The following is a 57,671-nucleotide window of genomic DNA, read 5'->3' as shown; positions in this document are numbered from 1 at the left end:
AATCTGAGCCATGATCAAACTCTTCAATTCAAGTTCAATCGCTCAATACTGCTGACATAAAATGTCACTACTTAAAAAGTATTATGAATTTCTAGTTAGCACCTATTAAGACTTCAAAATTAAAAAATATTTTTAAAACAAGTCAATCAACAAGTGCCCACACAGATTGTCTGATATATTGTTAAAGAGCAAAAAATAACGACGCACCGGTTTTTCTTAAGATTCACAACAGCGCGTCGTTGTGTGGGGTGCATTATAGGGATTTTTGAAATCCACGCAAGCACTTTTTAAAAAAAATTTATCGATAGATGATTTTTTAGACGCAGCCACCTTTAAGTTATGCTATTCAGCCTTTTTTAAAGTTCGTTTACAGCGCCTAAATCCATTTGCAGAAAGTATTTCATTAAGTTTAATAAGCCCTCTCTCCTTTTCTTTCTCAGTATAAAACTCACAATTACGATTTTCTAAAGCGCCACGAAGTCGCCAATAAAAAGCTTCTGTTGCACCAATGTCCGCTTTCTTCAAACGAACAATTGCATTTTCAGCACCTATTTGTCGTAAAATATCGACATTATCAATACCAACTTTCTTTAATGCTCGTTCATACTTAACCGATAAATTCGGTAAATCACGAATCCGTCCAATCTTAGAGAGTGCAGAATTGAGTTTTTCCTTCCTTATTTGAGTAATTGAAAGAATGATCAAGGTTCTCATTAAGACATTATCTTTCAAGATGCTTTCAGTTAAAGCATAATAATCAGATAATACAAAGCGCTTATTGAGTTCATTTGTTGTAAAGGGTTTACATCCAAGTCCTTTTAGTTTTATCGAAAGCTCATCCTTAGCGCGCAAGTAAACCTTATTGTTAGCCCAAACAGCAAACATATCTTTTTCTTTATGAAACAAGCCATATCCCGTAAATAGATTTTTACTTGTTACATCTCCGATAAGTTGATTTAACAAATCACATACTTTACTGATATGATCATTTGGGATTATGAGAGTTTTCATTTTAAAACTCCTCCTTACTTAAGGTTAATCACATACGACTATACCAAGAAGTACTTCTCAAAAATGGTTATATCATAACCAGTTAAAGGTGACGAATATAAAATTTCAAATTTGTGAGAAAGATCGCAAATGCAAAATTTATTTATTGATAAACAACTAGATAAGAAAAAACTAGCTTATAGTTTAATATTTAACCATTAGAATTTTTTAGAATTCAGGAGTAAAAATGACAGTAGGACTCGTTCTTGAAGGCGGCGGCATGAGAGGAATGTTTACAGCAGGCGTTCTTGATGCACTCATGGAACAAAACATTCAAATAGATAAAATTATTGGCGTTTCTGCGGGGGCATTATTTGGCATAAATTATGCATCCAATCAAAAAGAAAGAGCGTTGAGATATAACCTAAAATATCTTAAAGATAAACGGTACATGGGATTTCATAGCCTTTTTACAACAGGCAACATTGTCAATAAAGACTTCGCTTTCTATGATCTCCCCTTTAATCTCGACCCTTTTGATCAAAATGAATTTGAAAAATCTCACATTGATTTCTATTTAGCCGCCACAAACATCGAGAATGGTGAAGCTGAATATTTCAAAATCGAAAATGTTTTCAAAGAAATGGAATACTTCAGAGCAACCTCGGCCATGCCTTTTGTCTCGCAATTTGTGGAAATCAATGGGCAAAAATATCTAGACGGTGGAATTGCTGATAGTATTCCATTTGAAAAAGCACAAGAGCTCGGTTGTGATAAAATCATCGTTGTTTTAACCCAACCTATCGACTACCGTAAAACAAAATCTTCTTCTTTTTTATTCAAACTTTTTTATCGCAAATATCCACACTTAGTTAAAACCTTAGAAAATCGCTACCGCACTTATAATGAACAAGTAGAAGAAATCATTCGTTTAGAAAAACAAAATAAAATCTTTGTAATCCGTCCAAATGTACCGCTCAATATAGGTCGATTAGAACGAGATGAAACCAAAATAAGAACTGTATATGAACTGGGTGAAAAAATTCTCTCAGCACAAATTCAAGATCTAAAAAAATACTTAAGAAGTTGATTTTAAATAAACTATTTCTCAAGTTTGGAATCTGGTTCACATTTTTTCATCGAGGAAAAAATTTTCTCTTGATACTGTACATCAATACAGATATAATTTAGCCAAATTTAGATAACTCTATTCAAGAAGGTTTTATATGGCAACTCAAGAAGAAAAGCAAAAAGCACTCGCAGCAGCACTTGGTCAAATTGAAAAGCAATTCGGTAAAGGCTCAATTATGAAATTGGGCGATACTCAAGCCCTTGATGTAGAATCTGTTTCAACGGGTTCTTTAGGTCTTGATGTTGCCCTTGGTATTGGTGGTTTACCAATGGGTCGTATTGTTGAAATTTTTGGACCTGAATCTTCTGGTAAAACAACTTTAACTTTATCTGTTATCGCTCAAGCACAAAAAGTAGGTAAAACCTGTGCGTTTATCGATGCGGAACATGCACTTGATCCTATTTATGCAGCAAAACTTGGCGTTGATGTTAAAGAGCTCTTAGTCTCCCAGCCAGACAACGGTGAACAAGCACTTGAAATTTGTGATGCATTAGTACGTTCTGGTGCTGTAGATGTCGTCATCGTGGACTCGGTTGCTGCACTTACCCCGAAAGCTGAAATTGAAGGCGAAATGGGTGATTCACACATGGGTTTACAAGCGCGTTTAATGTCTCAAGCACTACGTAAATTAACTGGTCAAATCAAAAATGCAAACTGTCTCGTTATCTTCATTAACCAAATTCGTATGAAAATTGGTGTCATGTTTGGTAACCCAGAAACCACAACTGGTGGTAACGCACTAAAATTCTATTCTTCGGTGCGTTTAGATATCCGTCGTACTGGTTCAGTTAAAGATGGAGATGAAGTCATTGGTAATGAAACTCGTGTTAAAGTAGTCAAAAACAAATTAGCCGCACCTTTCCGCCAAGTTGATTTCCAAATTCTTTACGGAGAAGGTATCTCTAAAGCAGGCGAATTAATTGAACTTGGTGTTAAACACAAACTTGTTGAAAAATCCGGTGCGTGGTATGCGTATAACGGTGAAAAAATTGGTCAAGGTAAAGCCAATGCGATGAAATGGTTACATGAAAATCCTGCGAAATCAGATGAACTTGAAGCGAAGCTTCGTGCTGAATTAGTCGCTAACCCAGAACAAGCATTAATGGCTGATATTGAACAATCTAATGATGACGCAGAAAGCGATTTCTAATCACTAAAAGTGCGGTCAAAATTGACCGCACTTTTCATTTCAACCATATTTCACCTAAAAGGAATTTCTATGTCTTCTCTTGCTTTGAGCTATGTCGTTAATTTACTTGCTCGACGTGAATATAGCGAATTTGAACTACGCAATAAAATGCAGGAAAAAGCATTTACAGAAGATGAGATCGATGAAACGATTGCTTACTGTCAGAAAAAAAACTGGCAAAATGATAAGCGATTTGCTGAAAATTATTTACACGCACGTTCGCAACGTGGGTATGGTGCAAATCGTATCAAACAAGAATTACGTCAACTAAAAGGTGTATCTTCAGACGTAATCAATGAAGTTCTTGCAGACAGTGAAATTAATTGGATTGAAATAGCAGAAAAGGTTCTACACAAAAAGTTTCCTAATTATGCAGAACCTCAACCAATCAAAAGCAAACAAAAAATTTGGCAGTATATGCTCTCTCATGGATTTTATTCTGAAGAATTTAGCAATTTTATCGGAAATGGAATAGAAGACTGATGAGCCTAAAGAAATAAATCCCTAATACTGTAAAAATTAAACAACCAACTAAATGGCTCACTAAAACGAACAATCCATTTACCCACTCTTCTTTAAAAAAGAGTTCTATTACTTCGCCTGAAAAAGAAGAAAAGGTGGTGAGAGCACCAAGAAATCCAGTTACTAAGAATAATCGCCATTCAGGGCTAAATTGAGGAAATAACCAAAAAGCTGCCACTAAAATACCCATCAAAAAACAGCCAATAAAGTTCGCCACAAGTGTACCAAATGCAAGTGTGCTAAATAGTGAATTCAACCAAAGACCCAATCCCCATCGTAGGGATGCACCGATAGCTGCACCTGTGCTCACAAGAATGATTGACTGAAACATTTATTTGATACCAAAAAGCTCCGCCAAATGCTTAGCTACTGCTTCATCTTTATTGAACCCAATCTCTTCCAATTCAGGGCAAGCTTCTTTTAGACGAGGATCAGCATTTGCCATTACATAACCTTTACCAGCCAAAGAAAGCATTTCAACATCATTCTGACCATCACCAAAAGCAATACAATCTTTTAATCCATAATTTCTATTTTCTAATAGATGAGCTAGTGCATCACCTTTAGATACATTTTTGTTCATGACCTCTAAGCAAGTCACAGCGGAATAAACAATCGTAGCTTTATCACCAAAATGTGCTCTAAGATAATCTTCCAGTTCTACAAGATCTTCCGGGTCACGAGCAATAAAAAATACTTTTTCAGTTCCTCTTCCGTGATGTTTTGTGAAATCAACCACCTCATACATGAAACCTGAATCCTTGTGATATTTTGCTAATTCAGGCACATCTATATTGATAAACCAACCATCATCTTGATAAGTATTGATACAAATCTTGGTACTATCAAAAGGGATTTTATACAACTCAAGCACGATTTCTTCTGGAAGACTATTACTATAAATAAGATTACCTTTTAGGTCGCGTACTCTCGCGCCATTGGAAGTGATCATTACAGCATGCTCCGCTCCAATCTTCCCTAAAATAGAAGAAACATCCGTGTGATTACGGCCTGTCGCTAAAATAATATCAACACCTTTTTGTTCTAATTTATTTAATATCTCAATTGTAAAATCACCAATTACATGATTAGCATTGAGTAATGTACCGTCAAGATCAGAAACAACGGCTTTAAATGGAAGTTGCTGCATAAAACCACCTGTATAAAAAATGAGTCTGTATCATACCAAAACAACACAATTTTTGACTGCACTTTCTATCATAAAAACAACATTCATTGATAAAAAACAAAAAGGCGCATCTTTCGATACGCCTTCTTTATCTAACTTGTTACAGTTAATACATCAATTATTTGATGATTTTCGCAACAACACCAGCACCTACTGTACGGCCACCTTCACGGATTGCGAAACGTAAACCTTGGTCCATCGCGATTGGGTGGATTAAGCTTACTGTCATTTTGATGTTATCACCAGGCATTACCATTTCCACGCCTTCTGGTAACTCGATTGTACCAGTTACGTCAGTTGTACGGAAATAGAACTGTGGACGGTAACCTTTGAAGAATGGAGTGTGACGACCACCTTCATCTTTTGATAATACGTAAACTTCTGATTCGAAATCAGTGTGTGGAGTGATTGAACCTGGTTTCGCTAATACTTGACCACGTTCGATTTCTTCACGTTTGGTACCACGTAATAATGCACCGATGTTTTCACCTGCACGACCTTCGTCAAGTAATTTACGGAACATTTCAACACCAGTTACTGTTGTTTTTGTAGTTGGTTTGATACCAACGATTTCAACTTCATCACCAGTACGGATGATACCACGCTCAACACGACCTGTTACTACTGTACCACGACCTGAAATTGAGAACACGTCTTCGATTGGAAGAAGGAACGGTTGGTCAATTGCACGCTCTGGCTCAGGAATGTAAGTATCTAAGTGGTTTGCTAACTCAAGGATTTTTTCTTCCCATTCTGCAACGCCGTTTAATGCTTGTAATGCAGAACCACGTACGATTGGAGTATCGTCACCCGGGAAGTCATATTGAGAAAGAAGTTCACGAACTTCCATTTCTACTAATTCTAATAACTCTTCGTCATCTACCATGTCGCATTTGTTTAAGAATACGATGATGTAAGGTACACCTACTTGGCGACCTAATAAGATGTGCTCACGAGTTTGTGGCATAGGACCATCTGTCGCTGCTACTACTAAAATAGCACCGTCCATTTGCGCCGCACCGGTAATCATGTTTTTAACATAGTCCGCGTGTCCTGGGCAGTCAACGTGTGCGTAGTGACGAGTTGGAGTATCGTATTCAACGTGTGAGGTGTTGATGGTGATACCACGCGCTTTTTCTTCTGGCGCGTTATCGATTTGGTCGAATGCACGAGCTGCACCACCGTAGTGTTTTGCTAATACGGTTGTGATTGCTGCTGTTAAAGTTGTTTTACCGTGGTCAACGTGGCCGATTGTACCCACGTTTACGTGCGGTTTTGTACGTTCAAATTTTTCTTTAGACATTTAAAGAGTCCCTCTAAATAGACACGGTTATCGATGGGTAAATTAAACCACATTAACCAATAAAATCATTACTATTTAATAAAGGAAAGAGGAATTTGGAAGGCTGGTGCTGATAGGCGGATTTGAACCGCCGACCTCACCCTTACCAAGGGTGCGCTCTACCAACTGAGCTATATCAGCGTTTGGAGCGGGCAGCGGGAATCGAACCCGCATCATTAGCTTGGAAGGCTAAGGTAATAGCCATTATACGATGCCCGCAGTCCTAAATTCATCTGTCCCATCAGAATTCATTTAGAAAATGGTGGAGGGAGAAGGATTCGAACCTTCGAAGGCTGAGCCAACAGATTTACAGTCTGCCCCCTTTGGCCGCTCGGGAACCCCTCCACGCTAAATGAATACTTGTTTACTAAAGGATGGTGCCGACTACCGGAATCGAACTGGTGACCTACTGATTACAAGTCAGTTGCTCTACCTACTGAGCTAAGTCGGCGTGTTGTAAGCAAGTGAGGCGTATTATATGGAAAATTTTATGCCTGACAAGTTTTTTTTATGAAAAATGCGTTTTTTTTAACTATTCGTCTAATTTACAAGCAAAAAGCCACATTCTTGCTTTAAAACTCATCACTTTTAATAAAAAACGATGATCACAACTCATTTATAGGGTATATTTTGTCCAATTTTTTCACTCTAGATATAAAGCACCGTGGAAATTACCGAACAACTAACGCCCTTTCTGAACTTTAGCCGTCAGCAATGGGCCGAATTAAGAAAATCTGTTCCGCTAAAATTAACGGAGCAAGATCTCAAACCGCTTTTAGGTTTTAATGAAGAGCTTTCTCTCGATGAAGTGAGCACCATTTACCTGCCACTTGCACGTCTCATCAACTACTATATTGATGAAAACCTTCGTCGCCAAACGGTTTTAAATCGTTTTCTTGGTGGACAAAGCCCTAAAGTCCCTTACATCATTAGTATCGCAGGTAGCGTTGCTGTTGGGAAAAGTACATCGGCACGTATTTTGCAATCTTTGCTGACCCACTGGCCTACCGAACGAAAAGTTGATCTAATTACTACTGATGGTTTTCTTTATCCATTAGAGAAACTTAAAAAAGATGATTTGCTACAGAAAAAAGGCTTTCCTATTTCTTATGATACGGCCAAATTAATTCGTTTTTTGGCTGATATCAAATCAGGCAAGCCTTCTGTAAAATCACCTATTTATTCTCATCTGACTTACGATATTGTTCCTGATAAATTTGATATTGTCGACCAACCGGATATTTTAATTTTAGAAGGACTAAATGTTCTTCAAACAGGTTCAAACAAAGCCAATCAAACCTTCGTGTCTGATTTTGTGGACTTTTCTATTTATGTTGATGCTGACGAGAACTTACTCAAAGAATGGTACATCAAACGATTCTTAAAATTCCGTCAAAGTGCTTTCACTAATCCGGATTCCTATTTTAAACATTACGCCAATCTCTCTGAGCAAGAAGCCATTGAAACAGCCAGTAACATTTGGGATAACATTAACGGATTGAATTTAAAACAAAACATTCTGCCGACTCGTGAACGTGCTAATCTGATTCTTAGAAAAGGTGAAAATCACGAAGTTGAGTTAGTGAAATTAAGAAAATAAAAAAGAGCGGTCAATTTGACCGCTCTTTTTCTCACTGCCTTACGACATTCTTCCATTCTCAATGCCAATCACCTGATCACAAATAGCCATGGTAGATTGGCGATGACTCACGAGAATAATCAATTTTTCTGCCTTCACATTCAACAATGATTTCAAAATCATCGCTTCGTTTAAGCTGTCCAAATTGCTGGTCGGTTCATCAAGTAAAATAATCGGTGCATTGTGCAAGAATGCACGAGCAATTCCAATACGTTGTTTTTCACCATCAGAGAGGTTGCCGCCCAATTCCGTCATTTTCGTTTGATAACCTTCTGGCAAGCTTAAAATGAAATCATGAATTGACGCTTTCTTCGCGGCTTCCATAATTTCTTCTAACGTTGCATCACGGCGAGCAAGGCGAATATTTTCTTCAATGGTTTCATTGAAAATATAGGTTTGCTGAGTAATATACGCCATATTGTCACGTAAACTACGGGTGTTGATGTTCGGTAAGGTTTCACCGTTAATTTTAATGCTACCTGATTTAGGATCGTAAAAACGCATTAGTAGTTTTAACAGGGTACTTTTACCACTGCCACTTCTGCCGTGAATCCCTAAGATTTCACCTTTTTTCACAGACAAGCTGACATCCGATAAAATTTGTTCTTCACCGTAAGCAAAGTTGACGTTCTCTACATCAATGCGAGAAACATTACTCAGATCGACCGCACTTTCTACGTCTTTTAATTCTGGTTCTTCTGCTAGCAAGCTCAATACACGCTCACCTGAAGCTAAGGTTTGTAACAAGTTGCTTGAAAGGTTACTTAACGTAATAACCGGGCCATAGCTCGACATCAATAAAATCACGCCGATTAAAAAGGCAGAAAAATCAATCTTATCTAGACTAAACAAAATTAAGCCGGTGAATAACATAATGATGTTAAACGCTGATACTGCCACTTCAGTGTAAACGCGCACTTTGGCTTCTTGGTCTTTAATGCGTTCGAAAGCTGTATCAATTTTTTGACTGCGTTGTTGAATTTCATCTAACCGTTGTTTCGCATAACCGAACAGCTGAATTTCTTTCATACCTCGCACACTGTCGAGGAAGAAATCATTCATTTCGCCTACTAATTCACGATAGCGTCTGCCATCTTCACGCGCCAATTTGGTGGTAATAATGGGTAGAATCACACCTACCGTTAAATAAGCAGCTAATGCCACAACCACAAACCAGCCTGAAAGATGAGCAAAGACCAACAATAAAATCGCAGAAGTAAAGAATGCAATCATAATCGGTGCAATAGTGTGCGCATAGAACACTTCGAGCAATTCAATATCATTGGTGACTAATGACACTAATTGCCCCGCTTGTTTGTCTTGCAACTTCACAAAAGCTAAGCGGCGCAAAGAATAAAACACTTTGTCACGCAATAATGCCAATAATTTAAAGGCGATATAATGCCCAGACATTTGCTCTAAATAACGCAATGCGCCACGAGCCACCGCCAATACAATAAGTGCGGTCAAAATGCCAGAAAAACTTAAATGGGTGTCAAAGTTTAATAAATTTACTAAACCCATCGCCCCAAGCACCATAATAAAGATGGCAGCCAGGAAACCGAGCGTTCCCATGGTGATGGTAAACGCCATAATGTGCGCCAGTGGGGTCACTAATTTCAACAAATGCCCCATCACAACAAAACCATTTTTACGCATTTGCCACCTCTCTAATTTGTTCTAAATCTTTTTGTTGTTGGAACATTTCAGCATACGCACCTTGTTTTTCCATGAGGTCTTTATGTGTGCCTTGCTCAATCAATTTGCCTTGCTCAAGCACATTAATACAGTCGGCATTCACGGCATTCGCCAAGCGATGGGAAATCATCACAATGGTTTTTTGTTGTTTAAATTGCTGAATGAACTGCAAAATAATTTCTTCGCTTTCCACGTCAATGTTACTGGTCGCTTCATCAAAAATATAAAGCGCCGCATTGTGTAATAACGCGCGTGCTAAGGCTAAACGTTGAATTTGACCGCCGGATAAATTCGCGCCACGGCTTAATAGTTGCATATCTAATCCACCATTATCTCGAACGAATTGCGCCAGATTGACTTGCTCTAAACACGCATAAATTTGCTCATCTGTGGCATCAATTTTCGCCATCTTCATGTTTTCACGTAGCGTACCTTTAAACACATAACTGCTATGGCTCACCAAAGAGACTTTTTCGTAAAACGAATGACGATCAATCTCTTGAATTTCTTGGCCGTTGAATAGAATTTTGCCTTGTTGCGCCTTATTAAAGCCCATTAGCAATGAAACCAAAGTGGATTTACCACAACCACTTTTACCCACAAATACCGTAAGCTGATTTGGTAAGATGCTTAAATCTAAGCCAACAATCGCAGGCTTCTCTTCGCTATAAGCAAAATATAGATTTTGAATATCCACTTGAATAGCATTTTTCGCTGCAAAATCGACCGCTTGTGTTTGAGTTTCAACTGGCGTATCTAACAATGTGAATATCTTATCTGATGCCGCTTTACCATTCATCGCTACATGGAAGAAAGAACCCAATAAACGAAGCGGAATAAAGAATTCAGAAGAAAGTAGAATAAATAAAATGACGCCTAATACGGTTAATTGATCGGCTTGGAATTGCAACAACGCCGTTAAAATCCCGATTGCTGCCCCACCGTAAGCAAGTAAATCCATCAGCGATACCGAGTTAAGCTGCATGGTAAGCACTTTCATGGTAATTTTGCGGAAATGTTCTGCTTCCTCATCCATTGCTTTCGCTTTATAAGCATCATCTTGGTAGATTTTCAGCGTGATTAAACCTTGTAGGTTATCCAAGAAACTGCTGCCTAATCCCACATAAATGGACCAATATTTTGCCAGGAGTTTTTTCGCAATTTTATTCACCGCAATAATCGACATCGGGATCAACGGCACGCAAATCAACAAAATTACCGCTGTTTTAAAACTGAAAAAGATCAGGAAAGCAAAGAGTGTGAGCGGAGCAAGCAAGCTATAAAAAAGCTGAGGCAAATAACGCCCAAAGTAGATTTCAAGCTGCTCCACACCTTCTGAAGCCACTTGGATAATATTTGACGTAGATTGTTGATTCACTTGGTTAAGTGGCATTGAGGCTAATTTGCGATAGATGAGGCTACGCAGTTCATGTTTTACTTTCGTACTCGCAAAATAAGAAGACTGCACCGATTTTTTACCCGCAAAGGCACGCAACGCCAAAGCAGCAATTAAAACGATGCCCAAAATGACCGCACTTAGTGGACCCAATTCATTAAAATAAGCCGCCTGTAAAATATAAGAAAACACGACGGCACTAATAATCCCACCAATTAACGCCACCCAGTTCCATAACACCGTGATACCAATCCATTTTTTACTGTCGGCCACCGTGTTAATTAGGCGTTTATCTATCATCATAATGATTGCTCCTAAAAACAAAAAAGAAGTACGCACATTACTATGCGTACTTTGCTACCAATCTAACAACAAAAAACGAGTCTATTTCGTATCATTGTCCTTAAACGATAAAAATCGTGAAAATTATAGTAAAGAATACACACAAATAATAGATCTAATTGAAAATTATTTCTATTTCTAAATAAAATAAAAAAATACCGCACTCGGTTTTCCTAAGTGCGGTCATTCTCAGTGATATTTTTGAATATTAGACTAAACGTCTAAGTTTGCTCGCAACGCATTCATTTCGATGAATTCACGACGCGGCTCAACTTCATCACCCATTAATGTGGTAAAGAGTTGGTCTGCAGCAACAGCATCTTTAATTGATACTTTTAACATACGACGAGCATTTGGATCCATGGTGGTTTCCCAAAGTTGCTCAGCGTTCATTTCACCTAATCCTTTATAACGTTGGATTTCTAAACCTCGGCGAGATTCTTTCATCAACCATTCAACAGCTTGTTCAAATGATTGAACGGGTTGAGTTTTTTCACCACGAGTGACATACGCCCCCTCTTCGAGCAAGCCATTGACTTGCTGGCCGAATGTAGAAATCTTCGCAAATTCATTGCCTGTCACAAAATCAAAGTTAATGAAGTAATCTGTATCAATACCATGTTTACGAACGGTAATGACGGCTTCATATACTTGGCGTTCGCTGTTAAATTGGGTTCTTGCTGAATATAAATGGGCTTCCGTTTCTTTTTCGGTTAAGTACGCAACAAAAGCATTCGCCCAATTTTCGACCGCACTTTCATTACGCATTAACTCAACGGTTAATTGTGGTTGGTAAACCAAGCCTTGTAACAATGGCTCTGGATAGTAACGACTTAAACGAGTAATTAATTTCTGAACATTATTATATTCGCCTACTAATTTCTCAAACACTAAATCATTCATTGCTGGCGCATTAGCACTAATATGTAACGCTGCACCATCTAACGCAAGCATTAACTCATATTGCACCATTTCGTCGTTATCTTTGATATAACGCTCTTGTTTACCTTTTTTCACTTTATAAAGTGGCGGCTGAGCGATATACACGTAACCACGCTCAATTAATTCCGGCATTTGACGATAGAAGAAGGTCAACAATAAAGTACGAATGTGTGAACCGTCCACGTCCGCATCGGTCATGATAATGATGTGATGATAACGTAATTTATCCAGATTATATTCATCGCGGCCAATACCACAGCCTAGCGCCGTAATTAATGTGCCCACTTCTTGAGAAGAAAGCATTTTGTCAAAACGTGCTTTTTCAACGTTAAGAATTTTCCCTTTTAACGGTAAAATCGCTTGGGTTTTACGATCACGACCAGATTTTGCAGAACCGCCCGCAGAATCCCCCTCCACGAGGTAAAGTTCTGAAAGTGCTGGATCTTTTTCTTGGCAGTCAGCTAATTTACCCGGAAGACCAGCAATATCTAATGCGCCTTTACGACGGGTCATTTCACGTGCTTTACGTGCAGCTTCACGTGCACGTGCGGCAGTAATAATTTGATTTACAATAATTTTTGCATCGGCTGGATTTTCTAATAGATATTCCTGCATGCGCTCATTCATGGCAGATTCAACCGCACTTTTCACTTCAGAAGACACTAATTTGTCTTTTGTTTGTGAAGAGAATTTAGGATCGGGCACTTTCACCGAAATAATCGCCACCAAACCTTCACGCGCATCGTCACCTGAAGTGCTCACTTTCTCTTTTTTCAGTAACCCTTCGCTTTCCATGTAGTTATTTAAGCTACGGGTTAATGCGCCACGGAAACCGGCTAAGTGAGTACCACCATCACGCTGTGGAATGTTATTGGTAAAGCAATAAACATTTTCGTTTACGCCATCATTCCATTGCAATGCAACTTCCACGCCAATACCGTCTTTTTCAGCTGAAAAATAGAATGGTTTTGGGTGAATTGGATTTTTGTTTTTATTTAAATACTCAACAAACGCTTGAATACCACCTTCGTAATGGAAGTGATCTTCTGTGCCATCACGTTTATCGATTAAACGAATGGATACTCCTGAATTTAAGAATGAAAGCTCACGTAAGCGTTTTGCTAAAATTTTGTAATCGAAAGTTGTAATTGCAAAGATTTCTGGACTTGGCCAAAAACGCACCGTTGTACCCGTTGCTTGAGTTTCACCGATAATAGTTAAAGGCCCTTGAGGCTCACCTAAGTGATAGAATTGCTCGTACACATGACCTTGGCGACGAATGGTTAATTGCAATTTATCAGAAAGTGCATTTACTACCGAAACACCCACGCCGTGCAAACCACCTGATACTTTATAAGAGTTATCATCGAATTTACCGCCCGCATGAAGCACTGTCATGATTACTTCTGCCGCAGAAACCCCTTCTTCTGGGTGAATATCTACTGGAATACCACGGCCGTCATCTTGTACGGAAACAGAATTGTCATCATGAATAGTGACGATAATATCGGAACAATAACCAGCAAGCGCTTCATCGATCGCGTTATCCACCACCTCAAACACCATATGGTGTAGGCCTGTTCCATCATCGGTATCCCCAATATACATGCCCGGACGTTTCCGAACCGCATCAAGCCCTTTTAAGACTTTAATACTTGATGCACCATAAGCATTTTCTGTAACCGGTGTTTCTGACATAGTTTTTCTCTATTTTGTAATGAAAATTGTGCGGAATTATAGCAAAAAACTGACTATTTTGCGAAATAAAAGTGCGGTCAAAATTTTCGCTGTTTAAAAATCAATAAACAAGTACATAGCATATTAAAACAAAAAGACGAGTTTTATCTAAACTCGTCTTTTTTATTGTATTAACACTTATTTCCAAATATGGTTATTTAACCCGAGTTCTTTCACCATATCTGTGAAACCTTTGATACTCGAAATATAATCACGAATCGTACTGTCTTCCAGAAAGGACTTTTCAAAAGATGGTTCAAAACTATTCTTTCCTAAATTAGCCGCAACAATCACTTCTCGGTTACGAAGTACCATCGAAATAGGACAATTAAATTTCTCTTTCAAGCTGCAAAAGCGTTCCATTAACTTAGGCGATAAGGCATATCTGGCTAAGATTTGATCTTCAGTAAACACATCAAAATAACGATTAAAAGATGGACTATCCATCAAAGCAATTTCACCTTCTTTTCTTAAACACCCCTCCTTCTTATCGCAAACATAAACCCAATGGGCCAGTTCTTTAGGGAAAGTTGCTTTAAATAAAATGCCTTGAAAGGTCGTGGTCCTTAATCCTTTCATCATTTTTCCGCTCGGTTCCATATTAAACGCTGCAAAATCACAGATTTCAACTTCAGTCTGGTCAAGCTCACCCAAAATTAAATCCTCACTACGATAACTCGCTGGATAACTATCGTAAACTGAGAAAAAATCATTAAGATGAAGCCCCCGGTCTGGTCTAAAGTGGAAGCCAAACTCCTGGACAATCGTGTTAATTACCCGAGTTTTAAATTCTGCAATAAAGCGTTTATATCTAAAAAATAAGCGACGGAAAGAATAAATGAGCACACCAAGAATCAATGCTGTACTTAATAGATTCTCACTCCCTATCGCACCGAGAAGCAAAAATAACCCAAAACACAACCCAATTATCGATTTGTTGATAAGTGATTTGACGGCTAAGCGTTCCTCATCTAATTTTTCCAACCCCAGGAAACGAATCCCTTCAATCTCTTTTGGTGTATTCATGGTTTGTCCACTTATTGTTTAAATAAATTACCCACATTAGGGACTTCCGCTTCATTCTGAGGAATATCGAAAAATGTTCCTTTCTGGAAATTAAACAAGTTTGCAATTAAATTTGATGGGAACATTTCCACCGCATTGTTATACTCTTCAACTGCTGAGTTATAAGTACGTCTTGCTGCAGAAATTTGCTCTTCTACATCGCTAAGTACGGTCTGAATTTGCATAAGATTTTGATTAGATTTGAGATCAGGGTAATTTTCTAGACGAACCTGTAAATGACGTAATACCCCCGAAATCTCATTATTGAGTTGGAATTTTTCACTTGTGGTATGAGCTAATTTAGCACTTTCACGTAACGTCACGATACGCTCAAGCAAGCTACGCTCATGCGACATATATTCCTTTACTGTGGCAACAAGGTTTGGTAACAAATCATAACGACGTTTTAACTGAACATCCACGCTTGCCTCAACACTGCTCACTTGATTACGTCTCATAACCAATTTGTTATACATTGAAATGGTGAAAGCTAAAGTTACAACAACAATACCTGCGACTACACTCATTATTATTTTCTCCATAAAAAATTATCCCTGCTTAGTATAGGGAAAAGCGTAATAAAATCCATTCTCTTAGACAATTTTTTGTTGATAAAAATCAATAAAAATAAACAAAACCAAGAATTTAACTTATTCACTTCCTATTCATATCAACGCAAAGTGCGGTCAAATTTTACGAGGATTTTTCGAGACCAAATCCTTCTTTATTATTGTGATTTTATGTACAAAAAAGATACTCTAAGTGAAGATAACCTTAATAAATAACAATCATTCTCAATAATTAAGTAAAAACAATCACTTACCCACTTATTTTATAAGGAAAATAAGGGTATTTTTGATTACGATCAAATAAACTTCCCTCATCAAGGCATATCATAGGTAAATTAACCATACAAGTAACGTGCCAATTGGAGTGATTATATGCAACGAAGTGATGGATTATTTTCTGCTTTAGCAGAAGTTTCCCGTCGGGATTTTATGAAGTTATGTACCGCACTTGCGGCGACTATGGGATTAAGTTCAAAAGCGGGTGCAGAAATGACCGCTGCTTTAACCGAACCTAAACGTCCACCAGTATTATGGATTGGTGCGCAAGAATGTACGGGTTGTACTGAATCCTTGCTACGTGCGACCCACCCAACAGTAGAAAACTTGGTATTGGAAATGATTTCCTTAGAATACCACGAAACCCTTTCTGCCGCCTTTGGGGAACAAGCTGAAGATAATAAACACAATGCAATTAAACAGTATTATGGAAAATATGTTTTAGTTGTAGATGGATCTATTCCGGTGAAAGACGGCGGCGTCTATTGTATGGTAGCAGGTAAACCGATTGTAGAACACATCCAAGAAGCCGCTAAAGGGGCTGCCGCAATTATTGCGATTGGTTCTTGTGCGGCATGGGGTGGCGTACCTTCTAGTGGCGGCAACCCAACTGGTGCAAGCAGCTTGTCTGAAGTATTACCAAAAGGCACTCCAGTGATTAATATTCCAGGTTGTCCACCAAATCCACACAACTTCCTTGCAACTGTCGCTTATATTCTTACTTATAAGAAACTACCCGCAATGGACAAATTAAATCGTCCATTATTCGCTTACGATCGCTTAATTCACGAAAACTGCTATCGTCGTCCACACTTTGATGCAGGTCGCTTCGCTAAAGAATACGGCGATTATGGTCACCGCAACGGTTGGTGTTTGTATCATCTCGGTTGTAAAGGACCAGAAACTTACGGTAACTGCTCTACTTTAGAATTCTGTGATGTCGGCGGTAATAACTGGCCAGTCGGTATCGGGCACCCTTGTTATGGTTGTAACGAAAAAGGCGTCGGCTTTACCAAAGGTATTTTCCAATTAGCAGGCGTAGAAAACCCAACGCCACGTGTTGAAAAACCAGATGTTAATAATACCGAAGGTTCAGGCGCAACCATGACCGCCATTGGTTTATTAGGTGGTGCAGCTGCAATCCTAGCCGGTGTGAGTGTTGTGACCTTACGCGAATTAAGTGCTCAACATAAAGCCCGTTCCGAAGCTAAAGCCGCAGAGAAAGAACAACATACAGGTAAATAAGATGGATAGACGAAAATTTCTAAAAGCAGGTATGCTTGGCGGAATCGCTTCCTCCTTGCCTGTGTCGAGTGCGCAGGCAACGGAAACGGTTGAGCCCATTCCTGGCGCACTAGGAATGCTTTACGACTCTACCCTTTGCGTAGGTTGTCAAGCATGCGTGGCTGAATGTCAAAACGTAAACCACACACCTGTGAACCCAAAAGGCGATCAAACTTGGTCAAATAACGACAAACTCACACCGTTTACTCGTAACGTGATTCAAGTATGGAGTGATGGCGACGGCACAAATAAAGACAAAACAGAAAACGGCTATGCTTACGTAAAAAAACAATGTATGCATTGCGTTGACCCTAACTGTGTTGCGGTTTGCCCAGTTCAAGCCCTTACCAAAGATCCAAAAACTGGTATCGTAAAATATGACCCAGATATTTGTACTGGTTGCCGTTATTGCATGGTTGGCTGTCCGTTTGATGTGCCAAAATACGACTACGACAATCCTTTCGGTGAAATCAGCAAATGTGAACTCTGTAACCAAAAAGGTGTTGAACGCTTAGATAAAGGTGAATTACCTGGTTGCTGTCATGTTTGTCCAACTGGTGCCATTATTTTTGGTACACGTGAAGAATTATTGGCTGAAGCTAAACGTCGTTTAAGCTTATTACGTGGTACTGAATATGATTACCCGCGTCAACACGTCAATAGTACAGATAAATACCGTGCTACCGTACCGGCATATCAATATCACATCTACGGTGAAAAAGAAGGTGGTGGTACACAGGTGCTCGCCTTAAGTGGTGTACCTTTTGCTAATCTTGGTTTACCAGACTTAGATGAAGTCGCGACAGGTTCTCGTGCGGCGCATTTACAACACTTCTTGTATCGCGGTTTAGCCTTACCGTTAGTGGCACTTGCCGGTTTAACCTTTATGACTTACAAAAATATGCATGGCGATAAAATCGCTGAGCGTATTGCAGCACAAAAAGAAGCCATGCGTCAGGCACGCAAGGAAATCGAAGAAGCGGAGGATGAGCATCATGAGTAATCCACGTCCGGTAGGCGGTCGCCTTGTTTCTGCCGCAATTCTCTTTTTTGCACCACTTGCCGTGCTTTGCGTTTTATTAATTTTAAAACGTTTAGTGTTTGGTATTGGTTCCGTGACCGCACTTAATGGCGGTTATCCTTGGGGTTTATGGATTGCATTTGACTTACTTGTTGGTACAGGATTTGCCTGTGGCGGTTGGGCACTCGCTTGGACCGTGTATATTTTCAATAAAGGGAAATATCACGCTCTTGTTCGCCCAGCATTGCTTGCAAGTTTATTCGGCTATTCCCTTGGTGGTTTATCTATCACCATTGATATGGGACGTTATTGGCATTTGCCATATTTCTACATTCCAGGTCAGTTCAACACAAATTCCGTTCTATTTGAAACGGCATTTTGTATGACGGTGTATATCATCGTGGTGACCCTAGAGTTTGCTCCTGTATGGCTTGGTTTCTTCGGCTTGAAAAAATGGTTTAATAAACTGAATAAAATCATGTTTTTCATTATTGCCTTGGGTGCCTTGTTACCAATGATGCACCAATCATCTATGGGTTCTTTGATGATTGTGGCTGGTCATAAAGTCCATCCGGTATGGCAAAGCTATGAAGTTTTACCGATACTCTCCTTGCTGACTGCGTTCATTATGGGCTTCTCTATCGTGATCTTTGAAGGCTCCTTAGTTAAAGCGGGTCTTGCAGGAAAAACGCCAGATGAACGTCATTTATTCACTCAACTTGCACGCGTTACTGCAGGCTTAATTTTCTGTTTCTTAGCAGTGCGTTTTGGTGAGTTGATTTATAACGATAAACTGCAAATGGTTGTGGGTTTCGATAAATTAACAAGATTTGAAGCATGGATGTTCTGGATGGAAGTTTGGTTGATGGTATTACCATTACTGACCCTCTTCCTCGGGGAGAAAAAATCTGATTCCCGTTGGTTATTTATTTCGGCATTAAGCATGTTACTCGGTGCGGCATTATGGCGTATGAACTACTCGCTTATCATGTATAACCCGGGCAATGGCTATCAATATTTCCCATCAGCGGAAGAATTGCTTATTTCAATTGGCTTCGTTTCTATTGAAGTATGTGCCTATATTTTAATCATTCGTTTATTCCCTGTATTACCGGTATTTAAAGAAAAACATACCGAAGACTCAGAAAAAATTATTGCCGAAAAAGCGGCATTCAGCAAAAAAGTTAGCGGAGCAGAATAATGTCAGAAAAAAAACGTATCTCAATTGACCCAATTACCCGTATTGAGGGTCATTTACGTATTGATTGCGAAATTGAAAACGGTGTTGTCACCAATGCTTGGTCATCCGGTACCATGTGGCGCGGTATGGAAAATATCGTAAAAGGTGCCGACCCACGCGATGCATGGATGATTATGCAACGTATCTGTGGCGTATGTACCACAGTACACGCGATTATCAGCGTACGAGCCGTAGAAGATGCTATTGGTGCTAAAGTTCCCGTCAATGCACAGTACATTCGTAACATGATTCTTGCTGCACACAGCATTCACGACCATATCGTGCACTTCTATCAACTCTCCGCGATGGACTGGGTGGATATCACCGCTGCGCTACAAGCTGATCCTGAAAAAGCAGCAGATATGCTAAAAGGTGTCTCTACATGGTCATTAAACAGTGCTAACGAATTCCGCAATGTACAGAAAAAAATTCAAGCATTAGTGGATAGTGGACAACTTGGTATTTTCGCTAACGGTTACTTCGGTCACGCTGCAATGAAACTTCCACCAGAAGTCAACCTCATTGCCGTCGCGCACTATTTGCAAGCGCTTGAATGTCAACGTGATGCTAACCGTGTAGTCGCATTACTCGGTAGTAAAACACCACATATTCAAAACTTGGCGATTGGTGGTGTAGCAAACCCAATTAACTTAGATTCCCAAGCAGTACTAAACCAAGAACGTCTCATGTTCGTGAAAGCTTGTATCGATCGCTTAACTGACTTCATTAACCAAGTGTATAAAGTAGATGCAGCAGTATTTGCGGCTTACTATCCTGAATGGTTAAGCTTAGGCAAAACATCTGGCAACTACTTATCTGTACCTGAATACCCAATTGATGCAGATAACTCTAAATTCATGTTAAAAGGTGGTTATATCGAAAACGGCGATTTATCGACTTTCCGCCCAATTGATCAACAAAAAGATGAGTTCGTTGTAAAAGGCATTAAAGAAAGTGGTAAACACGCTTGGTACGAAGATGATGAACCATTAGAACCTTGGGCTGGCTTAACTCGTCCGAAATATACCGGCTGGCAAGATGATGGTAAATATTCTTGGGTAAAAGCACCAACCTTCTACGGTAAAGTTGTCGAAGTGGGTCCTCTCGCCTATTTAATGTGTGGTTTGGCTGCGAATGACACGCCAACTGTCAACCACTTCAATGAATTAAAAGGCATTTATGAAAAATTGACTGGTAACACGTTAACCACCGATCAATTACATTCTACCCTTGGACGTATTATCGGCCGTACCGTGCATTGCTGTGCGATCAACGACATTCTAAGCGCTCAATGGCAAATGCTCATTGATAATATCGCTAAAGGTGATATGACGGCGTATATCAAAACAGATATCCCTGCAAGCGGTGAGTTCCGTGGTGTTGGCTTTGGTGAAGTACCACGTGGTATGCTTTCTCATTGGGTTGTCATCAAAGATGGCCGCATTGAAAACTATCAAGCCGTTGTACCATCTACATGGAATGCAGGTCCACGTAACGAACAAGACCAAATGGGCCCTTATGAGCTTTCCATTATTGGTACACCGGTGGCAGATCCAACTAAACCGTTAGAAGTGGTCAGAACCATTCACTCTTTCGACCCTTGTATGTCCTGTGCCGTGCATGTAGTTAATACAGAAAACGGCGAAGTGACTGAAGTGAAGGTGTTGTAATGAAGCCGTTAATTCTTGGCGTTGGCAATATTTTGTTAAGCGATGAAGGTGTCGGTGTGCGTGTTGTGCAGGAGCTTGAAAAACGCCCTGAAATTCAACCGCACTTTGACATCATCGATGGTGGTACTTGTGGCATGGAATTACTGGATGCAATGGCAAATCGCAAGCATTTGATTATTGTCGATGCCGTGCTTGCTAATAAACAGCCAGGTGAGATTGTCGTGTTACATGACGAGCAAGTGCCCACCTTTTTCTCTCGCAAAATTTCGCCACACCAACTCGGCATTTGTGATGTACTTTCTGCAATGAAATTAACGGACGAATTTCCAAAACACCTTTGTCTCATCGGCATCCAACCAGAGTCGCTAGAGTCTGGAATTGGTTTAACGGAAACGATAAAAAACGTGTTGCCAAAGGTTTTTGAAACGTTAAATCAAGTGATTGGTGAATATGGTTTGAATCTAGACTCCCCTCTTTAGAAAAGAGGGGCTGGGGGAGATTTGACTTAATTAATAGAGACAAGTGTTAAATCTCCCCTACCCCCTCTTTACGAAAGGGGGGAACTTTCTTTAAGATTTCACCTGCTATGCTTTAATCTTATTAATATTGAAAAATAAACCATGTATCGACACGAAAAAACACCTGACAAAAAGCAAAGCTTTTTGAACGTTGGCTTTGCCAACGGCTCTGAAGGAGCGAGTAAATCTTCAGGATTTACGAGTAAAAACCCTACCGCACTTTTAACCTCTGTCACTGGCTTTGAAGAAAATCCAACGGAGATTTTCCTTACCGAAATGCAAAACATTGTGCCAGAAATGCAAGATCTCCCTTTCTTTCATAAAGGCATCGAGTGTTTCTGCCCTAAATTTGTTTTATTCGAAGACCAATGGATCGGCACAGTATTAACCCCGTGGATGATGAGTGTGGTGATTCTGCCAGGTCCTCAACAACAATGGGAACCGCGTGAATTAGGTGATAAACTCACCGTTCAACTGCCGTACAAAGCGCTAACCTTCACCGTTAGTAGTCTTGAAAATGTACCGCAATATTTAAGTTGTTCCTTACATTCACCACTCGACCCGAATCTAACTAACGAGCAAGCGGTTCAACTGACGCAAGATTGTTTGCGTATGGTTTTATCCATACCAACCGCACAACCGACATTTAATTCTGATCGCCGTAATCTATTTAAGGCGATGATGAAATAAATGTACGCTACAAACCGTTGTTAATAAAAATGGGCAAAGTAAGATAACCTACTTTGCCCATTTTACGTTCTATCCCACATAAAGTGCGGTCAGTTTTTGCTTAATTTATCAAATTAATACAGCACACGTGCTTTGATTGTGCCTTCAATCTCACGAAGTTTAGCTAATAACGGAGACGCATCATCTGTTTCGATATCAACGACGACATAACCAATTTTTGGATCGGTTTGTAAAAATTGCGCCGCAATATTGAGATTAGCTTCAACGAAAATTTGGTTCAATTTGTTTAATACACCTGGACGGTTTTCGTGAATATGAAGTAAACGTTTTGTGCCAACGTGTTCTGGTAAAGATACTTCTGGGAAATTCACGGAAGAAAGGGTTGAACCGTTATCTGAATATTTCACAAATTTACCCGCCACTTCAAAACCAATGTTTTCTTGCGCTTCCGCTGTAGAACCACCGATATGAGGGGTTAAAATCACATTATCAAATTTACGTAATGGTGAAACAAACTCTTCATTGATTGAAGCGGGTTCAACAGGGAATACATCAACCGCCGCGCCACGGACTTTGCCTTCTTCAAGCGCTGCTGTTAAAGCATCAATATCCACCACAGTACCACGTGCCGCATTGATCAAAATAGAATCTTGTTTTAACTGTGCAATACGTTCAGCACTCATTAAATTACGGGTTGAAGGTAAATCTGGTACATGAAGCGAAATCACATCACAAGAACCCAATAACTCTTCAAGTGTGTGCAATTGTTTAGCATTACCCAATGGCAATTTATTTTCGATATCGTAGAAATACACCTCCATCCCTAAAGATTCCGCAATAATACTTAATTGCGAACCGATATGGCCGTAACCCACAATACCGAGTTTTTTACCACGCACTTCATGAGAGCCCACTGCCGATTTATTCCATAAACCACGATGCACATCAGCATTTGCTTGAGGGATATTACGCATTAAAAGCAAAATTTCACCCAACACTAATTCAGCTACAGAACGTGTATTGGAGAACGGGGCATTAAATACTGGAATCCCACGCATTTTTGCCGCATCAAGATCCACTTGGTTGGTACCGATACAGAAACAGCCAATGGCAATAAGTTTCGGCGCAGCTTCAATCATTTCCTTAGTCAAATTAGTACGAGAACGTAAGCCGACAAAATGCGCATCTTTAATGGCTTCTTTTAGCTCATCACCATCTAAGGCTTTTTTGTAAAAGTCGATATTGGTGTAGCCTGCAGCATGCAAGGTATCTAATGCACTTTGATGCACGCCCTCTAATAGCACAAATTTAATTTTTGATTTGTCGAGTGACACTTTGTTTGTCATGTTTGCTTCCTTATTTTTATTAATCGATGACTTTTGCGCCTTCTGGTGTACCAACAATTACAATATCCGCCCCACGTAAGGCAAAAATACCATTTGTTACCACACCGGCTACGTTATTCAATTCTTTTTCCATTTCTACTGGATTTAAAATGGCGAAGTTATGTACATCTAAAATCACGTTACCGTTATCCGTTACCACGCCTTCACGATATTCTGGCGCACCACCAAGGGAAACTAATTTACGGCCAACTTGTGAGCGCGCCATTGGAATGACTTCTACTGGTAATGGGAAAGTCGTACCTAAAACATCCACTTGTTTACTAGTGTCTACAATACAAATAAATTTTTTCGCTAAAGCAGCCACAATTTTTTCGCGAGTCAGTGCCGCACCACCACCTTTGATCATCATTTTTTGTGGATTGATTTCATCTGCACCATCCACATAAATATCTAAACTTGATACATCGTTAGCACTAAATACTTCAATACCCTGTTTACGTAATAACTCTTCTGAAGCTTTAGATGCTGCTACCGCGCCTTGAATTTGATCTTTTAATTCTCCTAAGGCTTCAATAAAACAATTCACTGTTGAACCACTTCCCACGCCAACAATGGTATCGGGCTTAACATATTTTAACGCCGCACGTGCCGCTAATTTTTTCATTTCTAACTGATCCATTTCTCTGTCCCTTTTAAATTTTGAATAATAACGTAAACGTTTGCTTTACTTTAATACGACCCTATTAAATAAACAAGTGTAAAAATTTATTCGTGATGATGAAAAAATTTTATTCATCTAAGAAAAGCGCTAACAACTCGTTTAAAAACAATTTCCCATGTTCGGTGATTTGCCAAAAATCAGATGTTTCCACAATATAATTCTGCTGGATCGCAAAATCAATTTGATTTTTGACCGCACTTTGCGAAAGCCCCGTGTAATACTCAAACTCTTGTTTAGGCACCTCTTCCAATAAACGAAAACGATTCATAAAGAACTCAAAAGCGCGGTCATTTTTTTCCACGTTTTTTTCTTCATAAAGATATTCACCACGCAAATAGCCTTTTGGATGTTTCGTTTTAGAGAAACGTAAAATATCACTATCAGGAAAAGTGAGTTTCCCATGTGCGCCACAGCCTATCGCCAGATAATCGCCAAATCGCCAATAATTCAAATTATGCTGACACTGAAAGCCCGGTTTCGCATAAGCGGATGTTTCATATTGTTGATAACCCGCTTCGGTTAAAAGCTGGTGGCCTTGTTCAAAAATATCCCAAAGCTCATCATCATCCGGCAACGTAGGTGGACGATAAGCAAACATGGTATTGGGTTCAATCGTGAGTTGATACCAAGAAAGGTGTGGCGGAGCAAGCTCAATGGCTTGTCGCAAATCATCTAGAGCTTCCTCAAGCGTTTGATTTGGCAAGCCGTGCATTAAATCTAGATTGAAACTTTTCAAGCCCGAAAATTTCGCCAAACTGACCGCACTTTTAGCTTCCGCCGCATTATGAATGCGCCCTAAACGTTGTAATTTATCGTCATTAAAACTTTGGATGCCCATGGAAATACGTGTTACACCAGCATCCACATAGCCTTTAAAACGCTCTGCTTCCACAGTGCCAGGATTAGCTTCCATAGTTATTTCAATATTCTCGGAAAAAGGAATGCGACGTTGAATTTCTGCCAATAACAACTTGATACTTTCCGCTGAAAATAAACTCGGCGTGCCACCACCAATAAAAATTGAATGGAGTGGACGATTTTGAATACTAGCCTGATATTTCTCTAAGTCTGCCTCAAGATCGGCTATCAGATGTTGCACATATTCTTGTTCAGGAATTATGCCTTTCTGTGCATGCGAATTGAAATCACAATAAGGGCATTTCTGCACACACCAGGGAATATGCACATAAAGGGAAAGAGGGGGAAATTTTTGCATAATTAAAAGTCAAAAGGGCTTGTTTTCACAAGCCCTAAAAATGAGTCATTAATTGACCGCTCTTGCTGTTTTAGTCGCAGCTTTACGGCGTGGTGTTTTCGCTTTCGTTTCCACTTTCACAAATTCAATGCCTTCTGGTGGATTTTCTAACGCTAAGCCTAACACTTCATCAATGGTTTCTACCGCATGAATCGCAAGATTTTCTTTTACGTTATCTGGAATTTCTTCCAAATCTTTCACGTTATCTTTTGGAATTAATACGGTTTTAATGCCACCACGATGTGCCGCAAGTAATTTTTCTTTCAATCCACCGATTGGTAATACTTTACCACGTAGGCTGATTTCACCTGTCATCGCGACATCGGCACGCACAGGATTACCCGTTAAGCAAGAAACTAATGCGGTACACATTGCGATACCTGCACTAGGACCATCTTTCGGTGTCGCACCATCTGGCACGTGAATGTGAATATCACGTTTTTCATGGAATTCAGAATTGATACCCAATTTTTCAGCACGTGCACGGACCACAGTCATGGCTGCTTGGATAGATTCTTTCATCACATCGCCTAATGAACCCGTGAAGGTTAATTTGCCTTTACCTACTACTGAAGCAGTTTCAATGGTTAGTAAGTCACCGCCCACTTCAGTCCACGCAAGGCCTGTTACTTCACCCACACGGTTTTGGGTATCCGCTTTACCAAATTCAAAACGTTTCACACCAAGATAGTCATGCAAGTTGTCTGAATTAACGGTAATGGATTTCACTTTTGGATTGACCAATAAATTCTTCACCGCTTTACGACAGATTTTAGAAATCTCACGCTCTAATCCACGCACTCCGGCTTCACGGGTGTAATAACGGATAATATCTAAAATCGCGTTTTCTTCGATGGTTAATTCGCCTTTTTTCAATCCATTACGTTCAATTTGTTTTTGTAACAAATGTTGCATCGCAATATTGAGTTTTTCATCTTCGGTATAACCAGAAAGACGAATGACTTCCATACGATCTAGCAATGGACCTGGAATATTCATGGAATTTGAGGTTGCCACAAACATCACATCAGACAAATCGTAGTCCACTTCAAGATAGTGATCATTGAAGGTGGTATTTTGTTCTGGATCAAGCACTTCTAACAAGGCTGATGCTGGATCACCACGCATATCTGAAGACATTTTATCAATTTCATCAAGCAAGAAGAGTGGGTTTTTCACGCCAACTTTTGCCATTTTTTGAATCAATTTACCCGGTAATGCACCAATATAGGTTTTACGGTGGCCACGGATTTCCGCCTCATCACGTACCCCACCTAATGCCATGCGTACATATTTACGACCTGTTGCATTTGCAATAGATTGACCCAATGAGGTTTTACCTACCCCTGGCGGTCCTACTAAGCAAAGGATTGGGCCTTTGATTTTGTTTAAACGCGCTTGCACCGCAAGGTATTCTAAAATGCGTTCTTTCACTCTTTCTAAACCGTAGTGATCCGCATCCAAGACTTGTTGTGCTTTTGCGATATCTTTCTTCACTTTAGTACGTTTATGCCATGGCACTTGAAGCATCCATTCAATATAGCTACGCACCACTGTCGCTTCAGCCGACATAGCTGACATCATTTTGAGTTTTTGTAACTCGCTTTCTACTTTATCACGCACATCTGCTGGCATACCTGCCGCTTCAACTTTTTGACGAAGTTGCTCAACTTCATCGATGGTATCTTCGCTTTCGCCTTCGTCCATTTCTTTGCGAATCGCTTTAATTTGTTCGCTAAGATAATAGTTACGCTGGCTTTTCTCCATTTGTTTTTTCACACGGCCACGGATGCGTTTTTCAACTTGAAGAATATCCGCTTCTGATTCCATCATGCCGAGCAAGTATTCCAAACGCTCTTGCACATCTGCCAGTTCTAACACGCTTTGTTTATGACGAACGGTCACTGGAATATGCGCAGCCATGGTATCTGCTAAACGATCAGCATCATCAATGCGTTGAAGCGCACCTAAAACATCTGCAGGGATTTTTTTATTAAGTTGCAGATAGCTTTCAAATTCATTTAAAACGGCTGCCTTCACTACATCTAATTCTTTTTCATCACCAAACGTAGTTTCAATCGGCGTGACTTCCGCAGAAAAATGATCTTCACCATCATTTAATTGATTGATTTTTGCGCGTTGTTGACCTTCCACCAACACTTTCACTGTGCCGTCTGGCAATTTTAATAATTGAATAATATTGGCAATCGTCCCGACATCGAATACATCATCAACGGTAGGTTCTTCTAAATCAGCTTGTTTTTGTGACACCAATAATAATTGTTTGCCCTCATTCATGGCTTCATCAAGAGCGCTAATGGATTTTGCGCGCCCAACAAAAAGTGGCATCACCATATAAGGGAAAACGACGACATCCCGTAATGGCAATACAGGAAGTGTACGTTGTTGAGTTCTTTTGGCGTTCATAGTTATCTCTCTTACATCAATTCTATAATTTCATTGAATATGGGGATGAGTTGCATAAATTCAAGGTAGGATTTGGCATATTAAGGAGAAATCGAAAAATAGGCAAGTAAAGAACCACCTTTATTGATGGTTAATTGGAAAAACCATGGAATACAGGTACAATAAGTGCGGTCAAAAATCACCATGATTTTTCCAATAAAAAACGTTTGAAAAAATAACCGCACTTTATCCATTATGACAACAAAACAAACTATTACTTTCGCGACCTTTCAAGAATTACTACCCGATTCTTGTAATCATCCATTAAAAAAACAATTAAGGGATAAAGCCCGTTATTATGGACGAAAATTTTTATTTAAAAAACAATGTGATGCACTGGTTGATTTCTTAAATACTAATCAAACCTGGATTCCACTTTTTCAACAAAATCCATATCGTTTTAATGCATTGCTCTCCACCTATTGTGACAAACGTTTTTCTGCAACAGAGCGACTCAATGCCATTACCAATAATCTGCTAATGCTTGAAGAAAAAATGGGCGTTGAATTTTGTAAAAAATTGCTACAAGAAAAATCCCTTTTATTAGCGCAATTAACAGATCAACTTGGTATTTATTTCAATATCAATCAGATTGACCCTTTCGAAGGTTATTTTTCCATTAACTTAAAAGACAATGATGGGCGTAGCATTTATGATGCTTCTTTCACCTTCTTAAAGCCAAATAAATTACTTATCGCCTCAATTCAAGGCCCTTCTTATGAAGAGGCGCAAGAAGCTGTGAAACAAGCCACAAAAGAATTACACGGTGTTCGTCCAATGTTTATGTTGATGAATGTTTTCCGCTTATTAGCTGAAAAATGGCAATGTGAATTAATCGGTATCCCTCACACTTCACAAGGTAAATACCGTTTATCTGCTCGCAGTAAAATTCTATTCAACTATGATGAATTTTGGCAAGAAAACCAAGGGCAATTAAATGGTCAATATTGGCAATTACCGCTTGAAAGCGCCCGCAAACCATTGGAAGAAATCGCCAGTAAAAAACGTTCTATGTACCGAAAACGTTATGAAATGTTGGATGATTTGAGTGAAAAAATTACTCAATTTTCCTAAATAAAATAGACTTAAGCTAGGCTTACTCACAATAAAACCTGGCTTAAGTAAACGATTGCCCTCCCTGATATTATTGCATTCATTCAAAAATCACTCTTTGCTTTTTTGCTCGTTTTGTGTAGAATACGCGCTCGGCTTATTAACTAATCCGAACACAAGGAGTTCTCCATAATGGAAGCATCAAAGAAAAAGATGAAATTCCCTTCCGCATTTAGCATTCTCTTTATTATTCTTCTTATTGCTATTGGTCTTACTTGGCTTATTCCCTCAGGGTCCTACTCAAAGCTTTCCTACGACACCACCGAAAATCATTTTATTGTCAAAACTCACGGAATTCCCGATCAAAGCTATCCAGCAACAGAACAAACCCTTAATCAACTCAATATCAAAATTCAACTTTCTAATTTCACCAACGGCATTATCAAAAAGCCGATTGCTATCCCCAATACCTATCAACGCATTGAACAACACGAAAAAGGCATTACCGATATGATTCACGCAATGGTGGATGGCACCATTGAAGTCGCGGATATTATGATTTTTATCTTCATACTCGGTGGAATGATTGGTGTGATAAACAAAACAGGAGCATTCAATGCCGGATTAATGTCTCTCACCAAAAAAACGAAAGGAAATGAATTCTCCGTTGTCTTTGCTGTCTGTGTGTTAATGCTGTTAGGCGGTACGGCTTGTGGTATTGAGGAAGAAGCGGTAGCCTTCTACCCAATTCTTGTTCCTGTCTTTTTAGCCTTAGGCTATGATTCTATTGTCTGTGTTGGCGCCATATTCCTCGCAGCCTCGATGGGCACTGCCTTCTCAACAATCAATCCATTTTCCGTTGTCATCGCTTCAAATGCGGCAGGAATTCCATTCACGGAAGGAATGGGATTTCGTACACTGGGTCTGATTCTTGGTGGTGCGGGTGTGATTGCTTACATGTATTGGTATTGTAAAAAACTGCGTGCTAATCCTGAATTTTCTTATACCTATGACGATCGCCAAGCCTTCTATGATCTCTATATGAAAGATATCGATCCCAATGCAACCGTTGAATTTACCTTTAGAAGAAAACTGATTCTGATTCTATTTAGTGGCGCCTTTCCTCTCATGGTATGGGGGGTGATGTTTGGCGGTTGGTGGTTCCCTCAGATGGCGACTTCCTTCCTGGCCATCACCATCATTATTATGTTTATCAGCGGATTGCCTGAAAAAGATGTCGTAAATGGCTTTACTCATGGTGCTTCTGAATTAGTTGGCGTCGCATTGATTATCGGACTTGCTCGAGCAGTCAATATCATTCTGGAACAAGGGATGATTTCTGACACGATTCTCGATTATATGACACATCTTGTCGATGGAATGAATGGCGGCGTCTTTATTATTGGTCAGCTCCTTATCTTCATCTTCTTAGGGCTAGTTGTACCTTCATCTTCAGGTCTTGCCGTACTCGCTATGCCAATTATGGCTCCGCTAGCTGATACTGTGGGCATTCCAAGAGACATCGTCGTATCAGCCTACAACTGGGGGCAATATATTATGTTGTTCCTTGCACCAACAGGATTAGTCCTTGTTACGTTACAAATGCTTGGTATTCCATTTAATAAATGGTTGAAATTTGTCATGCCAATCGTAGGCTGTCAATTTGTTATCTCATCGATACTTCTCCTCGCTCAAGTATTTATGTATGCACAATAAGCAATAAAATAAAAAGCCACGCAGTCTTGCGTGGCTTCTTTTTCTCATCTGATGTTATTTAACAAACTCATCAAACTCTAACTCATAATCATCACCATCTCTGGTGTATTTGATATAACGTGGAAATTGTTCACCTGAGAATTTCTTCACCATAATGTCTTTGTTACCGGTTTTAAATGAATAGGTAATTTCCGTGACAGTTTGCTTGTTATATTGGATCTGTTTTTCTACTTTCTTCACATTCACATTTTCCATTGGGTAAAGTTTTTTACCATTTGTAATTTGGAAACTGGTTGGCAATTTATCGTAATAACTCAATTGAAATGCCATGGTGAATAAATCAAAAGTTGGTAATTTTAACGGCTCGGTTTCTAACCCATTTTTCACTTTACCGTATTCAATTGTTGTTGGCGAAATTTTAGAAATTGCATACGTTTTACCATTACGCACATCTTGATAATTCACCATTTTAAATTGACTCGCGTTTTGTGAACCACGAGAAGTAAACACAATATTGTACAACGGAACATTAATTTTCGCATTGACTGAATACTGTGAACCATCAGCTTTAAAATGCACATACGCGGGCATTAAATAATTCGAACTGTATTTAATATTATAATCCACCGCAGACCATGCTGTTGGCACATAAGCAACTAATGCAGCAAAAAGGATTTTAAATAACTTCATTGGTTTTCCTTATATATAAAAATAGGTTATCTTTTAGAGTATCACAACAAAAAGAAGTTCCCCATTAAAAAACCATCTTATCCGAAGACAAGATGGTTTTCATTTATTTTAGCTTAATGGAGGATTATAAAACTGCACCCGCCATTAAGAAGCCGAATAATACAGATAAGCTAATTGCTATCACACCAGGAATTAAGAATGGGTGGTTGAATACATATTTACCGATACGGGTTGAACCAGTGTCATCCATTTCTACTGCCGCAATTAAAGTTGGGTAAGTCGGAAGAATGAATAATGCTGATACTGCGGCAAACGCTGCAATTGCGGCTTCCGGAGAAACACCTAATAAAATTGCAGTTGGATATAATGCTTTTGCAGTTGCAGCTTGTGAGTAAAGTAAGGTACTTGCGAAGAACAAGATAACCGCTAAACTCCAAGGATATTGTTGTAAGAACTCAGCTGATACTGCTTTGATTTGATCGATATGACCTTCCACGAAAGTATTACCTAACCATGCCACACCAAGCACACAAATTACCGCTGACATACCTGATTTGAAGGTTGCTGCATTGGTAATGTTTGCAGTATCCACTTTACATGCCATAGTGATAATCGCTGCAGTCGCAAGCATGAAAGAGATAATTGCGTTATCACGAGAAAGAATTGGGTTTTGAATTAAACCAACAGTTTTACTGATTGCTGTTGCATAAAGCATTACCACTAAAATCGCGATAAGGAAAATCATTACAGAGCGTTTTGCATAAGGTTTGATCTCAATTTGCATTTCACCACGCATAGTGATTAAGCCTTTTGCTAGACGATCTTGGTAAACTTCATCATTTTTCAAATCTTTACCAAGGAAGTTACAAATCACCGCAGTAATCATACATGCTGCGTAAGTAGTTGGGATCCAAATACCTAATAATTGTAAGTAACTTAAACCAAAGTTTTTCTCTAATTCAGCAGAAAGGAATACCACCGCTGCAGAAATTGGAGAGGCTGTAATCGCAATTTGTGAAGCAATAACCGCAATAGAAAGTGGACGTGAAGGACGGATACCTTGTTCTTTTGCTACTTCAGCAATCACTGGAAGTGTTGAGAATGCTGTGTGACCAGTACCTGCAAGTACAGTCATAAAGTAAGTCACAGTTGGCGCAAGGAAGGTAATGTATTTTGGATTTTTACGTAGAATTTTTTCAGCTACTTTTACTAAGAAATCCATACCACCCGCAACTTGCATCGCAGCAATTGCCATGATTACAGACATGATAACTGAAATTACATCAAACGGAATTGCACCCGGTTTTAAGCCAAGCAGTGAAAGTGCCACAACACCCATACCACCCATGAAACCGATACCAATACCGCCTAATCTAGCCCCTAGGTAAATAAAGAGTAGGACGACTAAAAGTTGAGCCCAAATCATAATATTTTCTCCATATTAATTTTTAAAATAATTCCAGGACATATATTAACAACAAACTAGTGCATTATCTATATTTATTACTTGGATTAGCCTATTTTATCCGAAAGTGCGGTTAAAATTTGATTCAAATTCTGACCGCACTTTCAATGGCTTTCTTAGAAATCCTCAAAGTATTGTTGAATCACTTTTGGATCTTTTGTTTGTGTTAAGGCTAATTGCAATAACACACGTGCTTTTTGCGGATTCAATGTGCCTGAAGCCACAAAACCATATTTAGAATCATCCACTTCAGCATCACGCGTTGTGTGACCCGTTGGTACACGAGATGAACGTACTACAACAACGCCATCTTTCGCGGCTTTTTCTAAACGTTCTAAGTGTGCCGCATTCACGTTACCGTTACCTACACCCGCTGAAACAATACCTTGATAGCCTGCATCCAATAATGAATTTAACGGCTCAATTGGTGCATTAGAATAAGCATAAACTATGCCTACTTTCGGCAAGCTGTCTAATTTATCTACGTTAAATGGTGTGTTCACAGTATGTTTACTTTCAGGTGAACGTTCGTAATCCACTTTACTGTTATGGATATAACCCAATGTACCATAGTTTGGTGAGTGGAATGTTTGTACTGCAGTGGTACTCATTTTGGTTACATCACGCGCACCTAATACTTCACCATTCATCGCCACTAACACACCACGACCGGATGATTTTTTATCCGTTGCCACGACGACGGCGTTATAAAGGTTTAACGGACCATCCGCACTTTTTTCTGTCGCAGGACGCATTGCACCCACTAATACAATTGGTTTTTCACATTTCGCGGTAAGATCTAAGAAATAAGCGGTTTCTTCCATGGTATCAGTACCATGAGTAATCACGAAACCATCAGTATCTTTACATTGTGCATTAATCGCTTTGGCTAATTTTAACCACACATCATCGCTCATATCTTGTGAACCAATCTTCACAATTTGTTCACCTTTCACATTGGCTAATTGCTTAATTTCAGGAACAGCATCGATTAACGCTTCAACATTGAGTTGCCCTGCTTTATAAGCAGAAGAAACGGCGGTTTCACCGCTTCCAGCAATGGTGCCACCAGTCGCTAAAATCGTAATATTAGGCAATTCCGCGGCTTGTGCGGCCGAAAAACCTAGTCCAAGCATCATGAGTGCTGTTAATTTTTTTAATTTCATACTTGTCTCCTTTTACATTAAATAATCTAAACTTGGCTATTCTCTACTTAATTAGAAGTAGAATAAACACCAAGATAATAGATTTATGATCCCGATCATGTTTTTCCCTATTTGATTGTATAAGCTTTCGCCAACCCCACGTTTCCTTCAGAATTTTTTTGAAAGATAACCAAAGTGCGGTTATACTTAAGCCTTTATTTCATGTGAAGATAAACTCTTATTCATTATCAAAAATTAAGTTGAGAACAACATGCAAGAATTTATGCCTCAAGCAATTGAATTTGCTCAAAAACACACTTTTTTAACGATCGCATGGTTTGCAGTCCTTTTTATGACACTTTTCACCTTTTTTAAAAGTGCGACACAAAAATATCGCGTGATCACCAGTCCTGAAGCCGTTCATTTAATGAATAACGAAGAAGCCGTGGTGATTGATTTACGCTCTATCGATGAATTCCAACGTGGTCATATTATTGGCAGCGTGAACTTGCTTCCGACTGAAATCAAAAATCACAATGTAGGCAAAATCGAACATCACAAAGAAAAACCGGTTATCATTGTGGATGTTAACGGTGTTTCTTCTACCACCTCCGCAGAACTTTTAACTAAACAAGGCTTTGAAAAAGTCTATGTGTTAAAAGACGGTTTAACTGCTTGGGCGGGTGCAAATTTACCATTAGTAAAAAAACATAAGTAAGGATCCTCTATGTCTGAACAAAATCAACAACCTGAAGTAGCTGCTGAAGAGCAACAAGAAGCCGTACTTCAAATTCAACGTATTTATGTAAAAGATGTTTCTTTTGAAGCACCAAATCTTCCTCATATTTTCCACCAAGAATGGAAACCAAAACTTGGCTTTGATTTAAGCACTGAAGCGGTTCAAGTGGGTGAAGATTTATACGAAGTGACGTTAAACATTAACGTGGAAACCACCATGGAAGATTCTGGTGATGTGGCGTTTATTTGTGAAGTGAAACAATCTGGTGTATTTACAATCAGCGGTTTAGAAGATGTTCAAATGGCACACTGCTTAACATCTCAATGCCCAAATATGCTTTTCCCTTATGCTCGTGAATTGATTTCTAACTTAGTGAATCGTGGTACATTCCCGGCATTAAACCTTTCTCCGGTAAACTTCGATGCGTTGTTCATTGATTACATGAACAAGCAGCAAGCTGCGGCCGAAGCGGAAGAAAATCAGGAAACCCAACATTAATTGTGATAGGGGCAGGCGATACCGTCTGCCCTTTTATTTTAAAGGTGATTGAAATGAACCCATCCCAATCTCCAATTACCATTCTTGGTTGCGGTTCTTACGGAACAGCACTCGCTATCTCATTTTCTCGCAATGGCTCTCCAACCTATCTTTGGGGGCACAATCCCGATCACATTCATCAAATGCAACAGGATCGTCAAAATCGCCGTTTTCTGCCAGATATTGAATTTCCAGAAAGTTTGCATTTAGAATTAGATTTGAAAACAGCCCTTGAGCAATCGAAAGACATTTTAATTGTAGTGCCAAGCCATGCTTTCGGCGAAATTCTCTTAAAAATTCGACCGCACTTAAAACCTGATCATCGTTTAATTTGGGCAACCAAAGGATTAGAACGCAACACCGGCCGATTACTACAAGAAGTAGTGGAAGAAACCTTAGGTAAAGCAATTCCGACGGCGGTGCTTTCTGGTCCTACTTTTGCGAAAGAATTGGCTCAAGGTTTGCCAACGGCGATTACGCTTGCCTCTTGTAATGAAAAGTTTGCCTTAGAATTTCAAGCGAGAATTCATTGCAGTCAGCATTTCCGAGTGTATGTAAACCAAGATATGATCGGCGTTCAATTAGGTGGCGCCATTAAAAACGTGATTGCGATTGGTGCTGGTATTTCAGATGGCATGGGATTTGGCGCCAATGCGAGAACGGCATTAATTACCCGTGGGATTGCGGAAATTACTCGCTTAGGCATGTCCATGGGCGCCAATACGCAAACCTTTATGGGTATGTCTGGTTTAGGTGATTTAGTGCTCACTTGTACCGATAATCAATCCCGTAACCGCCGATTTGGTTTAATGCTTGGAAAAGGTATCAATAGCCAACAAGCCATGGATGAAATTGGTCAAGTGGTAGAAGGGTTTTATAACACCAAAGAAACCTATTTATTAGCACAACGACAAGGCGTAGAAATGCCGATTACAGAACAAATTTACCAAATGCTCTTTTGTGGTAAAAGTGCACAAGAAGTCGCACTGAGCTTATTGGGTCGTGAACGAAAAGGCGAATAAGGAGAAAAAATGACGTTAGAAGTATGGCAACACATTCGCCAAGAAGCAAAAGAATTAGCAGAATGCGAACCAATGCTCGCAAGCTTTTTCCATTCCACTATTTTAAAACATCAAAATCTTGGCAGTGCCTTGAGTTATTTGCTTGCGAATAAACTGGCTAACCCTATCATGCCCGCAATTTCGCTGCGTGAAATTATTGAAGAAGCCTATCAAGCGGAGCCCAATATCATTGATTGTGCTGCTTGTGATATTAAAGCTGTGCGCCACCGCGATCCCGCTGTGGAATTGTGGTCCACACCATTGCTTTATTTGAAAGGTTTTCACGCCATTCAAAGCTATCGCATTACCCATTATTTGTGGAACCAAAATCGAAAAGCACTCGCGCTTTATTTACAAAATCAAATTTCAGTGGCTTTCGATGTAGATATTCACCCTGCCGCCAAAATTGGGCACGGCATTATGTTTGACCATGCTACTGGTATTGTCGTCGGCGAAACCTCAGTGATTGAAAATGATGTGTCTATCTTGCAAGGTGTTACCCTCGGTGGTACAGGTAAAGAATCCGGCGATCGTCATCCAAAAGTACGAGAAGGTGTAATGATTGGGGCAGGCGCAAAAATTCTCGGCAATATCGAAGTGGGCAAATATGCCAAAATCGGCGCCAATTCTGTTGTACTTCAATCTGTGCCTGAATATGCCACTGCAGCAGGTGTGCCTGCTCGTATTGTCGGCAAAGACAAAGCGGCAAAACCGGCATTTGAAATGAACCAATATTTTATCGATGATGATATAAATCTAAATATTTAAGGAATCGATATGATTAACAAAGATACCCAACTTTGCATGTCCCTTTCTGGTAGACCGGGCAATTTTGGCACAACATTCCATAACTATCTGTATCAAAAATTAGGGCTTAATTTTATCTATAAAGCCTTTACCACCACAGATATTGAAAGCGCAGTCAAAGGTATTCGTGCACTTGGTATTCGAGGCTGTGCTGTTTCGATGCCATTTAAAGAAAGCTGTATGCCATTTTTAGATGAAATCTCGCCTTCTGCGCAAGCCATTCAGTCCGTGAACACCATTGTGAATGATCAAGGGTTTCTTCGTGCTTACAACACCGACTATATTGCGATCGTTAAACTTATCAAAGAATATCAATTAGATAAAAAGAGTCGTGTGATTGTACGAGGCAGTGGTGGTATGGCTAAAGCGGTCGTCGCGGCCTTTAAAAACAGCGGATTTGAGTATCTGAAGATTTTTGCTCGAAATGAAAAAACAGGTAAAAATTTAGCCGCACTTTATGGCTACGAATATATTTATTCTTTAGATAATCAATCGGCAGACATTTTAGTCAATGTCACACCAATTGGGATGAAAGGTGGGAAAGAAGAATTTGATCTCGCCTTTCCTGAAAATCTTATTCAACAAGCTCAAACCGCTTTTGATGTGGTGGCGATTCCTGCTGAAACACCGTTTATCCAATTTGCTCAACAGCAAGGTAAACAAACGATTTCTGGTGCTGAAGTGATTGTGCTACAAGCTGTCGAACAATTTGAGCTCTACACTGGGGTTCGACCTGATGACCAATTAGTCGCTGAAGCCGCCACTTTTGCTCGAAAAAACAGTTAAAAAATAAACCGCACTTCTAAAAAAGTGCGGTTATTTTTATCTGAGTTTTACGCTAACAATTTTCTTGCTGCTTCCACTACCACAGATACTGCTTTATCTTCCGTATCTTTCATGGTGGCTTCATTTGGAATTTCTTGTTGTGTACGGTTCACAATCACACCTGCAACCATACCAGCTCGCAAGCCAAGAGCGTTACACATGGTGAATAACGTCGCTGATTCCATCTCATAGTTCATCACATTGAGATCTTGCCATTGTTTTAACAAGCCTTGGTAATCACGATATACTTTACCGCTGTAAGTATCATAACGTTCTTGACCTGGATAGAACGTATCTGAAGAAGCTGTAATTCCTACAAATGGCTCAATACCTTTTTCTTTAGCCGCATTGAAAAGTGCCGTGGTACATTCAAAATTTGCTACCGCTGGATATTCAATTGGGGCAAAATGACGGCTTGCACCATCAAGACGAACCGCACCCGTTGTAACAAGAACATCACCCACATTAATGTGTGGTTGAATCGCACCTGTTGTACCAATACGTAAGAATGTACGCACACCAAGCTGAGCCAGCTCTTCCACACAGATAGACGTAGAAGGGCCACCAATACCGGTTGAACACACCACCACCGGTTGACCATTTAAATAGCCTAACCAAGAAGTGAACTCACGTGTACTTGCAAGAAACTCAGGGTTATCAAGTTTTTTAGCAATACGTTCGCTACGCGCCGGATCACCCGGCACGATAGCTAATGTGGCACCTTTCAGTTGTGCTTTGGTTAGGTTTAAGTGAAATACATCAGACATAACAATCTCCTTTTTATCATTCTTGCCGCAAAGTGCGGTCAAATTTTCGTTATTTTTTCAATGCCCCTAAGATACCACGCATGATTTGTTTGGTCACTTCATTACGAATATTGCGACCAACTGATTTTGCCACGCTATTCACAATTTGTTCTGTCGGAGAAAGTTTATCCCCGCGTTTTTGTGTTCCAAAAATCATACGGCTTAAGCTACCAAATAAACCGCTTTCTTCCTCTTGCTGCGCTTGTTCAGCTTGTTTTTGTTGCACTGCTGCTAAATCCGCTTGCGCATTTAATACTTCGAAAGCCGACTCATTATCCACATAATCTTTATAGAAGGCATAAAGCTCATCGTCTTTCACCCACGCTGCACGCTCTTCTTCAGTAATCGGTGCAAGTTGACTTTTCGGCGGGTAAACATACGCCACTTCAACTGGCGCAGGCATACCTTTTTCATCTAAGAATGAAATCAATGCTTGCCCCACACCTAAGGTTGAAATGGTCTCAACCACATTGACAGCAGGATTAGAACGGAACGTTTCTGCCGCAGATTTCACTGCTTTTTGATCGCGTGGTGTAAAAGCGCGTAGCGCGTGTTGAACACGGTTACCTAATTGCCCTAACACGGTATCCGGTAAATCTAATGGATTTTGGGTCACAAAATAAATCCCCACACCTTTAGAACGAATCAAGCGAACTACTTGTTCCACTTTATCCACCAACACACTTGGTGCACCATCAAAGAGTAAATGCGCTTCATCGAAGAACATCACAAATTTTGGTTTATCCGGGTCGCCGACTTCAGGTAATTGTTCAAATAATTCAGACATCAACCAAAGCAAGAATGCGCTATACATTCTTGGGGAATTGATTAATTTTTCAGAATTTAAAACATTGATCACGCCACGACCATCACGGGTTTGTAACCAATCTTCAAGATTTAATGCAGGTTCACCAAAAAGATTGGTCGCCCCTTCATTTTCAAGGGTCAGTAAAGCACGTTGAATCGCGCCCACACTCGCAGCTGATACGTTACCATATTCTACTTGGAACGATTTGGCGTTCTCTGCTACAAATTTAAGCATTGCACGCAAGTCTTTCAGATCGATAAGCAATAAACCTCTATCATCGGCCACACGGAATACAAGGTTTAATAAGCCTTCTTGGGTTGCATTTAAATTTAATAAACGGGAAAGTAATAATGGTCCCATTTCAGAAATCGTGGTGCGAAGCGGAATACCGGTTTCACCGAATACATCCCAAAATGACACAGGATAGCCATTTAAATAACTCTCGCCACCTAAATCAAATTGTTCAATGCGTTCTGCTACTTTGCCACTAAATGTGCCCGCTTTTACTAAACCAGACAAATCGCCTTTTACATCCACTAAAAAAACCGGCACACCATCATCACTGAACGCCTCTGCCATTTTACGTAATGTCACGGTTTTCCCCGTTCCTGTCGCTCCAGCGATCAGGCCATGACGGTTTGCCATTTTTGCGGTAATGCCAAGGGTTTGACCTTGTTCGGTACGCGCGAGAGAATATTGCATAAAGATTCCTTTGTTTTGTTGGTTTTATTTAAACGAATAATAAGGAAAAAACGAAGTGCGGTCAAAATTTAAGTGATTTTACGGTATAATTTCTCAAAACTAACTCAAAGCAGGAAAAATAGATGTCAAACGCAAAAATTCTTATTATTAAAACAGGATTGATAGAAACCTTAACGTTCCCTGATGGTAGCTCATATGAAAGCGCGATTCGTAAAAAACCAGTATCCATGGTGAAAGTGCATGCGCTTGGCGCAGAAGGCAATGATGTCGGTTTAAAAGCGCATCATGGTGGCGTAGATAAAGCCTTGTTTTTCATGTCTGATGTGTCTTTCCCTGCTTTAAACGAGCTACTTGGTGAAAAGTTTGATTTCCACGGCAGTGCGATTTACGGTGAAAACTTTGTGGTATCAGGCTTACATGAAGATAATGTTTGTGTAGGCGATCGTTACAAAATTGGCTCTACTCTGTTAGAAGTGTCTCAACCCCGCAAACCTTGCGAGCGTTTATCTCATAATACCAAGAATGAGAATACAAGAGAGGTTATTCGTCAATCAGGTTGGACAGGTTGGTATGTGCGCGTGATTGCAGAAGGTGAAATTCATCAAGGCGATGAACTCATTTTGCAACATCGACCTTATCCTGAATGGACAATTCGTCGTCTAAATACGCAACTCTCCGCGCCTTCAAGTATTGCAGAACTAGAAGAAGCCTTAGCCATTGAAGAATTAGCGCCTGCGTTTAAACGTTCGATCAATTCACAATTACATAATTTACAACAGGCGGCTAAAAATGTCGGCTAAAACGACCGCACTTTGCCCATGCCAATCTTCACTTTCTTACGAAGATTGCTGCGGACGCTTTCATTCAGGCAATATGTTTCCAGAAACAGCGGAACAACTCATGCGTTCCCGCTATTCAGCGTTTGTGCTCAAAAATATTCCCTATATTGTGCAAACCACGGTACCAAACCAACAAACCTTATTAGATGAAAAAGCCCTGCAAGATTGGGCTGATGAAACGCAATGGCTTGGTTTAGACATTGTCAAAACAGAAACCTTAACCAAAACACAAAGTGCGGTTGAATTTAAGGCGCATTTTCAAGGTAGCGAACAGCCACAAGTGCATCACGAACATTCTATTTTTGTAAAAATCGATGGCCGTTGGTATTTTGTTGACCCCACTGTGCCGCTCCCAAGTAATAAACAACCTTGTGTTTGTGGTTCAGGGAAGAAATTTAAACATTGTTGCGGAGGCTTGCTCTAATGACCTTAACGTCTTTTCTCGCATTATTTTGGCAGCGTTCTCAAGAAAACAAATTAACGCAAGCTGCTGGTTCACTCACCTACAGCACCATGCTCGCCATCGTGCCGTTAATTATGGTGGTGTTTTCGATTTTTTCCGCCTTTCCTGTCTTTAACGAAGTAACCGGGGCATTGAAAGAATTCATCTTCACCAATTTCGCCCCTTCCGCAAGTGATGTTGTGGGGCAATATATTGATGAATTCGTCCATAACTCCAAGCAAATGAGTGCCGTGGGGATTGTGAGTTTGATTTTAGTCGCATTAATGCTCATTAACTCCATCGACCGTACACTTAATGGCATTTGGCAAGACACCAGTAATCGCCCGATTTTTACGTCATTTGCTATTTATTGGCTCATTTTAACGCTCGGTCCACTTTTAATCGGTACCAGCATTGCCGCAAGTTCATACGTCAAAGCCATGTTCGAGCAATCCGAATCGCTTTCTTTTGGCTTAAAACTCCTCAGCTTTGTGCCATTTCTTTCTACTTGGTTTATCTTCACGCTCATTTATATGGTCGTGCCAAATAAGAAAGTGAGCATCAAACACTCTGCAGCAGGTGCATTAATTGCCGCGATTTTCTTTACCTTAGGGAAACAGGCCTTTGCTTGGTATATTACAACATTCCCATCTTACCAATTAATTTACGGTGCCATGGCAACACTACCCATTATGTTATTGTGGATTCAAATCAGCTGGACAGTGGTGTTATTCGGCGCACAATTAGCCGCAGTACTTGCAGAAGAGCGGTCAATGGATCAAACAAATTTAGAGGAAGTAAAATGATTGCGTTAATTCAGCGTGTTACGCAGGCTAAAGTAGAAGTTGAAGGTCAAATTGTGGGGCAAATCGGCAAGGGATTATTGGTTTTATTAGGCGTGGAAAAAGAAGATGACCGAGCCAAAGCAGATAAACTCGCTGAAAAAGTGTTAAATTACCGTATTTTCAGCGATGAAAATGACAAAATGAACTTAAATGTGCAACAAATCGGTGGCGAAGTGCTTGTGGTATCCCAATTTACTTTGGCCGCAGACACGCAAAAAGGCCTGAGACCAAGTTTTTCAAAAGGTGCTGCACCAGCATTGGCTAACGAATTATATGGCTATTTTTCGCAAAAATGTGCAGAAAAAGTCACTGTTGCCAACGGACAATTTGCGGCAGATATGCAAGTGAGCCTCACCAATGATGGTCCAGTTACATTTTGGTTAAATGTCTGAATAAAGAGAACAATCACTATTTTTTCAAAGCAAAGGAAACTCTTTCTTTGATCGCATTGTCGTATTAACGCTCAAACGCATATAATAATTTCAAATCCCATCCATAATTGCATTGGTAATCCCCTTATTTTATGGGTAAACTAAGGCGGTTTGATGTGGATCTTCTTAAAGTTTAGCTTGTAATAAAATGAAAAAAATTTCGTTAAAAATAACCGCTCTTTTGCTTGGATGGATGAGTTTTTCAGCCCTTGCAGAACAAACCGTAGATATTGAGATCCGCGGTATCAAGGGTGAACGTGCCATTCGCAATACTGATATGAATGTCAAACTCATTGATAAAGGTGAGATGGACGGCTCAGATCGGTATAAACAATTAGTTTCAGATGCTGTCGATAAAGGCCTTCGAGTCTTCGGTTATTATGGTTCTTCAGTCACCTTTGAATTGAAAAAACGCAAAGGTCAACGAGACTTACTCATTGCTAATGTAAAACCCGGTGAACCAAGTAAAATTGCGGGAACAGACGTTGAAATTATAGGCGAAGCGGCAGAAGACGAAAACTTCAAAGCACTCCGTAAAAACTTGCCAAAACAAGGTGAGTTAGTTGAGCATCAAAAATACGATGACTATAAAAGCAGCATTTCAAACCTTGCCCTTGCTCGTGGTTATCTTGACGGAAAATTCCAAATTTCTCGCTTAGAAATAAGCCCTGAAACCTATGAAGCATGGTGGCGTATGCTGTTTGATAGTGGTGTGCGTTATCATTATGGCAACATCACATTCAACCATTCCCAAATTCGCGAAGACTATTTGCAAAATATGCTCAACATTAAATCGGGCGATCCTTATTTAGTCAGCGATTTATCTGAATTAACTAACGATTTTTCTTCTACCAACTGGTTTAGCTCAGTGCTTTTACAGCCTCATGTCCGCGAAGAAGAAAAATTAGTGGATATCGAACTGTTACTTTATCCACGTAAGAAGAACTCAATGGAGCTCGGGGTCGGTTTTGCAACCGATACAGGCCCTCATGTCCAAATTGGTTGGACAAAACCTTGGATTAATAGCCGAGGCCATAGTTTCCGTACAAATCTTTACGTCTCTGCACCAAAACAAAACTTTGAAGCCACTTATAAAATACCATTGTTGAAAAATCCATTAAATTATTATTATGAATTTTCAACCGGTTATGAAAAAGAAAATAAAAATGATACGGATACCAAAACGCTAACTTTTGCTGCATTACGTTATTGGAATAATAAAGAAGGTTGGCAATATTTTGCGGGTCTTCGTGTCCGTTACGACAGCTTTACGCAAGCTGATTTCACCGATAAAACGCTCCTTGTTTATCCAACCGGAGGTTTTAGCCGAACTCGTTTAAAAGGCGGTCAATTCCCAACATGGGGAGATACCCAAAAAATCACGGTTGATTTAGGGAATAAGCTTTGGATGTCAGAAGCCAATTTCTTTAAAATTCAAGCTTCCACAGCGTGGATTCGTACTTATGCAGAAAATCACCGTTTTATTACCCGTGCAGAAATTGGTTATTTAAATACCGCGGATATTCGTAAAATTCCACCTGCATTACGTTTCTTTGCAGGGGGCGATCGTAGCGTGCGAGGTTATGCCTATAAGAAAATTTCACCGAAAAATAAAGAGGGGAAATTAGTCGGCGGCTCTCGCTTAGTAACAGGTAGCCTTGAATATCAATATCAAGTTTACCCAAATTGGTGGGGAGCCGTATTTGTGGATACAGGTTTAGCCGCTGATGCTTACAAAGCAAATGAGTTACGCTACGGTGCAGGTTTCGGTGTGCGTTGGGCATCGCCAGTTGGCGCTATCAAATTTGATATTGCGACGCCAATTCGAGATAAAGATAACAGCAAAAACATTCAATTTTACATTGGCTTAGGGGCTGAAATTTAGGGTATGACTATGTCTGAACAAGAAAAACAACCAGATAACCAAATGATACAACCCATCAAAAAGAAAAAGACCTGCCGTAAAATTTTATGTGTCGGAAGTGCGGTCATTTTTGTCCCTGTTTTAGGCTTAGTCACAGCACTTTCTTTTGATAGTGGGCAACGTGCAATTATTCAACTCGCCGATAAAATGCTCGATAGCTTATCTATTGAGCAAGTCAGCGGTGGCTTACAAGATGGTTTAGTCTTAGAAAATTTACGTTTTCAAACAACCGGCGTAGATGTGGCTCTTCCTAAAACGCGCTTACAACTGAATTTAGCTCGTTTACTGTCGGGAGATATTATTGTTGATGATCTCAGCTTAACGCAGCCTAAAATCGCCATTGATACCAGTGTTATGCCGCCTTCTGAAGAGAAACAGACTGAAAGTGGTCCAATGGAAAAAATCCATTTACCGGTTTCTGTGCAAGTAAAAAATGTGGCGATTACTGACTTTGATATGAAACTCGATCAAAGCAATATTACGTTTTCGTCATTTCAAAGTGCGGTCAGTTTAAATAATGAATCTGGCCTGACCCTTGAGCCTACCACGCTTTCAGATGTGCTTTTCTCAACGGTCTCCCAAACTCAACCGAATCCCTCTCAGCCTGAGAAAAAAGAACCTGCTAAACCCGTTGATTGGGCACAAATTGAGCAAACACTCACACCGGCTTTTTTAGGTAATTTAAATACGGTGAACTTGCCTTTTGATATGCACATTCCAAGTGTTTTGGGTACAAACTGGCAATATCAATCGCTCAATGAAAAAGACGAAGAAACACAAAAAATCACCGTGCCTAAAGTAGAATTGCAAGCGGATGCCACCGATCATTTAGTGAAATTACAAAAACTCGACATTGACAGCTCTCTCGGTACACTTTCTAGCCAAGGACAACTCCAGCTCAATGACGATTTTCCGGTTGATCTCACATTAAAATCTGATCTCCAAGCCTTTAAATCAAAAGACAAAACTATTCTGCCTGCTAGCAAAGTTGATCTCAATTTATCGGGTTCCTTGAAAAAAACGACCGTACTTTCGTTAACTACCCAGGGGGTGCTTGATGCGACCTTAACGGGTGATGTGAAACTGGCTGAAGATAAAATGCCATTAAATCTGCAGTTAAAAGCGAAAAAAGGTCAATACGCTTTTGCAGATAACCTTGCACCGCTCAAAATTAACGATGTCGATATCAAGCTCACGGGCGATTTGTTGAATTATCACGCAGAGGTTGTCGGTGGTGTGGACGGTATGGATCATATCCCTCACACCCATGTTGATTTGAATGCAGACGGTAAACTCTATGAAGTTACCCTCAACGAATTAAAACTTGCTGCCCTCGATGGTACGGCACGTTTAACCGGTTCATCAAACTGGAAAGATGGCGCGCAATGGGATGTAACTGCTGATTTAAACAAAATGAACATTCGCCCTTATGTGCCAGCCATGCCAGCCGTATTATCAGGCAAAGTGAGCTCAAAAGGTTCCGCTGATTCCAATCATTGGAAAGTAGATGTGCCAGCCGTGGATTTAACGGGTAGTCTCTCTTCTCGCCCATTAAGCTTAAAAGGAAGTGCCTTTTTAAGTAATGAAACCTTATTAAACATTCCTGATTTATTGCTGAACTATGGCGAAAACCGCATTGCAGCAAAAGGTATATTAGGTGATAAATCAAACCTAGATTTAGATATCAACGCACCAAGCTTGCGTGGTCTGTGGCAAGATTTAGCGGGCTCCGTGGTCGGCAGAGCACAGATCTTAGGCAAACTTACTGCACCAACCATTAATACTGATTTAACCGTACAAGGCCTGCACTTCCAAGGGTTAGACTTATCTAAAGCCTTAATTAAAGGTAATGTTGTGAGTGAACCGCAAGTGAAAGGTGAACTTAACGTCAAAGCGGAAAACTTCCGCTATGGCGACAGCATTAAATTGCATAATATTGATTTGAATGCATCGGGTGATGAAAAACATCATACGCTCAACTTAAAATCAAAAGGTGAACCTGTTGCAGCTGATTTACAAATCACTGGTAATTTTGACCGCACTTCTCAGCAATGGAAAGGTAATTTAAGCCAAGTGAGCCTAAACTCACCTATCGGCGATTTTAAAGTTAATCAAACTATTCCTGTCACTTATGACAATAAAAAAATCCAAGCCACCATTGGTTCACACTGCTGGATTAACCAAGACTTAGATCTGTGTTTCCCTCAACAATTTACGGCAGGGAAAAATGGCGAGGTCCCTTTTGAACTTAAACGCATTAATTTAGATTTAGTGAATAAATTGATGGGACAAGATACGCTTAAAGGTCAATTACAAAGCCGAGGTAAAGTGGCGTGGTTCAGTGATAAACCGTTACAACTGAATGTGGCAGTAGAAGGTAATAACATTGGTGTGGCACAAAAATTAGACTACCGCACCTTTAAGCTAGATATTCCTAAATTAAGTGTGAATGCCGATATTCAAAATAACAATTTAACCCTGAAATCAGACATTAACGTTCAGAATCAAGGTCGAATTGGCACGGACTTAAAAATTAATGATTTAAGTAAAGGCCGACAATTAGGCGGCACCTTTACCATTGAAGGTTTACGTTTATCCTTAGCGAATCAACTTTTCTCTAGCGGTGAAAGCATGGATGGTGAAGTGGTTTCTCGCTTAAGTTTTGGTGGCAATTTAGAAAAACCATTATTAAACGGTAATTTCGATATTCGCAATGTAAAAACAAAATTGAAAAGCCTGCCTTTTGACGTAACTGATGGTCAAGTGGCAATTCGCTTTAATGGCACCTCTTCAACCTTAAATGGCCATGTTCAAACACCAGATAGTAAGCTGAATATTAACGGGCAAGCTAACTGGGCTAACATGGATAACTGGACGGCTGAAGTCAGAGCGCAAGCAGATAACTTCAAAGTCGATATTCCGTCTATGGCGAAATTAAAAGTCAGCCCGAATGTGGTTGTCAAAGCCTCACCAAAACTCTTAGATTTGAGTGGTAATGTGGATATTCCGTGGGCAAGAATTGCCATTGAAAGCTTACCAGACAATGCTGAACCGGTGAGTGAAGACGAAGTAATTTTAAATGGTCCAAGAAAAAGTGAAGAAGAGCTCATCAATCGCCAATTTGCAGCCGAAACTAAATCGGGCATGCAAATTCAATCTGATTTAAAAATTAAAATCGGCGATGATGTGCATTTAAATGCCTATGGTTTAAAAACGAATTTGGATGGTTTACTTTCTGTGAAACAGGATAAAGGTAAGCTAGGATTATTCGGTCAAATTAACCTGAAAAATGGTCGTTATGCTTCTTTTGGACAGGATTTATTAATTCGTAAAGGGCAAGTCAGCTTCTCTGGTTTACCTTCACAACCGATGTTAAATATTGAAGCGATTCGTAACCCAGAAGCCATGGAAGACAGTAAAGTGACCGCAGGGGTAAAAGTGATTGGTATGGCATCTAGCCCACAAGTCACGATTTTCTCTGATCCCGCCAAATCTCAAGACCAGGCACTTTCTTATTTATTAACCGGTCGCTCATTAGAAAACAGCGGTGAAGCAGGCTCTAGTGGTTCTGTGGGTGCGGCATTACTTGGCTTAGGTTTAGCGAAAAGTGGTAAAGTGGTCGGCGGTATTGGCGAAGCCTTTGGTATTCAAGACTTAAACTTAGGCACTGCCGGTGTTGGGGATAGCTCCAAAGTACAAGTTAGTGGTAATATTGGTAAACGCTTACAAGTGAAATACGGTGTAGGATTGTTTGATGGATTAGCCGAAGTGACCTTGCGTTACCGCTTAATGCCACAACTTTATTTCCAATCAGTTTCCAGCACAAACCAAGTTTTTGATTTGTTGTATCAATTTGAATTTTAGGAAAGGACATGCATAACGACAAGCAACTGGCTCAACTCGCAGAACCTCATCACCGAGGTGAGGCCCGGGAGATTGCCGCCATTGATTTAGGCTCAAACAGCTTCCACATGATTGTAGCGCGTATTATCAATGGTTCGATTCAGGTGCTTTCTCGTTTAAAACAAAAAGTGAGGCTCGCTGACGGCTTAGACGAGCACAATGTATTAAGCCAAGAAGCCATTGAGCGCGGTGTAAATTGCCTTGCACTTTTTGCTGAACGCTTACAAGGCTTTGCGCCGAAAGATGTGAATGTCGTCGGCACTTATACCTTACGAAGAGCGGTCAATAATGACGAGTTTTTACGTCAGGCTGCCACTGTTTTTCCTTATCCCATTAATATCATCAGCGGTCAAACGGAAGCTAAAACCATTTATGCAGGCGTTTGCCACACTCAACCCGAAAGCGGACGTAAACTGGTCATCGATATTGGTGGTGGCTCGACCGAAATGATCATCGGTGATGATTTCACCCCCTTAGTGGCGGAAAGTCGTCACATGGGCTGCGTGAGCTTTGCCAAAAAATTCTTCCCGAGTGGCGAAATTTCAAAAGAAAACTTCGAGCAAGCTCGCCAAAGTGCGGTCAATAAAATTGAAGATTTAAGCTGGGAATATCGCAAACTCGGGTGGCAATCAGTGTTAGGCTCATCGGGCACGATCAAAACCGTCTATCAAGTGATTACCGCAACCCTTGATCCGAATGGCATCATCACGGCTGAACGTTTACAAAATTTAATTGAACGAATCTTACAAGCATCCCATTTTGAAGAACTCAATATCGCAGGATTAAACCCTGACCGCGTGGATGTCTTTGTGCCTGGCTTAGCCATTTTAAGTGCCGTTTTTGACGTATTTGGTTTAGAAAATATGCGCTACTCTGACGGTGCCTTGCGTGAAGGGGTGATTTACAGCCTGGAAAAAAACTTCCAAGTTTCAGACATCCGTACACGTACCGCATTAGGACTTGCCGAACAATTTAACTTAGATTTGGCACAGGCTGATCGCGTGGCCAATAGTGCGAAAACCTTAATTGACCAATACACCCATTGGCAAAAACCGCATCTTGCTGATGAAATGAAAAATCTGTTGATTTGGGCGGCACGCTTATTAGAAGTCGGTATTGTCATTAATCATCGCAATGTACAAAAACATTCAGCTTATATTCTGCAGAATATGGAATTACCGGGCTTTGATCGCGAACAACAACGCTTATTGGTGAATTTAGTTCGTTATCACACAGGTGCATTTAAAAATAATGATTTACCGATTTTTGCTCGTTATGCGGATGAAGATGTCCTTGTTTTACTGCTTCTTTTACGTATTTCGGTGATTTTAAATAAATCTCGCCAAGCGACAGACAGCACGGACAAAATTAATCTCAGAATTGACCGCTCTTTGCAGACTTGGGAACTGACTTTTGAGAAACATTATTTGGATAACAATCCGTTAGTATGGAATGAATTGCGCTTAGAAAGCAATTTACTCAAAGATTTAGAACTCAGTTTGATTTTTAACTGATAGAATAGGGGCTTTCATGCCCTTATTTTTTATCTTGCTCCAACAGCAAGCTATAAATATTGGCGAGATAATAGCTCTGCTCGGCTTCGGGAATATCTTGCGGAATAAAAGAAAGCAAATCGTGATGAATTTCCAAAACATCAGGAAAAATGACCGCACTTTGCATTTCATCATAAAAAGGTTGATGAAGTGGGGAAACGCAACCGCCTCGTTTTAAGCGGGCAAGGCTGTTGGCAATATGCAATAAGAGTGTGATGACTGTCGGAATAGACACATCAATGCGCCAATGATGCTCTAGGCGACTTTGCAAAGTCAGAATAATATCAATAACTTCCTGATCAATCTGACCGCGAATTTTCCAACGGGTTAATTGTTTGAGTAACGACATAACATTCCTTTTTGAGATAGGATAACTTTACCGCTATTTCATAAAATTACCAGTGCACAGATCACAAAATTGAAACAAAGTGAAAAAATTTACGAACTAGGAAAGCAATAAATGATAGATAACAGACTTTTTGAAAAATATGATGGCTTGATTTTTGATATGGATGGCACCTTAATCGACACCATGCCAGTACACGCCCGTGCGTGGAACATGGTGGGGGAACAATTCGGTTATCGTTTTAACAGCCAAATTATGTATGATTTAGGTGGCGCAACCGTGAGCACTATCGCCTCCGCCATTATGCAAGATGCCGGTATGCCACAAGAACGTTTAAATGAAGTGATACAAGCAAAACGTAAACTTTCTTATGAATTGATTCCAACAGAATCAAAATTACTCCCAACCTTTGACGTGGTGCGTCATTACTATCAACAAAAGCCGATTGCGCTTGGCTCAGGTTCAAACCGCCAAATCATTGATATGTTAATGCAAAAATTAGATATCGAACGTTACTTTAACGCCATTGTGAGTGCTGACGATGTGAAAGAACATAAACCGCATCCAGAAACCTTTTTACGCTGCGCAGAACTGGCAAAAGCCGAACCATCACGTTGCATCGTCTTTGAAGATGCCGATCTCGGCGTAAAAGCGGGATTAAGTGCAGGGATGGATGTGTTTGATGTCAGAACGCGTGAGATTATTAGAGCCTAATGTGGGACATTTTCTCTTTCAGCTTTTTGGCTGATTTTTGGCAAACCCATGGCTTGTGGTTGATGTTTTTCAGCGCTTTCTTAAGTGCCACCATCTTGCCGGGTAATTCAGAAATTGTGTTTGTCTCCCTTGCTGTGCCAAAAGTATTGGTCGGTTCATTATTAAGTACGGATATTTTTTGGCTTGTTTTTCTGGCAACCGCAGGCAATACACTTGGCAGCCTCACCACTTATTGGATTGGTCGATGGTTTCCGAAAATTGACAGCAAAAATGACCGCACTTTATGGGTGATAAACAAAATACAACGCTATGGTGCTATCACTTTATTATTGAGCTGGTTGCCGATTGTCGGGGATGTGTTTTGTGCGGTAGCCGGTTGGCTTCGATTGAATTGGCTAAGTTGTTTAATTTTTATGACGATTGGAAAAGGACTGCGTTATATTGCCTTGCTCTTTTTCAGTTTACCTTTCGTGTCATAGCCGAGAATAGCCTTTGTGCATAACCTGGTTGTGGGCTAGAATAAAGACGAATTGATATTCAACAGATAAAAAAACGCCCCTTATCAAGTAAGGGGCAAATAACCTAAGGAACCAATTTTATTAAAACAACTGCAAGTTGCTTGTTTTATAAGACCGACGCTAAAAAGAAAAGTTCAAAGAAATTGTAAAAAAATGTAAAAAAATTTACAAAAACTTGCAATTAATTTACAAATCACTGATTTTCAAGGAAATAAATATGCCATTACTCGACAGTTTTAAAGTGGATCACACCCGTATGAACGCACCCGCCGTGCGCGTTGCCAAAACGATGCGTACCCCAAAGGGCGATGACATCACTGTTTTTGATCTTCGTTTTTGCATTCCAAACAAAGAAATTCTCCCACCAAAAGGGATTCACACCCTTGAGCATTTATTTGCGGGCTTCATGCGTGACCATTTAAACAATGACAGTGTAGAAATCATCGATATTTCCCCAATGGGCTGTCGCACAGGTTTTTACATGTCATTAATCGGCACTCCAAACGAGCAACAAGTAGCTGATGCATGGTTAGCTTCCATGAAAGATATTTTAACCGTGCAAGATCAAAACCAAATTCCAGAATTGAACGAATACCAATGTGGGACTTACACCGAACATTCTTTAGAAGAAGCACATGAAATTGCTAAAAATGTGATTGCTCGCGGTGTGGGGATTAATAAAAATGACAATTTAGCACTTGATGAATCTTTCTTAAAATAAGGACACAACATGACAACCCTAGGTACAGCATTAACCCCGAATGCTATCAAAGTGATGATGCTTGGCTCTGGTGAACTGGGCAAAGAGGTGGTGATTGAATTACAACGTTTAGGCGTGGAAGTAATTGCCGTCGATCGTTATGAAAACGCCCCAGCACAACAAGTGGCACATCGTGCTTATACGATTTCCATGCTAGATGGTGCAGCCCTCAAAGCCTTAGTGGAAAAAGAGCGCCCAGATTACATTGTGCCGGAAGTGGAAGCCATCGCGACTGATACGCTAGTGGAATTAGAACAAGCAGGTTTTAATGTTGTACCTACCGCCAAAGCCACCAAGCTTACGATGAATCGCGAAGGCATTCGCCGTTTAGCCGCTGAAGAGCTTAAATTGCCAACTTCGCCTTATCAATTTGTCGATAACTTTGCTGACTTCCAAAGTGCGGTTGAAAAAATCGGTATTCCTTGCGTGGTGAAACCAATTATGTCTTCTTCTGGCCACGGTCAAAGTATTTTGAAATCCAAAGATGACTTACAAAAAGCCTGGGATTACGCTCAACAAGGTGGTCGCGCAGGCGCGGGACGCGTGATTGTAGAAGGGTTTGTTAAATTCGACTATGAAATCACTTTACTCACCGTTCACCACATCAACGGCACCAGCTTCTTAGCGCCAATCGGCCATCGTCAAGAAGATGGCGACTATCGCGAATCTTGGCAGCCACAAGCCATGTCTGATGCAGCCTTGAAAAAAGCTCAAGACGTGGCAGAGAAAATTACCACTGCACTAGGTGGTCGCGGCATTTTCGGTGTGGAAATGTTTGTGTGTGGTGATGAGGTGATCTTCAATGAAGTCTCCCCTCGACCACATGATACCGGCATGGTCACGCTAATTTCTCAAGAGTTATCTGAGTTCGCCTTACACGCCCGTGCGATTTTAGGCCTACCGATTCCAGAAATCACCTTAATTAGCCCATCGGCTTCAAAAGCGATTGTGGTGGAAGGTCAATCAAAAAACGTGCAATTTGGTAATATCGCCGAAGTATTGGCCGAACCAAACACCAATATTCGCATTTTCGGCAAAGGCGAAGTCAATGGCCATCGCCGTTTAGGTGTCTTACTCGCCCATGATGTTTCTGTGGAAAAAGCACTAGAAAAAGTAGAGCGAGCTTACGCGAAGTTGGATGTGAAATTATAAGATTTACTTAACATAAGCATCTTTGAAAATACGAAAAGTGCGGTTTAAGATACTTTAACTCTTAACCGCACTTTATGCTATTGTATTTCTCAATTATTTTTTAGGTGCAATTAAGTAACTGAAAAAAAATAGTATAACTGCAAATATAAATAAAGAAGGTTTTAAAGAATCTTCAAAAATAAATTTATATTTTATATAATTTTCCCCTAATGCCACCCCCTGTAACTATAATCGCTATAGATATCCCCAAATAAATAGCTAAAAAAGCAATAATTAATTTAAAGATTATCTTCATTTCTTCTCCTCGTGCTGATTTAAACTATCTTGATATAAAGACTTGCTTTTCTCAGAAGCATATCCTCCAATGATCACATTTGAAAATATTTTGAACGCTGGATTGATATTAGGAGTTCCAGATAAAACACCATTTACAACTAGTGATGAAAGAGAACCTGCTGAACTGCCAATCATCTCCTTTCTAATTTGTCTATCTGTGGCTCCTGGTTTATTAACCTCATACATTAAATCAAACGCAAAACTATTAAGAGCTTGTGCTCCAGGTTTTAATTTTGAAAGAAGAGGAACCTTAATTACATCTTTAGCACCATCATAAACAGCGCTTTTAAGTTCATCTTCAGTTTTATATTGGCCACTATGAGCTTTATAGGATATCTCACCTGCTTTATATCCTCCTGTCACTACCATTTCTGCAGCAACTGGGTTTCTAGCTGAAAGTATTGCTGTCTCTTGTAAATATCCAGCAGCCTTAGGAATAACTCTAACAGCAGCGACGCCACCTCCTGCGGCTAACGCACCAATCGCAAAAGATTGAGCTTGTTTACCGACATAACTATCCCAAAATTTAATTTCATCTGATAGATATTTTGTTAACGCAGAGTCATTTCTTTTGATTTCTTTAGAAAAATCCCAGTTATATAAATCAGATACAGGAACATTCCACGATCTTGCGATTTTATGTAATTCAACAGCTAAATAATTCTTTTGCCCCTCCGTTAATTGGCTAGGATCTTTTTGGTTTAGGCGAATTAAAAAATTAATGTAAGAATCTTTTTCAATAATTCTCCGCCTCTATTTTTTTTTTCTTTCTGTTTTAGCTCTTTTGCTTTTTCAAACTTTTCTGAAATATTGAAAAGTTCTTCATCTTCATTTTTAGAAAGAAGATTATTCTCTACTGCATTCTTAGCTGTAGTTAATCCTACACCAATTCCTTGACTACTATTTGCTGCCGCTCCACCCACTAAAGCACCGGCTGCTTGACTAACAGAGGACACGACTTCTTTCTCTTCTCGATTAAGTTGGTTCGGCTTTTTACCATAAAGCTCTTTTGCAATTACATCAGCCATCACCTCACCCGCTAAAGCACCACCAGCTCCCGCTGCTGCGTTTTGATTTGCGGAGTAAGCTTCCACCGCGCCCCAAAGTGCATGAGCTGTCAAATTGAGCGTGGTATTCACATTACCTTTTGCATCTGTCGTCGCTTTCTTAATTTGATTATTCACCGCAGGTGATAATCCTGAAGCCACCACTTCCGCTGCCGGTCTGCCGGCTAAAGCGGTGCTGATAACATTTAATGCTGAATCAATGACAAGGCGTTGACTTCCACCCGTTTCCCATTCTTTGGCTTCGCGACTCGCTGTCTCAAAATTATCTCGTGCTTGTTTGACTAAAGCGCGGTTAGTTTCGTTGTTGTTTTCTGCCTTGGCTTTTTCTGCTTCTTCTAACGCAATTGCGGCTTCATGACGCTTCGCTTTCGCTTCTTCACCAAATTTATTAGCAAGCAAACTTCCAGCTTCCGCGACATTTGGTCCAAATTTCTCTGTCACCTCACGTTGGAAATCGAGTTCTTTTTGAACATCATCTTTATTAAAACGATTCTCTAATTTGCCACTTTGACTTGGTGCACTCTCTGTAGTGATATCGGTTTTAATCGCCGCAATTTCTTCTTGTACCATTTTACCTGTACGTTTTAATTGCTCAGCTTGATCTTTAATAATGATATTTTGTGTATTAATACCACTTTTTGTTGTGCTAGATTGGCTATCGGAATCTTTACTATAACCAATGCTGGGTTTAGGTTAATAGTAATATTCATATTTTCGGAAAAGACTAAGTCAATGGCCATCGCCATTTAGGTGTCTTACTCGCTCGTGATATTTCTGTGGAAAAAGCATTGGAAAAAGTAGAACGAGCTTACGCGAAGTTGGATGTGAAATTATAAGATTTGCTTACCATAAGCATCGTTGAAAATACAAAAAGTGCGGTCAATTTTTGAGAAGTTTAAAAACTCTTTGAAAATTGACCGCACTTTGTATTATATGCCTTTCAAACAACCTATAAGCTTCTAGAAATCTAAAAACTAAGATCTTGATATTTTTGACATACTTTTTTGAAATATCTCTCTCATTTCCTTCTAGATATTAAAAATGTATAGGTAAAATAATAAAATGCAATTTTAGAGACATAATAAAAGCCTTCTCAATTAATAAATCATAATGGATATTTATTATCCCTACATCCATTTGAGCATACAACAATACAATAAAAAATAAAATAACAGCCCCAAAGAAAGACAGTAAAGTTAAAATAATATTCTTCATTACTTACTCCCCACTTTCTCATTACTGCTATCGCTATATATTTTTTTTACCTCATCAGAGGCTATAGAACCGCCCACTACATTAAAGAGCACTTTCGGTACTCCATCAAATTTAGAATATTTACCTAAAGTGAACTCAGACAACAATCCATAACTAGCTCCTGTTACAGAACCAATCATTTCAGTTTTTATTTGTTTATCAGTAGCTCCAACTTTATTTACCTCATACATTAAATCAACAGCAGGATTTACAAAAAATTGCTCTACAGGTCCTAATTTAGACATTACTGGTACTTTTAAAATATCCTTACCAGTACCATAAATATCATTTAAAAGTTCCCCTTCATTTTTATACTGCCCATCATAAGCCTTATAAGATATCTTCCCTGCATTATATCCTCCTGTCACTACCATTTCTGCAGCAACTGGATTTCTAGCTGAAAGTACTGCTGTCTCTTGTAAATATCCAGCAGCCTTAGGAATAACTCTAACAGCAGCACCCCCCCCCCCTGCGGCTAAAGCACCTATCGCAAAAGATTGTGCCTGTTTACCGACATAACTGTCCCAAAATTTAATTTCATCTGATAGATATTTTGTTAACGCAGAGTCATTTCTTTTGATTTCTTTAGAAAAATCCCAGTTATATAAATCAGATACAGGAACATTCCACGATCTTGCGATTTTTTATGTAATTCAACTGCTAAATAATTCTTTTGCCCCTCCGTTAATTGGCTAGGATCTTTTTGGTTTAGGCGAATTAAAAAATTAATATAAGAATCTTTTTTCAATAATTCTCCGCCTATATTTTTTCTTTCTGTTTTAGCCCTTTTTCTTTTTCAAACTTTTCTGAAATATTGAAAAGTTCTTCATCTTCGTTTTTAGAAAGAAGGTTGTTCTCCACAGCATTCTTAGCCGTAGTTAGTCCTACACCAATTCCTTGACTACTATTTGCTGCCACTCCACCCACTAAAGCACCGGCTGCTTGACTAACAGAAGATACGACCTCTTTCTCTTCTCGATTAAGTTGGTTAGGC

At 39.8% G+C, this 57,671-nt stretch carries 52 protein-coding genes, 4 tRNA genes, 1 rRNA gene and 1 pseudogene (2 of these 58 only partly in view); 29 read left to right on the top strand and 29 right to left on the bottom strand.

Features of this window, described 5'->3' with window-relative positions:
• Window positions 1-30: ribosomal RNA gene (locus INQ00_RS03025) — 16S ribosomal RNA — on the bottom strand (it extends 1,510 nt beyond the left edge of the window).
• 312 nt (window positions 31-342) lie between these two features.
• Window positions 343-1,011 (bottom strand): TfoX/Sxy family DNA transformation protein, encoded by a 669-nt coding sequence (locus INQ00_RS03020; protein WP_081000858.1) that lies wholly within the window; start codon window positions 1,009-1,011, stop codon window positions 343-345.
• 226 nt (window positions 1,012-1,237) lie between these two features.
• Between INQ00_RS03020 and INQ00_RS03015 the strand changes: the two genes are divergently transcribed.
• The 3 genes from INQ00_RS03015 (at window position 1,238) to recX (ending at window position 3,794) form a co-directional block, all read left to right on the top strand.
• Window positions 1,238-2,080, top strand: a complete 843-nt coding sequence (locus INQ00_RS03015) for a patatin-like phospholipase family protein (RefSeq protein WP_049362650.1) — start codon at window positions 1,238-1,240, stop codon at window positions 2,078-2,080.
• A gap of 136 nt (window positions 2,081-2,216) precedes the next feature.
• A complete protein-coding gene (gene recA / locus INQ00_RS03010) occupies window positions 2,217-3,272 on the top strand; it encodes a recombinase RecA (protein ID WP_014064545.1) in 1,056 nt (351 codons plus the stop codon).
• A gap of 69 nt (window positions 3,273-3,341) precedes the next feature.
• Entirely contained in the window at window positions 3,342-3,794 is a 453-nt protein-coding gene (gene recX / locus INQ00_RS03005; RefSeq protein WP_197547273.1) for a recombination regulator RecX, read from the top strand.
• Here the strand turns inward: recX and crcB are convergent.
• The 7 genes from crcB to INQ00_RS02970 form a co-directional block, all read right to left on the bottom strand.
• A complete protein-coding gene (crcB, locus tag INQ00_RS03000) occupies window positions 3,769-4,164 on the bottom strand; it encodes a fluoride efflux transporter CrcB (protein WP_111316089.1) in 396 nt (131 codons plus the stop codon). The genes recX and crcB overlap by 26 nt on opposite strands.
• Entirely contained in the window at window positions 4,165-4,983 is an 819-nt protein-coding gene (locus INQ00_RS02995; RefSeq protein ID WP_197547272.1) for a Cof-type HAD-IIB family hydrolase, read from the bottom strand. It lies immediately after the preceding gene.
• Between the two features lie 157 nt (window positions 4,984-5,140).
• Window positions 5,141-6,325: an elongation factor Tu gene (gene tuf / locus INQ00_RS02990; protein ID WP_049383876.1), complete on the bottom strand. Its 1,185-nt coding sequence runs from the start codon at window positions 6,323-6,325 to the stop codon at window positions 5,141-5,143.
• 104 nt (window positions 6,326-6,429) lie between these two features.
• A tRNA-Thr gene (locus tag INQ00_RS02985) sits at window positions 6,430-6,505 on the bottom strand.
• A 3-nt stretch (window positions 6,506-6,508) separates the two neighbouring features.
• Window positions 6,509-6,583 (bottom strand) — tRNA-Gly (locus tag INQ00_RS02980).
• A 41-nt stretch (window positions 6,584-6,624) separates the two neighbouring features.
• A tRNA-Tyr gene (locus INQ00_RS02975) sits at window positions 6,625-6,709 on the bottom strand.
• Window positions 6,710-6,739: 30 nt separating this feature from the next.
• A tRNA-Thr gene (locus INQ00_RS02970) sits at window positions 6,740-6,815 on the bottom strand.
• A gap of 213 nt (window positions 6,816-7,028) precedes the next feature.
• On the opposite strand from INQ00_RS02970, the gene coaA reads away from it, so the two are divergent.
• Entirely contained in the window at window positions 7,029-7,964 is a 936-nt protein-coding gene (gene coaA, locus INQ00_RS02965; protein WP_005695046.1) for a type I pantothenate kinase, read from the top strand.
• Window positions 7,965-8,003: 39 nt separating this feature from the next.
• Here the strand turns inward: coaA and INQ00_RS02960 are convergent, their stop codons facing one another.
• The 5 genes from INQ00_RS02960 to INQ00_RS02940 all read right to left on the bottom strand — a co-directional run bounded on the left by INQ00_RS02960 (window position 8,004) and on the right by INQ00_RS02940 (window position 15,710).
• Window positions 8,004-9,662, bottom strand: coding sequence for an ABC transporter ATP-binding protein (locus INQ00_RS02960; RefSeq protein ID WP_197547271.1), 1,659 nt, complete (start codon window positions 9,660-9,662; stop codon window positions 8,004-8,006).
• A complete protein-coding gene (locus INQ00_RS02955; protein WP_197547270.1) occupies window positions 9,655-11,400 on the bottom strand; it encodes an ABC transporter ATP-binding protein/permease in 1,746 nt (581 codons plus the stop codon). Before INQ00_RS02955 ends, INQ00_RS02960 begins: the two co-directional genes overlap by 8 nt.
• A gap of 252 nt (window positions 11,401-11,652) precedes the next feature.
• Complete coding sequence (gene gyrB, locus INQ00_RS02950; RefSeq protein WP_197547269.1) at window positions 11,653-14,079, bottom strand: DNA topoisomerase (ATP-hydrolyzing) subunit B; 2,427 nt, start codon at window positions 14,077-14,079, stop codon at window positions 11,653-11,655.
• Between the two features lie 177 nt (window positions 14,080-14,256).
• Complete coding sequence (locus INQ00_RS02945) at window positions 14,257-15,144, bottom strand: DUF3137 domain-containing protein (RefSeq protein ID WP_197547268.1); 888 nt, start codon at window positions 15,142-15,144, stop codon at window positions 14,257-14,259.
• Between the two features lie 11 nt (window positions 15,145-15,155).
• Entirely contained in the window at window positions 15,156-15,710 is a 555-nt protein-coding gene (locus tag INQ00_RS02940) for a LemA family protein (protein ID WP_197547267.1), read from the bottom strand.
• A gap of 414 nt (window positions 15,711-16,124) precedes the next feature.
• Here INQ00_RS02940 and hybO point away from each other — a divergent pair, with 414 nt between their 5' ends.
• From hybO to hybE, 6 genes are all read left to right on the top strand, one after another.
• Window positions 16,125-17,273, top strand: a complete 1,149-nt coding sequence (gene hybO / locus INQ00_RS02935; RefSeq protein WP_005697985.1) for a hydrogenase 2 small subunit — start codon at window positions 16,125-16,127, stop codon at window positions 17,271-17,273.
• A gap of 1 nt (window position 17,274) precedes the next feature.
• Window positions 17,275-18,315: a hydrogenase 2 operon protein HybA gene (gene hybA / locus INQ00_RS02930; RefSeq protein ID WP_049368207.1), complete on the top strand. Its 1,041-nt coding sequence runs from the start codon at window positions 17,275-17,277 to the stop codon at window positions 18,313-18,315.
• Window positions 18,308-19,534, top strand: coding sequence for a Ni/Fe-hydrogenase cytochrome b subunit (gene hybB / locus INQ00_RS02925; RefSeq protein ID WP_049368206.1), 1,227 nt, complete (start codon window positions 18,308-18,310; stop codon window positions 19,532-19,534). The genes hybA and hybB overlap by 8 nt, the downstream gene beginning before the upstream one ends.
• Complete coding sequence (gene hybC, locus INQ00_RS02920) at window positions 19,534-21,243, top strand: hydrogenase 2 large subunit (protein ID WP_049368205.1); 1,710 nt, start codon at window positions 19,534-19,536, stop codon at window positions 21,241-21,243. The genes hybB and hybC overlap by 1 nt, the downstream gene beginning before the upstream one ends.
• Window positions 21,243-21,722: a HyaD/HybD family hydrogenase maturation endopeptidase gene (locus INQ00_RS02915; RefSeq protein WP_049368204.1), complete on the top strand. Its 480-nt coding sequence runs from the start codon at window positions 21,243-21,245 to the stop codon at window positions 21,720-21,722. The genes hybC and INQ00_RS02915 overlap by 1 nt, the downstream gene beginning before the upstream one ends.
• A 141-nt stretch (window positions 21,723-21,863) precedes the next feature.
• On the top strand, window positions 21,864-22,451 hold the full coding sequence (gene hybE / locus INQ00_RS02910) for a hydrogenase-2 assembly chaperone (protein ID WP_197547266.1): 588 nt from the start codon (window positions 21,864-21,866) through the stop codon (window positions 22,449-22,451).
• Between the two features lie 113 nt (window positions 22,452-22,564).
• Here the strand turns inward: hybE and serA are convergent, their stop codons facing one another.
• The 4 genes from serA to lon form a co-directional block, all read right to left on the bottom strand.
• On the bottom strand, window positions 22,565-23,797 hold the full coding sequence (serA, locus tag INQ00_RS02905) for a phosphoglycerate dehydrogenase (protein ID WP_197547265.1): 1,233 nt from the start codon (window positions 23,795-23,797) through the stop codon (window positions 22,565-22,567).
• Window positions 23,798-23,816: 19 nt separating this feature from the next.
• The gene (gene rpiA / locus INQ00_RS02900; RefSeq protein WP_197547264.1) at window positions 23,817-24,476 is read right to left on the bottom strand and encodes a ribose-5-phosphate isomerase RpiA; all 660 of its coding nucleotides are present in this window, start codon (window positions 24,474-24,476) and stop codon (window positions 23,817-23,819) included.
• A 109-nt stretch (window positions 24,477-24,585) separates the two neighbouring features.
• On the bottom strand, window positions 24,586-25,734 hold the full coding sequence (hemW, locus tag INQ00_RS02895) for a radical SAM family heme chaperone HemW (RefSeq protein ID WP_197547263.1): 1,149 nt from the start codon (window positions 25,732-25,734) through the stop codon (window positions 24,586-24,588).
• Window positions 25,735-25,782: 48 nt separating this feature from the next.
• Complete coding sequence (gene lon, locus INQ00_RS02890; protein ID WP_197547262.1) at window positions 25,783-28,200, bottom strand: endopeptidase La; 2,418 nt, start codon at window positions 28,198-28,200, stop codon at window positions 25,783-25,785.
• A 234-nt stretch (window positions 28,201-28,434) separates the two neighbouring features.
• On the opposite strand from lon, the gene INQ00_RS02885 reads away from it, so the two are divergent.
• Window positions 28,435-29,313 (top strand): VirK/YbjX family protein, encoded by an 879-nt coding sequence (locus tag INQ00_RS02885; protein WP_197547261.1) that lies wholly within the window; start codon window positions 28,435-28,437, stop codon window positions 29,311-29,313.
• Window positions 29,314-29,484: 171 nt separating this feature from the next.
• The gene (locus INQ00_RS02880) at window positions 29,485-31,008 is read left to right on the top strand and encodes a YfcC family protein (protein WP_197547260.1); all 1,524 of its coding nucleotides are present in this window, start codon (window positions 29,485-29,487) and stop codon (window positions 31,006-31,008) included.
• 54 nt (window positions 31,009-31,062) lie between these two features.
• Here the strand turns inward: INQ00_RS02880 and INQ00_RS02875 are convergent, their stop codons facing one another.
• The 3 genes from INQ00_RS02875 to ansB form a co-directional block, all read right to left on the bottom strand.
• Window positions 31,063-31,698 (bottom strand): hypothetical protein, encoded by a 636-nt coding sequence (locus tag INQ00_RS02875; RefSeq protein WP_197547259.1) that lies wholly within the window; start codon window positions 31,696-31,698, stop codon window positions 31,063-31,065.
• A 124-nt stretch (window positions 31,699-31,822) separates the two neighbouring features.
• Window positions 31,823-33,124 (bottom strand): anaerobic C4-dicarboxylate transporter, encoded by a 1,302-nt coding sequence (locus tag INQ00_RS02870; protein WP_054420037.1) that lies wholly within the window; start codon window positions 33,122-33,124, stop codon window positions 31,823-31,825.
• Window positions 33,125-33,279: 155 nt separating this feature from the next.
• Window positions 33,280-34,329 (bottom strand): L-asparaginase 2, encoded by a 1,050-nt coding sequence (gene ansB / locus INQ00_RS02865; RefSeq protein WP_197547258.1) that lies wholly within the window; start codon window positions 34,327-34,329, stop codon window positions 33,280-33,282.
• Window positions 34,330-34,579: 250 nt separating this feature from the next.
• On the opposite strand from ansB, the gene INQ00_RS02860 reads away from it, so the two are divergent.
• From INQ00_RS02860 to INQ00_RS02840, 5 genes are read left to right on the top strand one after another with little or no spacing between them, the layout of a single operon-like run.
• Window positions 34,580-35,026 (top strand): rhodanese-like domain-containing protein, encoded by a 447-nt coding sequence (locus tag INQ00_RS02860; protein WP_197547257.1) that lies wholly within the window; start codon window positions 34,580-34,582, stop codon window positions 35,024-35,026.
• Between the two features lie 9 nt (window positions 35,027-35,035).
• Window positions 35,036-35,545, top strand: a complete 510-nt coding sequence (secB, locus tag INQ00_RS02855; protein ID WP_070582119.1) for a protein-export chaperone SecB — start codon at window positions 35,036-35,038, stop codon at window positions 35,543-35,545.
• Window positions 35,546-35,598: 53 nt separating this feature from the next.
• A complete protein-coding gene (gene gpsA / locus INQ00_RS02850) occupies window positions 35,599-36,606 on the top strand; it encodes an NAD(P)H-dependent glycerol-3-phosphate dehydrogenase (RefSeq protein WP_197547256.1) in 1,008 nt (335 codons plus the stop codon).
• A 9-nt stretch (window positions 36,607-36,615) separates the two neighbouring features.
• Window positions 36,616-37,413 (top strand): serine O-acetyltransferase, encoded by a 798-nt coding sequence (cysE, locus tag INQ00_RS02845; protein WP_197547255.1) that lies wholly within the window; start codon window positions 36,616-36,618, stop codon window positions 37,411-37,413.
• A 9-nt stretch (window positions 37,414-37,422) separates the two neighbouring features.
• Window positions 37,423-38,238: a shikimate 5-dehydrogenase gene (locus tag INQ00_RS02840; RefSeq protein ID WP_197547254.1), complete on the top strand. Its 816-nt coding sequence runs from the start codon at window positions 37,423-37,425 to the stop codon at window positions 38,236-38,238.
• A 47-nt stretch (window positions 38,239-38,285) separates the two neighbouring features.
• Here the strand turns inward: INQ00_RS02840 and udp are convergent, their stop codons facing one another.
• On the bottom strand, window positions 38,286-39,044 hold the full coding sequence (gene udp, locus INQ00_RS02835) for a uridine phosphorylase (protein ID WP_075875948.1): 759 nt from the start codon (window positions 39,042-39,044) through the stop codon (window positions 38,286-38,288).
• Between the two features lie 49 nt (window positions 39,045-39,093).
• Window positions 39,094-40,593, bottom strand: a complete 1,500-nt coding sequence (locus INQ00_RS02830; protein WP_178162367.1) for a helicase HerA-like C-terminal domain-containing protein — start codon at window positions 40,591-40,593, stop codon at window positions 39,094-39,096.
• A 122-nt stretch (window positions 40,594-40,715) separates the two neighbouring features.
• Here INQ00_RS02830 and INQ00_RS02825 point away from each other — a divergent pair, with 122 nt between their 5' ends.
• The 7 genes from INQ00_RS02825 (at window position 40,716) to ppx (ending at window position 50,491) form a co-directional block, all read left to right on the top strand.
• Complete coding sequence (locus INQ00_RS02825; RefSeq protein WP_197547253.1) at window positions 40,716-41,393, top strand: MOSC domain-containing protein; 678 nt, start codon at window positions 40,716-40,718, stop codon at window positions 41,391-41,393.
• Window positions 41,383-41,856 (top strand): YchJ family protein, encoded by a 474-nt coding sequence (locus tag INQ00_RS02820; protein ID WP_197547252.1) that lies wholly within the window; start codon window positions 41,383-41,385, stop codon window positions 41,854-41,856. Before INQ00_RS02825 ends, INQ00_RS02820 begins: the two co-directional genes overlap by 11 nt.
• Window positions 41,856-42,680 carry a virulence factor BrkB family protein gene (locus INQ00_RS02815; RefSeq protein ID WP_193451868.1) on the top strand — a complete coding sequence of 275 codons (825 nt, stop codon included), beginning with the start codon at window positions 41,856-41,858 and terminating at the stop codon, window positions 42,678-42,680. Before INQ00_RS02820 ends, INQ00_RS02815 begins: the two co-directional genes overlap by 1 nt.
• A complete protein-coding gene (gene dtd, locus INQ00_RS02810; protein WP_065243686.1) occupies window positions 42,677-43,111 on the top strand; it encodes a D-aminoacyl-tRNA deacylase in 435 nt (144 codons plus the stop codon). Before INQ00_RS02815 ends, dtd begins: the two co-directional genes overlap by 4 nt.
• Before the next feature lie 187 nt (window positions 43,112-43,298).
• Window positions 43,299-45,035 carry an autotransporter assembly complex protein TamA gene (gene tamA / locus INQ00_RS02805; protein WP_197547251.1) on the top strand — a complete coding sequence of 579 codons (1,737 nt, stop codon included), beginning with the start codon at window positions 43,299-43,301 and terminating at the stop codon, window positions 45,033-45,035.
• A gap of 3 nt (window positions 45,036-45,038) precedes the next feature.
• Window positions 45,039-48,938: an autotransporter assembly complex protein TamB gene (gene tamB, locus INQ00_RS02800; protein ID WP_420026372.1), complete on the top strand. Its 3,900-nt coding sequence runs from the start codon at window positions 45,039-45,041 to the stop codon at window positions 48,936-48,938.
• Between the two features lie 8 nt (window positions 48,939-48,946).
• The gene (gene ppx / locus INQ00_RS02795) at window positions 48,947-50,491 is read left to right on the top strand and encodes an exopolyphosphatase (protein ID WP_197547249.1); all 1,545 of its coding nucleotides are present in this window, start codon (window positions 48,947-48,949) and stop codon (window positions 50,489-50,491) included.
• A 22-nt stretch (window positions 50,492-50,513) separates the two neighbouring features.
• Here ppx and INQ00_RS02790 read toward each other — a convergent pair whose 3' ends face one another.
• On the bottom strand, window positions 50,514-50,879 hold the full coding sequence (locus INQ00_RS02790; RefSeq protein ID WP_111387746.1) for a hypothetical protein: 366 nt from the start codon (window positions 50,877-50,879) through the stop codon (window positions 50,514-50,516).
• 111 nt (window positions 50,880-50,990) lie between these two features.
• Here INQ00_RS02790 and INQ00_RS02785 point away from each other — a divergent pair, with 111 nt between their 5' ends.
• From INQ00_RS02785 to purT (INQ00_RS02770), 4 genes are all read left to right on the top strand, one after another.
• Window positions 50,991-51,590 carry a beta-phosphoglucomutase family hydrolase gene (locus INQ00_RS02785; RefSeq protein ID WP_197547248.1) on the top strand — a complete coding sequence of 200 codons (600 nt, stop codon included), beginning with the start codon at window positions 50,991-50,993 and terminating at the stop codon, window positions 51,588-51,590.
• On the top strand, window positions 51,590-52,069 hold the full coding sequence (locus INQ00_RS02780) for a YqaA family protein (protein ID WP_197547247.1): 480 nt from the start codon (window positions 51,590-51,592) through the stop codon (window positions 52,067-52,069). The genes INQ00_RS02785 and INQ00_RS02780 overlap by 1 nt, the downstream gene beginning before the upstream one ends.
• 256 nt (window positions 52,070-52,325) lie before the next feature.
• The gene (gene luxS, locus INQ00_RS02775) at window positions 52,326-52,829 is read left to right on the top strand and encodes an S-ribosylhomocysteine lyase (protein ID WP_197547246.1); all 504 of its coding nucleotides are present in this window, start codon (window positions 52,326-52,328) and stop codon (window positions 52,827-52,829) included.
• Window positions 52,830-52,838: 9 nt separating this feature from the next.
• Window positions 52,839-54,020 (top strand): formate-dependent phosphoribosylglycinamide formyltransferase, encoded by a 1,182-nt coding sequence (purT, locus tag INQ00_RS02770; RefSeq protein ID WP_197547245.1) that lies wholly within the window; start codon window positions 52,839-52,841, stop codon window positions 54,018-54,020.
• Between the two features lie 291 nt (window positions 54,021-54,311).
• On the opposite strand, the gene INQ00_RS02765 is transcribed toward purT (INQ00_RS02770), so the two are convergent.
• Window positions 54,312-54,725: a hypothetical protein gene (locus tag INQ00_RS02765; protein WP_197547244.1), complete on the bottom strand. Its 414-nt coding sequence runs from the start codon at window positions 54,723-54,725 to the stop codon at window positions 54,312-54,314.
• A 341-nt stretch (window positions 54,726-55,066) separates the two neighbouring features.
• Window positions 55,067-55,993, bottom strand: a complete 927-nt coding sequence (locus INQ00_RS02760; RefSeq protein WP_232086615.1) for a VENN motif pre-toxin domain-containing protein — start codon at window positions 55,991-55,993, stop codon at window positions 55,067-55,069.
• Between the two features lie 125 nt (window positions 55,994-56,118).
• On the opposite strand from INQ00_RS02760, the pseudogene purT (INQ00_RS09740) reads away from it, so the two are divergent.
• Window positions 56,119-56,259: pseudogene (purT, locus tag INQ00_RS09740) on the top strand (phosphoribosylglycinamide formyltransferase 2); the annotation flags it as partial.
• 199 nt (window positions 56,260-56,458) lie between these two features.
• Here purT (INQ00_RS09740) and INQ00_RS02755 read toward each other — a convergent pair.
• The 3 genes from INQ00_RS02755 to INQ00_RS02740 form a co-directional block, all read right to left on the bottom strand.
• On the bottom strand, window positions 56,459-56,638 hold the full coding sequence (locus INQ00_RS02755; RefSeq protein ID WP_197547243.1) for a hypothetical protein: 180 nt from the start codon (window positions 56,636-56,638) through the stop codon (window positions 56,459-56,461).
• Complete coding sequence (locus INQ00_RS02750; protein WP_197547242.1) at window positions 56,638-57,051, bottom strand: hypothetical protein; 414 nt, start codon at window positions 57,049-57,051, stop codon at window positions 56,638-56,640. The genes INQ00_RS02755 and INQ00_RS02750 overlap by 1 nt, the downstream gene beginning before the upstream one ends.
• Before the next feature lie 385 nt (window positions 57,052-57,436).
• On the bottom strand, window positions 57,437-57,671 hold the 3' end of the coding sequence (locus INQ00_RS02740; protein WP_232086614.1) for a hemagglutinin repeat-containing protein. Its footprint extends 6,914 nt past the window's final position; 235 of the gene's 7,149 nt are visible here — the last part of the coding sequence; the start codon falls outside the window, past its right edge; its stop codon occupies window positions 57,437-57,439.

The organism is Haemophilus parainfluenzae (genome assembly GCF_014931275.1).
Lineage (GTDB): Bacteria > Pseudomonadota > Gammaproteobacteria > Enterobacterales > Pasteurellaceae > Haemophilus_D.
Note: the sequence above shows the minus strand (reverse complement) of the source record. Positions and strands in the feature narration are given on the sequence as shown.

Coding starts and splice junctions, on each gene's coding strand:
- INQ00_RS03020 (WP_081000858.1), bottom strand. CDS start 1,011: ATGAAAACTCTCATAATCCCAAATGATCATATCAGTAAAGTATGTGAT.
- INQ00_RS03015 (WP_049362650.1), top strand. CDS start 1,238: ATGACAGTAGGACTCGTTCTTGAAGGCGGCGGCATGAGAGGAATGTTT.
- recA (WP_014064545.1), top strand. CDS start 2,217: ATGGCAACTCAAGAAGAAAAGCAAAAAGCACTCGCAGCAGCACTTGGT.
- recX (WP_197547273.1), top strand. CDS start 3,342: ATGTCTTCTCTTGCTTTGAGCTATGTCGTTAATTTACTTGCTCGACGT.
- crcB (WP_111316089.1), bottom strand. CDS start 4,164: ATGTTTCAGTCAATCATTCTTGTGAGCACAGGTGCAGCTATCGGTGCA.
- INQ00_RS02995 (WP_197547272.1), bottom strand. CDS start 4,983: ATGCAGCAACTTCCATTTAAAGCCGTTGTTTCTGATCTTGACGGTACA.
- tuf (WP_049383876.1), bottom strand. CDS start 6,325: ATGTCTAAAGAAAAATTTGAACGTACAAAACCGCACGTAAACGTGGGT.
- INQ00_RS02960 (WP_197547271.1), bottom strand. CDS start 9,662: ATGCGTAAAAATGGTTTTGTTGTGATGGGGCATTTGTTGAAATTAGTG.
- INQ00_RS02955 (WP_197547270.1), bottom strand. CDS start 11,400: ATGATGATAGATAAACGCCTAATTAACACGGTGGCCGACAGTAAAAAA.
- gyrB (WP_197547269.1), bottom strand. CDS start 14,079: ATGTCAGAAACACCGGTTACAGAAAATGCTTATGGTGCATCAAGTATT.
- INQ00_RS02945 (WP_197547268.1), bottom strand. CDS start 15,144: ATGAATACACCAAAAGAGATTGAAGGGATTCGTTTCCTGGGGTTGGAA.
- INQ00_RS02940 (WP_197547267.1), bottom strand. CDS start 15,710: ATGAGTGTAGTCGCAGGTATTGTTGTTGTAACTTTAGCTTTCACCATT.
- hybO (WP_005697985.1), top strand. CDS start 16,125: ATGCAACGAAGTGATGGATTATTTTCTGCTTTAGCAGAAGTTTCCCGT.
- hybA (WP_049368207.1), top strand. CDS start 17,275: ATGGATAGACGAAAATTTCTAAAAGCAGGTATGCTTGGCGGAATCGCT.
- hybB (WP_049368206.1), top strand. CDS start 18,308: ATGAGTAATCCACGTCCGGTAGGCGGTCGCCTTGTTTCTGCCGCAATT.
- hybC (WP_049368205.1), top strand. CDS start 19,534: ATGTCAGAAAAAAAACGTATCTCAATTGACCCAATTACCCGTATTGAG.
- INQ00_RS02915 (WP_049368204.1), top strand. CDS start 21,243: ATGAAGCCGTTAATTCTTGGCGTTGGCAATATTTTGTTAAGCGATGAA.
- hybE (WP_197547266.1), top strand. CDS start 21,864: ATGTATCGACACGAAAAAACACCTGACAAAAAGCAAAGCTTTTTGAAC.
- serA (WP_197547265.1), bottom strand. CDS start 23,797: ATGACAAACAAAGTGTCACTCGACAAATCAAAAATTAAATTTGTGCTA.
- rpiA (WP_197547264.1), bottom strand. CDS start 24,476: ATGGATCAGTTAGAAATGAAAAAATTAGCGGCACGTGCGGCGTTAAAA.
- hemW (WP_197547263.1), bottom strand. CDS start 25,734: ATGCAAAAATTTCCCCCTCTTTCCCTTTATGTGCATATTCCCTGGTGT.
- lon (WP_197547262.1), bottom strand. CDS start 28,200: ATGAACGCCAAAAGAACTCAACAACGTACACTTCCTGTATTGCCATTA.
- INQ00_RS02885 (WP_197547261.1), top strand. CDS start 28,435: ATGACAACAAAACAAACTATTACTTTCGCGACCTTTCAAGAATTACTA.
- INQ00_RS02880 (WP_197547260.1), top strand. CDS start 29,485: ATGGAAGCATCAAAGAAAAAGATGAAATTCCCTTCCGCATTTAGCATT.
- INQ00_RS02875 (WP_197547259.1), bottom strand. CDS start 31,698: ATGAAGTTATTTAAAATCCTTTTTGCTGCATTAGTTGCTTATGTGCCA.
- INQ00_RS02870 (WP_054420037.1), bottom strand. CDS start 33,124: ATGATTTGGGCTCAACTTTTAGTCGTCCTACTCTTTATTTACCTAGGG.
- ansB (WP_197547258.1), bottom strand. CDS start 34,329: ATGAAATTAAAAAAATTAACAGCACTCATGATGCTTGGACTAGGTTTT.
- INQ00_RS02860 (WP_197547257.1), top strand. CDS start 34,580: ATGCAAGAATTTATGCCTCAAGCAATTGAATTTGCTCAAAAACACACT.
- secB (WP_070582119.1), top strand. CDS start 35,036: ATGTCTGAACAAAATCAACAACCTGAAGTAGCTGCTGAAGAGCAACAA.
- gpsA (WP_197547256.1), top strand. CDS start 35,599: ATGAACCCATCCCAATCTCCAATTACCATTCTTGGTTGCGGTTCTTAC.
- cysE (WP_197547255.1), top strand. CDS start 36,616: ATGACGTTAGAAGTATGGCAACACATTCGCCAAGAAGCAAAAGAATTA.
- INQ00_RS02840 (WP_197547254.1), top strand. CDS start 37,423: ATGATTAACAAAGATACCCAACTTTGCATGTCCCTTTCTGGTAGACCG.
- udp (WP_075875948.1), bottom strand. CDS start 39,044: ATGTCTGATGTATTTCACTTAAACCTAACCAAAGCACAACTGAAAGGT.
- INQ00_RS02830 (WP_178162367.1), bottom strand. CDS start 40,593: ATGCAATATTCTCTCGCGCGTACCGAACAAGGTCAAACCCTTGGCATT.
- INQ00_RS02825 (WP_197547253.1), top strand. CDS start 40,716: ATGTCAAACGCAAAAATTCTTATTATTAAAACAGGATTGATAGAAACC.
- INQ00_RS02820 (WP_197547252.1), top strand. CDS start 41,383: ATGTCGGCTAAAACGACCGCACTTTGCCCATGCCAATCTTCACTTTCT.
- INQ00_RS02815 (WP_193451868.1), top strand. CDS start 41,856: ATGACCTTAACGTCTTTTCTCGCATTATTTTGGCAGCGTTCTCAAGAA.
- dtd (WP_065243686.1), top strand. CDS start 42,677: ATGATTGCGTTAATTCAGCGTGTTACGCAGGCTAAAGTAGAAGTTGAA.
- tamA (WP_197547251.1), top strand. CDS start 43,299: ATGAAAAAAATTTCGTTAAAAATAACCGCTCTTTTGCTTGGATGGATG.
- tamB (WP_420026372.1), top strand. CDS start 45,039: ATGACTATGTCTGAACAAGAAAAACAACCAGATAACCAAATGATACAA.
- ppx (WP_197547249.1), top strand. CDS start 48,947: ATGCATAACGACAAGCAACTGGCTCAACTCGCAGAACCTCATCACCGA.
- INQ00_RS02790 (WP_111387746.1), bottom strand. CDS start 50,879: ATGTCGTTACTCAAACAATTAACCCGTTGGAAAATTCGCGGTCAGATT.
- INQ00_RS02785 (WP_197547248.1), top strand. CDS start 50,991: ATGATAGATAACAGACTTTTTGAAAAATATGATGGCTTGATTTTTGAT.
- INQ00_RS02780 (WP_197547247.1), top strand. CDS start 51,590: ATGTGGGACATTTTCTCTTTCAGCTTTTTGGCTGATTTTTGGCAAACC.
- luxS (WP_197547246.1), top strand. CDS start 52,326: ATGCCATTACTCGACAGTTTTAAAGTGGATCACACCCGTATGAACGCA.
- purT (WP_197547245.1), top strand. CDS start 52,839: ATGACAACCCTAGGTACAGCATTAACCCCGAATGCTATCAAAGTGATG.
- INQ00_RS02765 (WP_197547244.1), bottom strand. CDS start 54,725: ATGGTAGTGACAGGAGGATATAAAGCAGGTGAGATATCCTATAAAGCT.
- INQ00_RS02760 (WP_232086615.1), bottom strand. CDS start 55,993: ATGGTACAAGAAGAAATTGCGGCGATTAAAACCGATATCACTACAGAG.
- INQ00_RS02755 (WP_197547243.1), bottom strand. CDS start 56,638: ATGAAGAATATTATTTTAACTTTACTGTCTTTCTTTGGGGCTGTTATT.
- INQ00_RS02750 (WP_197547242.1), bottom strand. CDS start 57,051: ATGGTAGTGACAGGAGGATATAATGCAGGGAAGATATCTTATAAGGCT.